The organism is Pseudomonas sp. TH41 (genome assembly GCF_016650695.1).
Taxonomy (GTDB): domain Bacteria; phylum Pseudomonadota; class Gammaproteobacteria; order Pseudomonadales; family Pseudomonadaceae; genus Aquipseudomonas.
Genome location: NZ_JAEKFH010000008.1, coordinates 57,352 through 113,814, shown reverse-complemented (window position 1 = coordinate 113,814; position 56,463 = coordinate 57,352). Strand labels below are relative to the sequence as shown.

Annotated in this window: 56 protein-coding genes, 1 other RNA gene and 1 riboswitch (2 of these 58 cut by a window edge); of the genes, 17 read left to right on the top strand and 40 right to left on the bottom strand. The window is 58.9% G+C overall.

Annotated features, from left to right (window positions below; genetic code table 11):
- The 11 genes from ftsW to rsmI all read right to left on the bottom strand — a co-directional run.
- Positions 1–459: the beginning of a putative lipid II flippase FtsW gene (ftsW, locus tag JFU37_RS29215; protein ID WP_446739618.1), read on the bottom strand. It extends 759 nt beyond the left edge of the window; only the first 459 of its 1,218 coding nucleotides appear in the window; it begins with the start codon at positions 457–459; its stop codon lies off the left edge, out of view.
- Entirely contained in the window at positions 456–1,802 is a 1,347-nt protein-coding gene (gene murD / locus JFU37_RS29210; protein WP_201120590.1) for a UDP-N-acetylmuramoyl-L-alanine--D-glutamate ligase, read from the bottom strand. The genes ftsW and murD overlap by 4 nt, the downstream gene beginning before the upstream one ends.
- Positions 1,803–1,807: 5 nt before the next feature.
- A complete protein-coding gene (gene mraY, locus JFU37_RS29205) occupies positions 1,808–2,890 on the bottom strand; it encodes a phospho-N-acetylmuramoyl-pentapeptide-transferase (protein ID WP_007939841.1) in 1,083 nt (360 codons plus the stop codon).
- Positions 2,890–4,257, bottom strand: a complete 1,368-nt coding sequence (locus JFU37_RS29200; RefSeq protein WP_201120589.1) for a UDP-N-acetylmuramoyl-tripeptide--D-alanyl-D-alanine ligase — start codon at positions 4,255–4,257, stop codon at positions 2,890–2,892. Before JFU37_RS29200 ends, mraY begins: the two co-directional genes overlap by 1 nt.
- Positions 4,250–5,713 carry a UDP-N-acetylmuramoyl-L-alanyl-D-glutamate--2,6-diaminopimelate ligase gene (locus tag JFU37_RS29195; RefSeq protein ID WP_201120588.1) on the bottom strand — a complete coding sequence of 488 codons (1,464 nt, stop codon included), beginning with the start codon at positions 5,711–5,713 and terminating at the stop codon, positions 4,250–4,252. Before JFU37_RS29195 ends, JFU37_RS29200 begins: the two co-directional genes overlap by 8 nt.
- The gene (locus JFU37_RS29190) at positions 5,713–7,452 is read right to left on the bottom strand and encodes a peptidoglycan D,D-transpeptidase FtsI family protein (protein WP_201120616.1); all 1,740 of its coding nucleotides are present in this window, start codon (positions 7,450–7,452) and stop codon (positions 5,713–5,715) included. Before JFU37_RS29190 ends, JFU37_RS29195 begins: the two co-directional genes overlap by 1 nt.
- A complete protein-coding gene (ftsL, locus tag JFU37_RS29185) occupies positions 7,452–7,745 on the bottom strand; it encodes a cell division protein FtsL (protein WP_123425024.1) in 294 nt (97 codons plus the stop codon). The genes JFU37_RS29190 and ftsL overlap by 1 nt, the downstream gene beginning before the upstream one ends.
- Entirely contained in the window at positions 7,742–8,689 is a 948-nt protein-coding gene (gene rsmH, locus JFU37_RS29180) for a 16S rRNA (cytosine(1402)-N(4))-methyltransferase RsmH (RefSeq protein ID WP_414910003.1), read from the bottom strand. Before rsmH ends, ftsL begins: the two co-directional genes overlap by 4 nt.
- Positions 8,686–9,141, bottom strand: coding sequence for a division/cell wall cluster transcriptional repressor MraZ (gene mraZ / locus JFU37_RS29175; RefSeq protein ID WP_201120587.1), 456 nt, complete (start codon positions 9,139–9,141; stop codon positions 8,686–8,688). The genes rsmH and mraZ overlap by 4 nt, the downstream gene beginning before the upstream one ends.
- Before the next feature lie 355 nt (positions 9,142–9,496).
- Positions 9,497–9,850, bottom strand: an RNA gene (rnpB, locus tag JFU37_RS29170) — RNase P RNA component class A.
- 75 nt (positions 9,851–9,925) lie between these two features.
- Positions 9,926–10,831, bottom strand: coding sequence for a 16S rRNA (cytidine(1402)-2'-O)-methyltransferase (gene rsmI, locus JFU37_RS29165; protein ID WP_201120586.1), 906 nt, complete (start codon positions 10,829–10,831; stop codon positions 9,926–9,928).
- Positions 10,832–11,008: 177 nt separating this feature from the next.
- On the opposite strand from rsmI, the gene JFU37_RS29160 reads away from it, so the two are divergent.
- From JFU37_RS29160 to JFU37_RS29145, 4 genes are all read left to right on the top strand, one after another.
- Positions 11,009–12,820 (top strand): penicillin-binding protein activator, encoded by a 1,812-nt coding sequence (locus JFU37_RS29160; RefSeq protein ID WP_201120585.1) that lies wholly within the window; start codon positions 11,009–11,011, stop codon positions 12,818–12,820.
- On the top strand, positions 12,820–13,182 hold the full coding sequence (locus JFU37_RS29155; RefSeq protein WP_201120584.1) for a YraN family protein: 363 nt from the start codon (positions 12,820–12,822) through the stop codon (positions 13,180–13,182). The genes JFU37_RS29160 and JFU37_RS29155 overlap by 1 nt, the downstream gene beginning before the upstream one ends.
- 104 nt (positions 13,183–13,286) lie before the next feature.
- Positions 13,287–13,880 (top strand): phosphoheptose isomerase, encoded by a 594-nt coding sequence (locus JFU37_RS29150; RefSeq protein WP_201120583.1) that lies wholly within the window; start codon positions 13,287–13,289, stop codon positions 13,878–13,880.
- Positions 13,877–14,455, top strand: a complete 579-nt coding sequence (locus tag JFU37_RS29145; protein WP_201120582.1) for a BON domain-containing protein — start codon at positions 13,877–13,879, stop codon at positions 14,453–14,455. The genes JFU37_RS29150 and JFU37_RS29145 overlap by 4 nt, the downstream gene beginning before the upstream one ends.
- A 175-nt stretch (positions 14,456–14,630) precedes the next feature.
- On the opposite strand, the gene JFU37_RS29140 is transcribed toward JFU37_RS29145, so the two are convergent.
- From JFU37_RS29140 to rplM, 7 genes are all read right to left on the bottom strand, one after another.
- Positions 14,631–15,044 carry a ClpXP protease specificity-enhancing factor gene (locus tag JFU37_RS29140; RefSeq protein WP_201120581.1) on the bottom strand — a complete coding sequence of 138 codons (414 nt, stop codon included), beginning with the start codon at positions 15,042–15,044 and terminating at the stop codon, positions 14,631–14,633.
- A 16-nt stretch (positions 15,045–15,060) separates the two neighbouring features.
- The gene (locus tag JFU37_RS29135; protein ID WP_007905304.1) at positions 15,061–15,678 is read right to left on the bottom strand and encodes a glutathione S-transferase N-terminal domain-containing protein; all 618 of its coding nucleotides are present in this window, start codon (positions 15,676–15,678) and stop codon (positions 15,061–15,063) included.
- 150 nt (positions 15,679–15,828) lie between these two features.
- Complete coding sequence (locus tag JFU37_RS29130) at positions 15,829–16,611, bottom strand: cytochrome c1 (protein WP_201120580.1); 783 nt, start codon at positions 16,609–16,611, stop codon at positions 15,829–15,831.
- A complete protein-coding gene (locus tag JFU37_RS29125; RefSeq protein WP_201120579.1) occupies positions 16,611–17,822 on the bottom strand; it encodes a cytochrome b in 1,212 nt (403 codons plus the stop codon). The genes JFU37_RS29130 and JFU37_RS29125 overlap by 1 nt, the downstream gene beginning before the upstream one ends.
- Positions 17,822–18,415, bottom strand: coding sequence for a ubiquinol-cytochrome c reductase iron-sulfur subunit (petA, locus tag JFU37_RS29120; RefSeq protein WP_201120578.1), 594 nt, complete (start codon positions 18,413–18,415; stop codon positions 17,822–17,824). The genes JFU37_RS29125 and petA overlap by 1 nt, the downstream gene beginning before the upstream one ends.
- A 267-nt stretch (positions 18,416–18,682) precedes the next feature.
- Positions 18,683–19,075 carry a 30S ribosomal protein S9 gene (gene rpsI, locus JFU37_RS29115; protein WP_003216038.1) on the bottom strand — a complete coding sequence of 131 codons (393 nt, stop codon included), beginning with the start codon at positions 19,073–19,075 and terminating at the stop codon, positions 18,683–18,685.
- A gap of 14 nt (positions 19,076–19,089) precedes the next feature.
- On the bottom strand, positions 19,090–19,518 hold the full coding sequence (rplM, locus tag JFU37_RS29110) for a 50S ribosomal protein L13 (RefSeq protein WP_007905295.1): 429 nt from the start codon (positions 19,516–19,518) through the stop codon (positions 19,090–19,092).
- Positions 19,519–19,763: 245 nt separating this feature from the next.
- On the opposite strand from rplM, the gene JFU37_RS29105 reads away from it, so the two are divergent.
- Positions 19,764–20,804 (top strand): NADP(H)-dependent aldo-keto reductase, encoded by a 1,041-nt coding sequence (locus JFU37_RS29105; protein ID WP_201120577.1) that lies wholly within the window; start codon positions 19,764–19,766, stop codon positions 20,802–20,804.
- 109 nt (positions 20,805–20,913) lie between these two features.
- On the opposite strand, the gene JFU37_RS29100 is transcribed toward JFU37_RS29105, so the two are convergent.
- Positions 20,914–22,050 carry an acyl-CoA dehydrogenase family protein gene (locus tag JFU37_RS29100; protein ID WP_201120576.1) on the bottom strand — a complete coding sequence of 379 codons (1,137 nt, stop codon included), beginning with the start codon at positions 22,048–22,050 and terminating at the stop codon, positions 20,914–20,916.
- 243 nt (positions 22,051–22,293) lie between these two features.
- Here JFU37_RS29100 and JFU37_RS29095 point away from each other — a divergent pair, with 243 nt between their 5' ends.
- The gene (locus JFU37_RS29095; RefSeq protein WP_201120614.1) at positions 22,294–23,190 is read left to right on the top strand and encodes a GlxA family transcriptional regulator; all 897 of its coding nucleotides are present in this window, start codon (positions 22,294–22,296) and stop codon (positions 23,188–23,190) included.
- Positions 23,191–23,348: 158 nt separating this feature from the next.
- Here JFU37_RS29095 and zapE read toward each other — a convergent pair whose 3' ends face one another.
- From zapE to JFU37_RS29080, 3 genes are all read right to left on the bottom strand, one after another.
- A complete protein-coding gene (gene zapE / locus JFU37_RS29090) occupies positions 23,349–24,443 on the bottom strand; it encodes a cell division protein ZapE (protein ID WP_201120575.1) in 1,095 nt (364 codons plus the stop codon).
- A gap of 91 nt (positions 24,444–24,534) precedes the next feature.
- A complete protein-coding gene (locus JFU37_RS29085) occupies positions 24,535–25,890 on the bottom strand; it encodes a tryptophan--tRNA ligase (RefSeq protein ID WP_201120574.1) in 1,356 nt (451 codons plus the stop codon).
- Positions 25,891–25,914: 24 nt separating this feature from the next.
- Positions 25,915–26,544, bottom strand: a complete 630-nt coding sequence (locus JFU37_RS29080) for an alpha/beta hydrolase (RefSeq protein ID WP_201120573.1) — start codon at positions 26,542–26,544, stop codon at positions 25,915–25,917.
- 144 nt (positions 26,545–26,688) lie between these two features.
- On the opposite strand from JFU37_RS29080, the gene JFU37_RS29075 reads away from it, so the two are divergent.
- Entirely contained in the window at positions 26,689–27,123 is a 435-nt protein-coding gene (locus JFU37_RS29075; protein ID WP_123365671.1) for a YhcB family protein, read from the top strand.
- A 270-nt stretch (positions 27,124–27,393) separates the two neighbouring features.
- On the opposite strand, the gene JFU37_RS29070 is transcribed toward JFU37_RS29075, so the two are convergent.
- From JFU37_RS29070 to JFU37_RS29035, 8 genes are all read right to left on the bottom strand, one after another.
- On the bottom strand, positions 27,394–28,095 hold the full coding sequence (locus tag JFU37_RS29070; protein WP_201120572.1) for an OmpA family protein: 702 nt from the start codon (positions 28,093–28,095) through the stop codon (positions 27,394–27,396).
- A gap of 105 nt (positions 28,096–28,200) precedes the next feature.
- The gene (locus JFU37_RS29065) at positions 28,201–28,845 is read right to left on the bottom strand and encodes an MBL fold metallo-hydrolase (protein WP_201120571.1); all 645 of its coding nucleotides are present in this window, start codon (positions 28,843–28,845) and stop codon (positions 28,201–28,203) included.
- A 122-nt stretch (positions 28,846–28,967) separates the two neighbouring features.
- Positions 28,968–29,546 (bottom strand): DUF4337 domain-containing protein, encoded by a 579-nt coding sequence (locus JFU37_RS29060; protein WP_201120570.1) that lies wholly within the window; start codon positions 29,544–29,546, stop codon positions 28,968–28,970.
- A 183-nt stretch (positions 29,547–29,729) separates the two neighbouring features.
- Entirely contained in the window at positions 29,730–32,468 is a 2,739-nt protein-coding gene (locus JFU37_RS29055) for a LuxR C-terminal-related transcriptional regulator (RefSeq protein WP_201120569.1), read from the bottom strand.
- Between the two features lie 275 nt (positions 32,469–32,743).
- On the bottom strand, positions 32,744–34,108 hold the full coding sequence (locus tag JFU37_RS29050; RefSeq protein ID WP_201120568.1) for a DUF1329 domain-containing protein: 1,365 nt from the start codon (positions 34,106–34,108) through the stop codon (positions 32,744–32,746).
- A 28-nt stretch (positions 34,109–34,136) separates the two neighbouring features.
- A complete protein-coding gene (locus JFU37_RS29045; protein WP_201120567.1) occupies positions 34,137–36,074 on the bottom strand; it encodes a DUF1302 domain-containing protein in 1,938 nt (645 codons plus the stop codon).
- Between the two features lie 335 nt (positions 36,075–36,409).
- Positions 36,410–38,092 (bottom strand): fatty acid--CoA ligase, encoded by a 1,683-nt coding sequence (locus tag JFU37_RS29040; RefSeq protein ID WP_201120566.1) that lies wholly within the window; start codon positions 38,090–38,092, stop codon positions 36,410–36,412.
- 249 nt (positions 38,093–38,341) lie between these two features.
- The gene (locus JFU37_RS29035; RefSeq protein WP_201120565.1) at positions 38,342–38,971 is read right to left on the bottom strand and encodes a LysE family translocator; all 630 of its coding nucleotides are present in this window, start codon (positions 38,969–38,971) and stop codon (positions 38,342–38,344) included.
- 313 nt (positions 38,972–39,284) lie between these two features.
- On the opposite strand from JFU37_RS29035, the gene JFU37_RS29030 reads away from it, so the two are divergent.
- The 3 genes from JFU37_RS29030 (at position 39,285) to JFU37_RS29020 (ending at position 42,131) form a co-directional block, all read left to right on the top strand.
- On the top strand, positions 39,285–40,250 hold the full coding sequence (locus JFU37_RS29030; RefSeq protein WP_201120564.1) for a 2-hydroxyacid dehydrogenase: 966 nt from the start codon (positions 39,285–39,287) through the stop codon (positions 40,248–40,250).
- Between the two features lie 33 nt (positions 40,251–40,283).
- The gene (locus JFU37_RS29025) at positions 40,284–41,282 is read left to right on the top strand and encodes a class I SAM-dependent methyltransferase (RefSeq protein ID WP_201120563.1); all 999 of its coding nucleotides are present in this window, start codon (positions 40,284–40,286) and stop codon (positions 41,280–41,282) included.
- 50 nt (positions 41,283–41,332) lie between these two features.
- Positions 41,333–41,457: riboswitch (yybP-ykoY riboswitch) on the top strand.
- An 89-nt stretch (positions 41,458–41,546) separates the two neighbouring features.
- Entirely contained in the window at positions 41,547–42,131 is a 585-nt protein-coding gene (locus tag JFU37_RS29020; protein WP_201120562.1) for a TMEM165/GDT1 family protein, read from the top strand.
- Between the two features lie 122 nt (positions 42,132–42,253).
- Here JFU37_RS29020 and JFU37_RS29015 read toward each other — a convergent pair whose 3' ends face one another.
- On the bottom strand, positions 42,254–43,072 hold the full coding sequence (locus JFU37_RS29015) for a M48 family metallopeptidase (RefSeq protein WP_201120561.1): 819 nt from the start codon (positions 43,070–43,072) through the stop codon (positions 42,254–42,256).
- A gap of 273 nt (positions 43,073–43,345) precedes the next feature.
- Between JFU37_RS29015 and JFU37_RS29010 the strand changes: the two genes are divergently transcribed.
- On the top strand, positions 43,346–45,487 hold the full coding sequence (locus tag JFU37_RS29010; protein ID WP_201120560.1) for a methyl-accepting chemotaxis protein: 2,142 nt from the start codon (positions 43,346–43,348) through the stop codon (positions 45,485–45,487).
- A gap of 100 nt (positions 45,488–45,587) precedes the next feature.
- Here the strand turns inward: JFU37_RS29010 and JFU37_RS29005 are convergent, their stop codons facing one another.
- Genes JFU37_RS29005 through JFU37_RS28995 form a run of 3 tightly spaced genes read right to left on the bottom strand, consistent with a single transcriptional unit; the run spans position 45,588 to position 46,703 of the window.
- On the bottom strand, positions 45,588–46,211 hold the full coding sequence (locus tag JFU37_RS29005; protein WP_201120559.1) for an SOS response-associated peptidase: 624 nt from the start codon (positions 46,209–46,211) through the stop codon (positions 45,588–45,590).
- A gap of 35 nt (positions 46,212–46,246) precedes the next feature.
- A complete protein-coding gene (locus JFU37_RS29000) occupies positions 46,247–46,507 on the bottom strand; it encodes a putative signal transducing protein (protein ID WP_201120558.1) in 261 nt (86 codons plus the stop codon).
- A gap of 13 nt (positions 46,508–46,520) precedes the next feature.
- Entirely contained in the window at positions 46,521–46,703 is a 183-nt protein-coding gene (locus JFU37_RS28995) for a CPXCG motif-containing cysteine-rich protein (protein ID WP_008153387.1), read from the bottom strand.
- 142 nt (positions 46,704–46,845) lie between these two features.
- Between JFU37_RS28995 and JFU37_RS28990 the strand changes: the two genes are divergently transcribed.
- Complete coding sequence (locus JFU37_RS28990; RefSeq protein ID WP_201120557.1) at positions 46,846–48,009, top strand: 1-acyl-sn-glycerol-3-phosphate acyltransferase; 1,164 nt, start codon at positions 46,846–46,848, stop codon at positions 48,007–48,009.
- Between the two features lie 114 nt (positions 48,010–48,123).
- Here JFU37_RS28990 and JFU37_RS28985 read toward each other — a convergent pair whose 3' ends face one another.
- Entirely contained in the window at positions 48,124–48,408 is a 285-nt protein-coding gene (locus JFU37_RS28985; protein WP_201120556.1) for a hypothetical protein, read from the bottom strand.
- A gap of 194 nt (positions 48,409–48,602) precedes the next feature.
- Between JFU37_RS28985 and JFU37_RS28980 the strand changes: the two genes are divergently transcribed.
- A complete protein-coding gene (locus JFU37_RS28980; protein ID WP_201120555.1) occupies positions 48,603–48,809 on the top strand; it encodes a hypothetical protein in 207 nt (68 codons plus the stop codon).
- A 184-nt stretch (positions 48,810–48,993) separates the two neighbouring features.
- Here JFU37_RS28980 and JFU37_RS28975 read toward each other — a convergent pair whose 3' ends face one another.
- Complete coding sequence (locus tag JFU37_RS28975; RefSeq protein WP_201120554.1) at positions 48,994–49,578, bottom strand: YajG family lipoprotein; 585 nt, start codon at positions 49,576–49,578, stop codon at positions 48,994–48,996.
- A gap of 225 nt (positions 49,579–49,803) precedes the next feature.
- Between JFU37_RS28975 and JFU37_RS28970 the strand changes: the two genes are divergently transcribed.
- Entirely contained in the window at positions 49,804–50,037 is a 234-nt protein-coding gene (locus JFU37_RS28970; RefSeq protein ID WP_201120553.1) for a hypothetical protein, read from the top strand.
- Positions 50,038–50,773: 736 nt separating this feature from the next.
- Complete coding sequence (gene mqo / locus JFU37_RS28965; protein ID WP_201120552.1) at positions 50,774–52,282, top strand: malate dehydrogenase (quinone); 1,509 nt, start codon at positions 50,774–50,776, stop codon at positions 52,280–52,282.
- Positions 52,283–52,469: 187 nt separating this feature from the next.
- Here the strand turns inward: mqo and JFU37_RS28960 are convergent, their stop codons facing one another.
- The 3 genes from JFU37_RS28960 to JFU37_RS28950 form a co-directional block, all read right to left on the bottom strand.
- Positions 52,470–52,757: a PA4642 family protein gene (locus JFU37_RS28960; RefSeq protein WP_092278109.1), complete on the bottom strand. Its 288-nt coding sequence runs from the start codon at positions 52,755–52,757 to the stop codon at positions 52,470–52,472.
- Between the two features lie 63 nt (positions 52,758–52,820).
- On the bottom strand, positions 52,821–53,306 hold the full coding sequence (locus JFU37_RS28955) for a hypothetical protein (protein WP_201120551.1): 486 nt from the start codon (positions 53,304–53,306) through the stop codon (positions 52,821–52,823).
- A 138-nt stretch (positions 53,307–53,444) separates the two neighbouring features.
- Positions 53,445–54,002: a hypoxanthine-guanine phosphoribosyltransferase gene (locus JFU37_RS28950; RefSeq protein WP_201120550.1), complete on the bottom strand. Its 558-nt coding sequence runs from the start codon at positions 54,000–54,002 to the stop codon at positions 53,445–53,447.
- A 162-nt stretch (positions 54,003–54,164) separates the two neighbouring features.
- On the opposite strand from JFU37_RS28950, the gene upp reads away from it, so the two are divergent.
- Both upp and JFU37_RS28940 read left to right on the top strand, forming a co-directional pair.
- Positions 54,165–54,803 (top strand): uracil phosphoribosyltransferase, encoded by a 639-nt coding sequence (upp, locus tag JFU37_RS28945; RefSeq protein WP_201120549.1) that lies wholly within the window; start codon positions 54,165–54,167, stop codon positions 54,801–54,803.
- Positions 54,804–54,805: 2 nt separating this feature from the next.
- Positions 54,806–56,080, top strand: coding sequence for a uracil-xanthine permease family protein (locus JFU37_RS28940; RefSeq protein ID WP_201120548.1), 1,275 nt, complete (start codon positions 54,806–54,808; stop codon positions 56,078–56,080).
- 113 nt (positions 56,081–56,193) lie between these two features.
- Here the strand turns inward: JFU37_RS28940 and hemH are convergent, their stop codons facing one another.
- On the bottom strand, positions 56,194–56,463 hold the end of the coding sequence (hemH, locus tag JFU37_RS28935) for a ferrochelatase (RefSeq protein ID WP_201120547.1). The gene runs 753 nt beyond the window's last position; only the last 270 of its 1,023 coding nucleotides appear in the window; its start codon lies beyond the right edge, outside the window; it ends in the stop codon at positions 56,194–56,196.

The following is a 56,463-nucleotide window of genomic DNA, read 5'->3' as shown; positions in this document are numbered from 1 at the left end:
TTCACGCACTTCTTTCTGGCGGCGCACCAGATAGCCGGCGAGGTAGATCACCACAAACACCTTGGCGATCTCTGAAGGCTGAACGTTGAAGAAACTGAAACCGATCCAGCGCATCGAACCGTTCACTTCACGGCCGATTCCCGGGACGATCACCATCACCAGCAAACCGAACGCCCCCAGCAGCATCAGCCAGCCCAGGCGTTGCCAGGTGGCAATCGGGATCATCATGGTGATGATGCAGGCACCGAGGCCGAGCACGATGTAAATAAGGTGGCGAATCATGTAATACAGCGCACTGCCCGACTGCACCGCCGCGACTTCGGTCGAGGCCGATGCAATCATGACCAGCCCCAGACCGAGCAAGGCCAGACAGCCAGCGAGCATCGGAAAGTCGAGGTCGATACCGCGCCCGGTAATGATCGGCGACGGATACGGCTTGATGATATTTTTCAGGCTCATGCCAGATCCTCCACAGCGCGGACGAACTGGTGACCACGGTCTTCGTAATTCTTGAACATGTCGAAACTGGCGCAGGCCGGCGACAGCAGCACCGCATCGCCCGGTTCGGCGAGGACGCGGCATTGCGCGACGGCTTCATCCAGCGAGCTGACGCGAACCAACGGTACGGCATCGCCGATGGCCTGGCCGATCAAGTCGGAGTCACGACCCATCAACACCACGGCGCGGCAGTTGGCCGCCACCGGATCACGCAGGTCCTTGAACTCGGCCCCCTTGCCGTCGCCACCGGCGATCAGCACGAGTTTGCCCTCGATGTCCGCGCCCAACCCTTCGATAGCCGCCAGTGCGGCGCCTACGTTGGTGGCTTTGGAATCGTTGTAGTAGCTCACGCCATTCAGATCGCGAACCCACTGGCAGCGATGCTCAAGCCCGGCAAACGTACGCAGGCTCGAGAGCATGGCGTCGAATGGCAGGCCAACCGCATGGCCCAAGGCCAATGCCGCCAGTGCGTTGGACTGGTTGTGGGCGCCGCGAACTTTCAACTCGCGCACCGGCATCAGGTTCTGGAACTCGAAGGCCAGGTATTTCTCGCCATCTTCTTCGCGGATACCGAACGCCTTGAAATCGGGTTTGCTCAAACCGAAGGTCCAGCATGGCTGACCTTCACCTATTAACGGACGGCTCAGGGCATCCTGGCGGTTGACCACAAACTGCCTGGCGCCACGGAAGATCCGGTGCTTGGCCAGATGATAGGCCGGCAGGCCGCTATAGCGGTCCATGTGGTCTTCGCTGACGTTGAGCACCGTCGCCACTTCAGCGCCGAGGTGGTCGGTGGTTTCCAGCTGGAAGCTCGACAGCTCCATCACGTACAGCTCGACGTCATCGCTGAGCAGGTCCAGCGCTGGCGTGCCGAGGTTGCCGCCGACGGCGACACGCTTGCCGGCCGCGGCCGCCATCTCGCCGACCAGGGTGGTGACGGTGCTTTTCGCGTTGGAACCGCTGATGGCGACAATCGGCGCTTTCGCGTTACGCGCGAACAGTTCGATGTCGCCGGACAATTTCACGCCACGGGCGGCGGCAGCCTGCAGGGCCGGGGTTGCCAGCGCCAGACCAGGGCTGACGTAGAGTTCATCGGCGCGGCACAAGAACTCAACGTCCAGCTCGCCACAACGCACCTCCACGTGCGGATAGTCACGCTTGAGCGTGGCCAGTTCCGGTGGATTTTCCCGCGTATCGGCGACAGCAAACGACGTGCCCCGATTCGCCAGGAAGCGAACCAGGGACATGCCGCTCTTGCCGAGGCCGACAACGATGCGGAAGTGGTCAGAAGCGATCAGAGACACTCGTTCTACCTCAGCTTCAGGGTGGCAAGACCGATCAGCACGAGAATCACGGTGATGATCCAGAAACGGACGATCACGCGCGGCTCGGGCCAGCCCTTGAGTTCAAAGTGGTGGTGAATCGGCGCCATGCGGAATACGCGGCGACCGGTCAGTTTAAAAGAAGCGACCTGAATGACGACGGAGAGGGTTTCCATCACGAACACACCGCCCATGATGAACAGGACGATTTCCTGACGGACGATCACTGCGATGGTGCCCAAGGCTGCGCCCAACGCCAATGCCCCGACGTCGCCCATGAAAACCTGTGCCGGATAGGTATTGAACCAGAGGAATCCGAGGCCGGCACCGATCAACGCGCCGCAGAACACGATCAGCTCGCCCGCGCCCGGCACATAAGGAATCAGCAGGTATTCAGCAAATTTCACGTTACCCGACAGGTAGCAGAAAATGCCCAGCCCGCCGCCCACCATCACGGTCGGCATGATCGCCAGGCCATCGAGGCCGTCGGTCAGGTTGACCGCGTTGCTGGAGCCGACAATCACGAAATAGGTCAGGACGATGAAGCCGGCGCCCAGCGGAATGCTGTAGTCCTTGAGCATCGGCAGGATCAGGGTGGTTTCCACCGGTGTCGCTGCGGTCATATAAAGGAAGATCGCCGCGCCCAGGCCAAACACCGACTGCCAGAAGTACTTCCAGCGGCTCGGCAAGCCACGGGAGTTCTTCTCGATTACTTTGCGGTAGTCGTCGACCCAGCCGATGGCGCCGAACAGCAGGGTCACCAACAACACGACCCACACGTAACGATTCGCCAGGTCAGCCCAGAGCAAGGTGCTGACACCGATGGACGACAGAATCAGCGCGCCGCCCATGGTCGGGGTGCCTGACTTGGAGAGGTGCGATTGTGGACCGTCGTTGCGAACGGATTGACCGATCTGACGGTTCTGCAAAGTACGGATCATCCACGGGCCATAGCACAGCGACAAAACCAGCGCGGTCAGCACACCGAGAATCCCGCGCAGGGTCAGGTACTGAAAGACCGCGAAGCCTTTGTAGAACTGTTGCAGATACTCCGCTAGCAGCAGCAGCATTAATGTTTCTCCAGGCTGGTCCCGCACAAAGCGGCGACGATGTTTTCCATCGCGGCGCTGCGCGAGCCCTTGATCAAAATGGTGGTGTTTGTGTCTTGCTCGGCGCCGAGGGCCTTGATCAGTTCAGCCTGAGTGGTGAAGTGATAAGCCTGCTCGCCGAAAGCGTTGACGGCGTGAGCCATCATTGGCCCGACCGCGTAAAGCGCGGAAACCTTGCCACGGGCGTATTCGCCCACGTCGCGGTGCCCCTGCTCCGCCCACTCGCCCAACTCGCCGATATCCCCGAGCACCAGAACGGTACGGCCGGAAAAGCCGGCGAGTATATCAACGGCGGCGCACATTGAGGTGGGGTTCGCGTTGTAGGTGTCATCAATCACGCGCATGCCATTGGTGGCCAGTTGCGCGACAGTACGGCCCTTCACAGGTTGTACCGCGCCGAGGCCGGTGGCGATGCCGAACAGCGACACGCCCAAGGCATGAGCGGCAGCGGCGGCGGCCATGGCGTTGGCAACGTTATGGGTGCCGAGCAGGTTCAGTTGAACGCGCTCCACACCGTCAGGACTGTGCAGGTTGAAGGCCGGGCAACCGCGAGCGTCGCGATCCAGATCGCTGGCATAGAAATCGGCGCGGACGTTGCTCAGGGCGAAGGTCAGGATTTTGCGACCGGCGGCGCGGGTCTTCCAGATCTCGAATGCCTTGTCGTCAAGGTTGAGAACGGCGACGCCATCGGCACCCAGCCCTTCAATAATCTCGCCTTTGGCTTCAACGATTTTTTCCGGCCCGCCAAACTCGCCGACATGGGCGGTCCCAGCGTTGTTGAGGATGGCCACGTGCGGCTTGGTCATGCCGACGGTGTAGGCAATTTCGCCGAGTCGCGATGCGCCGAGCTCGATGACTGCCGCGGTGTGTTCCGGCGCCAGTTCGAGCAGGGTCAGCGGAACGCCAAGGTCGTTGTTCAGGTTGCCACGGGTCGCCAACACCGGACCACGGGTGCGCAGGATGCTTGCGAGCATTTCCTTGACCGTGGTCTTGCCGCTGGAACCGGTAATGGCCGCCACCGGATGGGTGTAAGCCGCACGGTTCAGCGCGCCCAGCTGACCGAGCGCCTGACGGGTATCTTTCACCAGCAATTGCGGCAGCGTGCTATCGGCGACTTCGCGCTCGACCAATGCGGCTACGGCGCCTTTTGCGGCAACGTCATTGAGATAGTCATGACCATCGAAGCGCGGGCCGGTCAGGGCAATAAACAGCTGGCCTGGTTTGATCGCGCGACTGTCGATGCTGACACCGTCGAAGCTGGCATCGGCAGTCAGTAGACGGGCATTCAGCGCGCCAGTCAGCTCGCTCAGTTTCAAGACTTTAAGCATGGGCCACCTCCCACGCAGTCAAGGCGTGATCGGCTTCGACCAAATCGGAGAAAGCGTGACGTTCGCCGTTGATTTCCTGATAGTCCTCGTGACCTTTGCCAGCCAGGACAATCACGTCATCCGCCGAAGCGCTGGCGATCAATTGCGCTATCGCCTGGCCGCGGCCAGCGACGAAGGTCACTTTATCCATCGCCGTGAAACCGGCACGGATGTCATCAAAAATCACTGCCGGGTCTTCAGTGCGCGGGTTGTCGTCGGTGACCAGCACGCCATCGGCCAGACGCTCGACCACTTCAGCCATCAGCGGACGCTTGCCGCGATCGCGATCGCCGCCGCAACCGAACAGGCACAGCAAACGACCTTTGGCGTGAGGACGCAGGGCCGTCAACACTTTCTCCAGCGCATCCGGGGTGTGGGCGTAATCGACCACCACCAACGGCTGAGAACCGCCGCCGAGACGCTGCATCCGGCCGGCCGGGCCTTCGAGTTTCGGCAGGACCTTGAGGATTTCGTCCAACGCGTAGTCCAGACCGAGCAAAGCGCCGACAGCTGCCAGCACGTTGCTCAAGTTGAAGCGACCGAGCAAGGTGCTGCGCAAATGGTGCTCGCCTTGCGGCGTGACCAACGTGGCGCGCACACCCTCGTCGTCGAACTGCGCTTCGCGGCAATAAAGGTAGGCGTTGCTGTCGAGCAGGCTGTAGGTGATCAGCCGCGATTCGCGTTTTTCGGCGGCCAGCTGCCGGCCAAAATCGTCGTCGAGGTTAACCACCCGGCACTTCAATTCGCTCCAGTCAAACAGCTTGGCCTTGGCTTCACCGTAGGCCTGCATGGTGCCGTGGTAATCCAGATGATCGCGGGACAGGTTGGTCATCACCGCGACATTGAACGCCAGCGCGGTCACGCGGCCCTGATCCAGGCCATGGGAAGAGACTTCCATGGCCACGGCTTTGGCGCCGGCTTTTTTCAGGTCGGCAAGGGTCGCTTGCACGGCAATCGCATTCGGCGTGGTGTGCAAGCCACTTTCCAGCGCGCCGTAGAAACCGGTGCCCAGCGTACCGACGATGCCACAATGTTGGCCGAGCAGGTCAAGCGCCTGGGCAACCAATTGGGTCACGCTGGTTTTGCCGTTGGTGCCGGTCACGCCGACCAGGTTCAAGTGACGGCTCGGATCACCGTAAAAACGCCCGGCGATGTCCGACAACTGCGCCGCCAGGCCTTTGACCGGAATCAACGGCACATCGGTAATGGGCAGCACGGTGGCGCCCTCGACTTCATACGCCACGGCAGCAGCGCCGCGTTGCAAGGCGTCGGCGATGTGCGCGCGACCGTCGAACTTGCCGCCAGGGACGGCGAGAAACAGATCACCAGCCCGCACGTTGCGACTGTCGAGCGCCAGTTCGCGAATCAACAGATCACGGCCGGCATGGGCGAAAATTTTATTCAGACTCAGAGACATCAGCCGCGCCCTCCATTGGCTTTCAGCGGAACGACCGGTGTTGCGTTAGCTGTTTGAGTGGGCGGCAGGTTGTCCGGGGTGATGTTCATCAGGCGCAAGGTCCCGGACATCACTTTGCTGAACACCGGCGCTGATACCAGACCACCGAAGTAACCGGCCTTGGTCGGTTCGTCGATCACCACCACGATCGCGTAACGCGGATCGCTCATAGGCCCGAAGCCGGCGAACAGCGAGCGGTAAGAATTCTCGGCGTAGCCCTTGGTGCCCACCGACGTTTTACGTGCAGTACCCGACTTGCCGGCCACGTGATACGCCGGCACCTGCGCGCGGAACACACCACGCGGCGCTTCGATCACTTGGGTCAGCATCCCTTGCATGGTTTTCGCGACGGCTTCTGGCAGCACTTGCGTGGTCTGCGGCGCCTTGTCGGTTTTGATCAGGGTCAGCGGCGCGATGCGACCATTGTTGGCCAGCGCCGAGAAGGCGTGCACCAACTGGATCGCAGTCACGGAAATACCGTAGCCGTAGGACAGCGTGGCGGTTTCAGCCTTGCGCCATTCGCGGTAGTTCGGCAGGTTTCCGACGCGCTCGCCCGGGAAGCCGAGGCCGGTGTCCTGGCCGAGACCGACTTTCTGCGCCAGGCGGAAAATCGTCTCGCCGCCGATATCGAACGCGACCTTACTCATGCCGACGTTACTGGAGTTGATCAGAATGCCGGTCAGGTCGAGCACCGGACCTTCGGTCTTCGATACGTCCTTGATGGTGTACTTACCAATCTGCAAGCTGCCCGGGTACACCTCGACGGTGTCGCTTGGTTTCCAGCGCCCGGTTTCAATCGCGGCGCTCATGGAGATCGCCTTCATGGTCGAGCCCGGCTCGAACACGTCGATCATCGCGCGGTTGCGCATCATCGCCGGTTGCAGGTTGCGACGGTTGTTCGGGTTATAGGTCGGCTGGTTGACCATGGCGAGGATCTCGCCGGTCTTCACGTCCATGATCACCAGGCTGCCGGCCTTGGCGCCATTCTCGATGATCGCGTTGCGCAGCTCGCGGTTGGCCAGGTATTGCAGGCGCAGGTCAATGGACAACGCCAAGGGCTTTCCGGCCTTGGCGTTTTTGGTGACCTGGACATCTTTGATAAGTCGACCGCGCCGGTCCTTGATGACCTGTCGCTTGCCGGCGACCCCGGCCAGCCATTCATCATAGGCCAGTTCGACACCTTCACGACCATGGTCGTCGATGTCGGTAAAACCAACCATGTGCGCCGTCACTTCACCGGCCGGGTAGAAACGCCGGAATTCTTCGATGCCGTAAACGCCCGGGACTTTCAGGTCGAGCACGGACTGACCTTGCTCAGGCGTGAGCCCGCGCACCAGATAGATAAATTCTTTGTTGGCCTGAGCTTCGAGACGTTCGGCCAGGGCTTTAGGGTCTTGGCCCAGTGCCGCCGCCAGAGCAGGCCATTTCTCTTTGGCCAGCTGCATTTCCTTGGCGTTGGCCCATAGCGTGGTCACCGGGGTGCTGACGGCCAAAGGCTCGCCGTTACGGTCGGTGATAAGACCACGGTGAGCCGGAATCGGAATATGACGAACGCTGCGTGCGTCGCCCTGGCCTTTCAGGAAGGCTCGGTCGACCACTTGCAGATCGATGATGCGCCAGGAGATAGCCGCGACCATGATACCGAGCAAGCCCAACACCACGCGGAAACGCCATGGGAACATTGCGCCTTCGAGCTTCATCATGGCGCCACCATCCGCACTTCAGCTGCGCCAGGAATGCGCATCTTCAGTTGCTCGGTTGCCAATACTTCTATTCGGCTGTGGGCGGTCCAGGTGCTTTGCTCGAGAATCAAACGGCCCCACTCGGCCTGTGCCTTGTCGCGCACGCTCAGCTCGTTGTATAGCGAGTTCAACAGTTGACGGTTCCAGTGGGCGCTGTAGGACACCCCAATCGCTGAAACGAGCACGGCAAGAAACAACAGCAGCATGAAAAAGCTTCCGCCGGGAAGTGGCTTGGCGAAAAGCTTGCTCACCGCAGCTTCTCCGCGACACGCATGACAGCGCTACGGGAACGTGGGTTGGCTTTGAGTTCGGCCTCGGAGGCGGACTGCGCTTTGCCATGGATTTTGATGATCGGTTCGAAGGCGACGTGACGGACCGGCAGGTTGCGCGGCAGATTGTCGGCTTCGCCTTTAACCAGTTTGCGCATGAACAGTTTGACGATGCGGTCTTCGAGCGAGTGGAAGCTGATGACCACCAGACGGCCGCCCACTTCCAGGCATTCCAGCGCGGCTTCGAGGCCGGCTTCCAGATCGCCCAGTTCGTTGTTGACGTGAATACGCAAGCCCTGGAAGGCACGGGTCGCCGGGTTCTTGCCCTTTTCCCATGCAGGGTTGGCGACTTTCAAGACTTCAGCGAGGTCGGCAGTGCGCTCGAACGGCTTGATGTCGCGACGCTCGGCCACGGCACGGGCCATGCGACCAGAAAAACGCTCTTCGCCGTATTGCTTGAACACGCGGGCGATTTCTTCCACCGGCGCAGTGTTAACGAATTCGGCGGCGCTGATCCCGCGGGACGGGTCCATGCGCATGTCCAGCGGACCATCATTGAGGAAACTGAAACCGCGCTCAGGGTCGTCGAGCTGTGGCGACGACACGCCAAGGTCGAGCAAAATACCGCTGACCTTGCCGTCCAGGCCGCGCTCGGCCACTTCCGAACCGAGTTCGGCAAAGCTGCGCTGCACAACGACAAAGCGGCCGTCTTCGGCCGCTAGCGCTTGCCCGGTGGCAATCGCTTGAGGGTCTTTGTCGAACCCGAGCAACCGACCATCAGGGCCAAGCTGGCTGAGGATCAATCGGCTGTGTCCGCCGCGTCCGAACGTGCCATCCAGATAGCAGCCATCAGGGCGTACGGCGAGAGCCTCCACGGCTTCGTCAAGCAGTACGGTGATGTGGTTAAAGCCGCTATCAATAGTCACAGGATCAAATCACGCAGTTCATCAGGCATAGCGCCCGGTTGTTGAATAGCAGCCAGGTCAGCGGCAGAAACCGCATCCCAGGCATCCTCGTCCCACAATTGGAACTTGTTCAGTTGGCCTACCAACATCGCGCGCTTATCCAACTTGGCATATTCACGAAGACGCGGCGGAACCAGAAAACGACCACTGCCATCGAGCTCGAGGTCGACGGCATTACCAATCAGCAAACGTTGCAGGCGGCGGTTCTCTTCGCGAAGCGAAGGCAGTGCGCGCAGTTTGGTTTCAATAATTTCCCACTCATCGAGCGGGTAAACACACAAACATGGATCAACGGCATCAATTGTGATGATCAGCTGACCGGAACTACGCGAAACCAGCTCGTCACGGTACCGGCTCGGCATAGCGAGACGGCCCTTTGCATCGAGACTGATAGCGTTGGCTCCGCGAAACACGACAGCGTTTCTCCAAATATTAGCGTTTTGCGTTTAAAAAACCCACTTTATGCCACTTTCCGCCACTTGTGCACACTATAGGAATGCGGCCACCGCAGCGTCAAGGCGCGGATTAAAGGAAAACCCTTACAGAACTGAGATTTAGGAGCGTATCGGGAGGGGTAACGAGAATCTGGCGGATTAAACTGCCCAATAACTTGAATCAGCACAGAAGGCTGCGTTCAGAAGTTAAAGTAGTTTGTTAAGAGTAAGATTTTTTCGGTATTACGAAAGTGCTTCTGCTGATGATTTTGTAAGGAGGGAAATAGCCATTACCAACACCCTGCTCAATGCTTCAAACAGGGGGAGAAAAAAGGTGGAGAGTCGATCTGTAAGCCGGGTTCTGTCTTGAACAGTCATTCGTCTACGATGGCCATCACTGGACATCTTTAGCAACCTACCCGGTCCCAGCGCGGGCCACGCCTTGGGACCCTATTTGGTCTTGCTCCAAGTGGGGTTTACCTAGCCACGAACTGTTGCCAGACGTGCGGTGCGCTCTTACCGCACCTTTTCACCCTTACCGGCGCCGAAGCGCTTAGGCGGTTATTTTCTGTGGCACTTTCCGTAGGCTCACGCCTCCCAGGCATTACCTGGCACTTCGCCCTATGGAGCCCGGACTTTCCTCCCCCCCCTAATTTTCATAGAGGGCAGCGACTGTCCGATCGACTCTCCGCCGCGAAGGTTAACGGCAGATCGACCGAAGAACAAGCGCTAAACGCCTTTAGACCTGCCGGTGCGTCGGGTTTTACTCGCCTTTCTGTTTATCCAGCGCGACCTGGTAGAGAACATTCTTACGCTCGCCGGTAATTTGGGCCGCCAAGGCTGCGGCACGCTTGAGCGGCATCTCTTCGAGCAACAGATTAAGGATGCGCATGGCTTCACTACTGACGGCGTCTTCAGTCTCGGGAGCCGACCAGCCCGCTACCAACACCACGCACTCGCCCCGCTGTTGATTGCTGTCCGACTCGACGAACTCACGCAACTCGGCCAGTGGCAAACCTTTGAGGGTTTCGAAAGTCTTGGTCAGTTCGCGCGCCAGCAACGCCGGGCGTTCGCCACCGAATACCAATTCCATGTCTTGCAGGCATTCGAGGATCCGATGCGGAGCCTCGTAGAAAATCAGCGTGCGCGGCTCTTCCTTTACCAACTCGAGACGAGCACGTCGCCCGACCGCTTTGGCCGGCAAGAAGCCTTCAAAGATGAACCGGTCGGAGGGCAAACCCGCCGCCGACAACGCTGCGATCAATGCACAAGCACCCGGCACAGGCACAACATTGATTCCGGCAGCCCGGGCCTGTCGCACCAAGTGATAGCCCGGATCGGAAATCAACGGCGTGCCGGCGTCAGAGATCAACGCCACATCGTCACCGGCGAGCAGACGGGTGATAAAGCGACTACCTTCATCCCGTTCATTGTGTTCATGGCACGCTGCCAGCGGCGTGGGAATACCGAAATGCTGCATCAGTCGCTGGGAGTGACGGGTGTCTTCGGCAGCAATCAGGGCGACGTCACGCAGGATTTTCAGCGCACGCGCACTGATGTCGTCCAGGTTGCCGATGGGCGTCGCCACCACATAAAGCGAGCCAGCAGCGGAATTCAAAGCACCTGGAGCAGTCAAAGCGCACACCTCATGATCGGTAAAAGCGGCCATTGTAGCGCGTAGCGACGTTTGCGATATGTGCAAGCCATCCTCGGTTTTTCAGCCTTTTGTGCAGCACTGCAACATTTCCACGAGCTAAATTGATCGATTCACGCCAGTAACATCGCGCCCCGGCCAGTGCTTGGGTACAATTCCACGCTAATTTGATCGAGTATCAGGAACACTTACATGATCGCTTGCCTGCGGCTGTTCACTGCCCTCTGCCTCGCTGCCTTGCTAGCGGCTTGCGCCAGCTCGCCCTCCTCCAGCCTTGGCGAACTTCCACGGACCCCGGATGCCAGTATCGAGCAACTGCTCGAGCAGGCCACTCAAAGCAAAGATCCGGAAAAAGCCTCGCTGTTGCGCCTGAGCGCAGCAGATCTGGCCTATCGTCAGGGTAATGCCGGCCAGTCCGCGCAAATCCTGCAACAAGTGCCCATCGAACAACTCAAGCCTGGCCCGCAGGTTTTTGCCAGTACCCTGGCGGCCGAACTGGCCCTGACCCGCAATCAACCGAAAGCGGCGCTGACTGCGTTGAGCCACCCAAGCCTGCAACGCCTGAGCGAACTGCCTGCCGAGCAACAGGTTCGGACCGGCACCGTGCATGCACGCGCGCTCGAAGCCGATGGCCAGACCCTGGCAGCTGCGCGGGAACGCATTTTTATCGCTCCGATGCTCAGCGGCGAAGCGGCCAACAAGAACCACGAAGCAATCTGGACCCTGATTGCATCGCTGCCCACCGATCAATTGCATCCGACCACCACCGATGACCTCGGCGGCTGGATGGGCCTGGCGCTGGCAGTGAAATCCGCCGGCACTGTGGAACAGCAGCAAGCCGCGATCGATAACTGGCGTGCCCAGAACCCCAAGCACCCGGCCGCTATTCAGTTGCCGCTGCCACTGACCAAGCTCAAGGAACTGGCCAGCCAGCCCCTGGGCAAGATCGCCCTGCTCCTGCCGCAAGACGGCCCGCTGGCGTCGGTCGGCAAAGCGTTGCGTGAAGGTTTCATGGCCGCTCACTACCAGGCGCAACAAGCCGGGCAGAAGCCACCAGCCATCGAGTTCTATGACAGCTCGCACCTGACATCCATGGATGAGTTCTATCGCAAGGCGCAGGCTGACGGCGTGCAACTGGTCGTCGGCCCGCTGGAGAAGCCGCTGGTCAAACAGCTCAGCTCTCGTCCGCAACTGCCGATCACCACCCTGGCGCTTAATTACAGCGAAGGCGAACAAGGTCCGGCCCAGCTGTTCCAGTTCGGTCTTGCTGCCGAAGACGAAGCCCGCGAAGTATCCCGTCGCGCTCGCGCCGACGGCCTGCACCGCGCCGCCATCATGGTGCCGAAAGGCGAATGGGGCGACCGTGTACTCAGGGCGTTCAGCCAGGACTGGCAAGCCAACGGTGGCAGCATTGTCGCTACCGAACGTGTCGATCAGCCGGTTCAACTGGCCCAGCAGATTGCTGACATGTTCCAGCTGCGCCAGAGCGAAGGCCGCGCCAAGAGCCTGCAAAGCACCGTCGGCTCGCAGATAGCTGCCCAGCCTTCGCGCCGCCAGGACATCGAGTTCATCTTCCTGGCTGCGACCCCGCAACAGGCCCAGCAGATCAAACCAACCCTGAACTTCCAGTACGCAGGTGACGTGCCGGTTTACGCCACATCCCACGTATTCAGCGCCAGCGGCGACGTGAACCAGTACAACGACATGAACGGCATTCGCTTCTGCGAAACCCCATGGTTGCTGGACGCCAATGATCCGCTGCGCAAACAAGTCACCGCACAATGGCCGCAAGCCGCGGGTAGCCTGGGCCGCCTGTATGCAATGGGCGTCGACGCCTATCGCCTGGCACCGCGCCTGGGCCAACTCAAGGCTCTGCCGGACAGCCGCATCGAAGGTGAGTCGGGCAGCCTGGGGATGACTCAGAACCAGCGCGTCGTACGTCAGCTGCCTTGGGCACAGTTCGTCAATGGACAGGTCCAACGTCTGCCGGACACCCCGCGCTAATGCCCGACAGGTCACGCCAGCAAAGCGGCAAGGATGCCGAGCGCCATGCGCTCGAGCATCTTCAACAACAGGGACTGCGCCTGCTGGCGCAGAACTGGTTGTGTAAACGCGGCGAGCTTGATCTGGTCATGCTTGATGGCGATACAGTAGTATTCGTTGAAGTTCGCTACAGAAAAAATACTCAATGGGGTGGCGCGCTCGATAGCATCGATGGGCGCAAACAGCAGAAATTGATATTTGCCGCGCAGTATTTTCTTCAACGCGAGTCGCGCTGGGCCAATTCCCCTTGCCGTTTCGACGTGGTTGCCATCGACAGCAACCTCGATCAGTTGAACTGGTTGCAGAATGCCTTCGACAGTTGATCGCGCGCGTCACGAACCGGACACTCTCACCCAACACTTTTGCTCTTTGCTTTGCGGGCTGCACATTCTTGTGCCGAGTAGCCGCGCTAATTAAGGTCACACAGATGGACATGCAATCCCGAATTCGCCAGCTTTTTCAGGCCAGTATCGACACCAAGCAACAGGCGATGGAAGTACTTGCACCGCACATCGAGCAAGCCAGCCAGGTCATGGTCAACGCCCTGCTCAACGAAGGCAAAATGCTCTCTTGCGGCAACGGCGGCTCCGCCGGTGATGCCCAGCATTTTTCGTCCGAACTGCTCAACCGTTTCGAACGTGAACGCCCGAGCCTGCCAGCCATCGCGCTGACCACCGACAGCTCGACGATCACCTCGATCGCCAACGACTACAGCTACAACGAAATCTTCTCCAAACAGATCCGCGCCCTTGGCCAGCCGGGTGATGTATTGCTGGCGATTTCTACCAGCGGCAACTCGGCAAACATAATTCAAGCGATCCAGGCCGCACATGATCGCGAAATGGTTGTCGTAGCATTGACGGGACGCGATGGCGGCGGCATGGCATCGCTGCTATTGCCCGAGGATGTCGAAATTCGCGTACCGGCCAACGTCACCGCACGTATTCAAGAAGTCCACCTGCTGGCGATCCATTGCCTTTGCGACTTGATCGACAGCCAACTGTTCGGGAGTGAAGAATGACCCCTAATCGCCTAAGCCTTCTGGCCTTGACACTGTGCCTCGGCATCAGCGGCTGCACCTCGGTGGTTAACTACAGCCGTGAAGCACCGATTGAAGATGACCGTGGCACGCGCACCCTCGGTAGCAAGATCGATGACTCCCTGATCGATACCAAGGTCGGCGTGAACATCGCCAAGGCTGATCCGGCCCTGGACAAGGACTCCCACATCGTCGTCACCAGCTTCAACGGCGTCGTGCTGCTCGCCGGCCAAACCCCGAGCGCAGACCTCAAGGCCAAGGCCGAACAGGCCGCTGCCGCTGTTCAGCGCGTGAAGACGGTGCACAACGAACTGCAGGTGCTGCCACCCTCCGGCTTCCTTGCCCGCCAGAACGACAACTGGCTGACCTCCAAGATCAAGACCCAGATGCTCACCGACCCGAACATCCCTGGCTCGCGCATCAAGGTTGTTACCGAGAACGGCATCGTCTACCTGCTGGGCCTGCTGACCAAGCAGGAAGCCGCTCAAGCCACCAACCTGGTGCAAGGCGTTTCCGGCGTGCAGAAGATTGTGAAGTTGTTTGAATACATCGACTGATCCCTGATCGACTGACACCTGTAGGAGCGAGCTTGCTCGCGATGAACTTGAGAGCAACGCGTTTATTCATGAAGAACGCGTTATCGTTAACGTCCTTCGCGAGCAAGCTCGCTCCTACACAGTTTGAAGGTGGTGAAGTAATAAAAAAGGCGATCCTTTCGGATCGCCTTTTTTATTACTTCACCACCTTCAAACTCGGTCGACCGCTGGGACGCGGCGGCTCACTATCGGGTGGCGGAAGGTCATCTTCCGGCTCGATCTCTTCCTCGTCTTCCATAGGCGATTCCAGATCGAACACCATGCCCTGACCGTTCTCCCGGGCGTAGATGCCCAGGATCGATGCGATAGGCACGTACAGGGTGTGCGGCACGCCACCGAAGCGCCCTTCGAAGCTGACCGCTTCGTTGTCCATGTGCAAATGACGCACGGCTGCCGGTGATACGTTCAGGACAATCTGTCCGTCACTGGCAAAACCCTGAGGCACCTGCACCGACGGATACTCGGAATTGACCAGCATGTGCGGGGTGCAATCGTTGTCCACAATCCACTCATAGAGCGCGCGGACCAGATAAGGTCGACTGGAGTTCATAGCGGCTCCTTAAGCCTTAGCGCATATCGCGTTCGACACCAGACAGACTCGCCTGGAAAGCCTCACGCGCAAACGAGCGCTCCATGTAATCAAGCAGCGGCTTGGCAGGCCGCGGCAGTTCTATACCCAGAATCGGCAATCGCCAGAGTATTGGCAATAGGCAGCAGTCCACCAGACTTTGTTCCTCGCTGAGGAAAAACGGCTTGTCGGCAAACAACGGCGACACGCCTGTCAGGCTTTCGCGCAGCTCTTTACGAGCCACGACACGGGCTGCCTCCTTGGTCCGCGAATCCAGGATCAGATCCACCAGACCACACCAGTCACGCTGAATACGATGAATCAGCAGACGGCTGTTGGCACGCGCCACAGGATAAACCGGCAGTAAAGGCGGGTGCGGGTAACGCTCATCCAGATATTCCATCACCACGGTCGACTCCCACAACGCCAGGTCACGATCGACCAGGGTGGGCAAGCTGCCGTAAGGGTTCACTTCAATCAGTTTAGGCGGCTGGCGACCAGCTTCCACGTAAATGATCTCGGCGCTGACACCCTTCTCTGCAAGTACGATGCGCACTCGGTGGGAATAGTGGTCGGCGGGGTCGGAGTAACAGGCCAACCGATTGGTCACGCCCATGGCGGTCCTCCTCGCTTGTTGAAATTATCGGAAGCGGAAAAACGCGCGCGCCCAGAGAGCGCCTCCCGTAACACCTGGAACACCAGGCTCGTTACACCTTCAGAGACACCCTTGGGCGCGCGCGATCAACAGCAATTACTTACAGCTTTATCAATGGACGTCTTTCCAGTATTCACGCTTGAGCAAATAAGCGAATACGAAGAAGAACGCCAGGTACAGCAACACATAGGTACCGATGCGCTGATGCTGCAGCTTCACCGGGTTGGCCGAATAGGCCAGGAAGGTCACCAGATTCTTGACCTTCTCGTCGAACTGCTCTTGAGTCAGCGCGCCGGTTTTCGGCAGAACGGTCAACTGGTCGCACGCTTCATGAGTCAGAGGCGTACCCGTCAGCGGATCGAATTGCTTCTTGCCGTCTTCGACGATTTGAACTTGTTTACAGCCTACCACCTGACGACCCTGCAGGCCGACCAGAACGTTTGGCATCCCGACGTTCGGGAAGACCTTGTTGTTCACACCCCAAGGGCGCGCCGGGTCTTCATAGAACGAACGCAGGTAGCCATAGAGCCAGTCAGTGCCACGAACGCGAGCGACCAGGGTCAGGTCCGGCGGTGCCGCACCAAACCACGTCTTGGCGTCAGCCGGCTGCATGCCGATGCTCATGTGGTCGCCGATCTTGGCGCCGGTGAACACCAGCTTCGAGAGCATCAGGTCATGAGGAATGCCCAGATCATCGGCAACCCGCTCATAACGCTGGAACTTGGCGCTATGGCAGCCCATGCAATAGTTGGCGAATGTACGCGCGCCATCCTGCAGTGCAGCCTTGTCGGAAACGTCGATGTCGACCTTTTCCAGCTCAGGACCACCGTGTTCAGCCGCGAAGGACAGCACAGGCAAAGCAGCAAGAATCAATACAGCAAATAGCTTTTTCATCAGCCAGTCACCCTTTCCGGAACCGGTTTGGTCTTCTCGAGCCTGGTGTAGAACGGCATCAGGATGAAGTAGGCGAAGTACAGGAAGGTACACACCTGCGACAGCAACGTACGTTCCGGGGTAGGCGCCATGACACCCAACCAGCCAAGAATCACGAAGGAGATGCAGAACACCCAGAGCCAGATCTTGCTCAGCCAGCCCTTATAGCGCATGGACTTGACCGGACTTCGGTCGAGCCAGGGCAGGACGAACAGCATGGCGATCGAAGCACCCATGGCAACAACGCCCATGAGCTTGTCCGGAATCGCACGCAGAATCGCGTAGAACGGGGTGAAGTACCAGACCGGAGCAATGTGCTCTGGGGTCTTGAAGGCGTTCGCCACTTCAAAGTTCGGCTTCTCGAGGAAGTAGCCGCCCATTTCCGGGAAGAAGAACACGATCGAGCAGAAGATGAACAGGAACACCACCACGCCGACGATATCTTTCACGGTGTAGTACGGGTGGAAGGCAATGCCGTCCAGCGGTACGCCGTTCTCGTCTTTGTGTTTCTTGATGTCCACGCCGTCCGGGTTGTTCGAGCCGACTTCGTGCAGCGCCAGAACGTGCAGCACCACCAGACCGAGGATCACGATCGGCAAGGCCACGACGTGCAGGGCGAAGAAGCGGTTCAGGGTAATACCGGAAATCAGGTAGTCACCACGGATCCACTGGGTCAGGTCGTTACCGATAACCGGAATCGCACCGAACAGCGAGATGATCACCTGGGCACCCCAGTAGGACATCTGGCCCCACGGCAGCAGGTAACCCATGAAGGCTTCAGCCATCAGCGCCAGGTAAATCAGCATGCCGAAGACCCACACCAGCTCACGCGGTTTCTGGTACGAACCGTACAGCAGGCCACGGAACATATGCAGATAAACCACGATGAAAAACGCCGAAGCGCCGGTGGAGTGCAGCAGACGCAGGATCGAGCCGTACTCGACATCGCGCATGATGTATTCGACGGAAGCAAAGGCTTCTTCCGCCGACGGGGTGTAGCTCATGGTCAGCCAGACACCGGTAACGATCTGGTTGACCAGAACGAGCAGCGCCAGGGAACCAAAGAAATAGAAGAAGTTGAAGTTCTTCGGGGCGTAGTACTTGCTGAGATGGTCTTCCCACATTTTGGTCGCGGGAAAGCGCGCATCAACCCAATCCATGAACTTGCTCATCACGCTTTCTCCGTATCGACGCCAATGACAATGATGTCATTGGTCTCATAGGAATGCGGGGGAACTGGCAGGTTCAAAGGCGCAGGTTGCGACTTGTAGACGCGGCCAGCCAGATCGTAGTGGGAACCGTGGCAAGGGCAGAAATAACCACCCACCCAGTCTTTGCCCAGATCCGCAGGTGCCACTTCAGGGCGGAAAGTCGGCGAGCAACCCAGGTGCGTGCAGATGCCGATCAGCAGCAGAACTTCTGGCTTGATCGAACGTGTTTCCGGGTCGACATAAGTCGGTTGTGTCGAGTTCTTGGAGGTAGGGTCAGACAGCTGGCCCTCGATCTTCTTCAGATTCCCCAGGATTTCCGCGGTACGGCGGACAATGAACACCGGCTGACCGCGCCACTCAGCAATCATTTGCTGACCTGGCTCGATTTTGCTGACATTCACTTTCACCGGTGCACCTGCGGCTTTCGCCTTGGCACTGGGAAACCATGACCCCACGAACGGGACCGCAGCCCCCACCGCTCCTGCAGCACCCACCACGGATGTGGCTGCTACCAAGAAGCGACGCCGGCCTGCATTCACGCCGTCATTGCTCATTCAGTCCTCTCCCATCAGCTTTGTGGCCTGTTAAATCAGGCATCTACTAAGTAAAAATCTGAACTTATAAAAATTTTGCCGAATGGTAATGAAAAGCCCCAATTCTGACAAGGTAATTACCGAAGGGCTCCACTGCCAAGCCTTGCAGTATAGGGGCTCTACGGCTGTGGCAAGTTGTCACAGCGCAATTCTTTAATAAATCGCGCCCATAAAAAAACGCCCAGCTCCGAGAGGAAACTGGGCGTTCTTTTTGAACGCGAAAGCGAATTAACGCTTCGAGTACTGCGGACGCTTACGCGCTTTACGCAGACCAACTTTCTTACGTTCAACTTCACGAGCATCGCGAGTAACGAAGCCAGCTTTGCGCAGAGCGCCACGCAGGGTTTCGTCGTACTGCATCAGTGCGCGAGTGATACCGTGGCGGATTGCGCCAGCTTGACCACTTACACCACCACCGATCACGGTGACGTAGATGTCGAATTTCTCGACAGTCTCAGTCAATTCCAGCGGCTGACGAACTACCATGCGGGCAGTTTCGCGGCCGAAGAAATTTTCCAGGGTGCGGTTGTTGATGGAGATGTTACCAGTGCCCGGACGCAGGAAAACGCGTGCGGTTGCGGTCTTGCGACGGCCAGTGCCGTAATTTTGAGTCGCCGACATAATGAACTATTCCGTTAAAACTTCAGTTCTTGGGGCTGCTGAGCAGTATGAGGGTGTACAGCGCCCGCATAGACTTTCAGCTTACGATACATGTCGCGACCCAGCGGGTTCTTAGGCAGCATGCCTTTGACCGCGGTCTCGATCACGCGCTCAGGGGCTTTAGCGATCAGCTTTTCAAAGTTGATCGACTTGATGCCGCCCGGGAAACCGGAGTGGGAGTAGTAGATTTTATCGGTGGTTTTAGCACCGGTTACACGAATCTGCTCGGCATTGATAACGACGATGTAATCGCCGGTGTCAACGTGAGGAGTGTACTCAGCTTTATGCTTGCCACGCAGACGGCTCGCGATTTCGGTGGCCAGACGACCCAGGGTCTGACCTGCAGCGTCGACGACAAACCAGTCGCGCTGTACTGTTTCCGGTTTAGCAGTAAAAGTTTTCATTCTTTATAGCCTCAGGGGCCGCCCTGTAAATTAGACGGCGGATCTTACTGAATAGTGCGTACTTTGACAAGTCAAAGGCAGCCGGATACAGACGCTTTCGGGGGCTCGGGTCGGCGCGTCCGTTCAACGGCAAGATTCTTCGGCGGCGGCGCATCACTTCCACTGCAGAAAGAGGTGCGCAATTATGCAGATTGCGAAAAATAATTCAACCTGCTTTTATGATTGTTTTGCCCAAGGAGCATCCGATGGACTATCGACAGCTAGGCCGAACCAATCTGAATGTGAGTGCCATCTGCCTCGGAACCATGACCTGGGGCGAGCAAAACAGCGAGGCTGAAGCCTTCGCCCAGATTGAACGGGCCAAAAGCGCCGGGATCAATTTCATCGACACCGCCGAGATGTACCCGGTGCCGCCCAAGGCCGAAACCTACGCCTCCACCGAACGCTACATTGGCAATTACTTCAAAAGTCGTGGCGATCGCGCCGACTGGATCCTGGCCAGCAAAATCGCCGGCCCCGGCAACACCATCGACTACATCCGCGACAAAAACCTGCGACATAACCGCCAGCACATCACCGAAGCAGTGGATGCCAGCCTCAAGCGCCTGCAAACCGATTACATCGACTTGTACCAATTGCACTGGCCAGAGCGCAGCACCAACTTCTTCGGTCAGCTCGGCTACAAGCACAAGATCGAAGCCAACCTCACGCCGCTGGAGGACACCCTCGAAGCACTGGACGAACAGGTGAAAGCCGGCAAGATTCGCCACATCGGCCTGTCCAATGAAACGCCGTGGGGCACCATGCGCTTCCTCGCCCTGGCCGAAGCCCGTGGCTGGCCGCGCGCGGTATCGATCCAGAACCCGTACAACCTGCTCAACCGCAGTTTCGAAGTCGGCCTGGCGGAAATCGCGATCCGTGAACAATGCGGCCTGCTCGCCTATTCGCCGCTGGCGTTCGGTTTCCTGTCGGGTAAGTACGAAGGTGGCGCACGCCCACCGAAAGGCCGCCTGAGCCTCTACAGCCGCTTCAGCCGCTATTTCAATCCACAATCGGAAGCAGCCTGCAGCCGTTATGTGGCACTGGCACGTGAACACGGTCTGGATCCGGCGCAGATGGCGCTGGCATTCGTGACGCAGCAACCGTTCGTCACCAGCAACATCATCGGCGCGACGACGATGGAGCAACTGGAGAGCAACATTGCCAGTTTTGATCTGAAGCTTTCCGACGAAGTGCTGGAGGGGATTGAGGCGATTCACAAGGATCACCCGAACCCGGCACCGTAATTTGCGGTGATCCCGAAAAGATCGCAGCCTGCGGCAGCTCCTACATGGGCTTGACGTACACCCTGTAGGAGTTGCCGCAGGCTGCGATCTTTTCATCCATCAAAGAGATTTAAAGCGACCGCGCAATAATCTCCTTCATGATTTCATTGGTCCCGGCATAGATGCGCTGCACCCGCGCATCCGCCCATGCCCGGGCGATCGGGTATTCCCACATAAACCCGTAACCGCCATGCAACTGCACGCATTCGTCGAGCACCCTGCATTGCAGGTCCGTGCCCCAGTACTTGGCCATCGCCGCTGTCGGCACATCCAGCTTGCCCTGCAGATGCAATTCCAGGCAGCGATCGACGAAGACGCGACCGATCTGAATCTCGGTCGCCATCTCCGCCAATTTGAACCGAGTGTTCTGGAAATCGGCGATCGCCTTGCCGAACGCTTTACGCTCGCGGGTGTAATCCAGCGTCCATTGGAGCCCGGCCTCCGCCGAAGCCACCCCGCCGATGGCGACGGTGAGACGTTCCTGCGGCAGCTCCTGCATCAGGTAGGCAAACCCCATCCCGGCCTGGCCGAGCAGGTTTTCCTTGGGCACTCGCACGTCCTGAAAGAACAATTCCGACGTGTCCTGGGCCTTCATGCCGACTTTTTCCAGACGTTTGCCCTTGGCGAAGCCCGGGGTGTTGGCTTCCACCAGGAACAAGCTGGTGCCCTTGGCGCCGGCCTTCGGATCGGTCTTGGCGACGACAATCACCAGGTCAGCGAGATAGCCATTGGTGATGAAGGTTTTCGAACCGTTGATCACGTACTCGTCGCCATCCAGCACCGCGGTCGTTTTCACCCCTTGCAGGTCGGAACCGGCGCCCGGCTCGGTCATCGCAATCGCGGTAACCATCTCGCCAGAGACCAGTTTTGGCAGGTATTTGTGCTTCAGTACTTCACTGCCGTAATGCAGGATGTAAGGCGCAACGATGTCCGAATGCAGAGAAAAACCGATACCGGTCAGGCCAAGACGCCCCACCTCTTCGATCACCACCGCACTGTAAAGAAAGTCTGCTCCCAGCCCGCCGTATTCTTCAGGCAGATGCGAACACAACATCCCCGCCTCCCCCGCCTTGTTCCAGAGTTCACGGTCGATATACCCCTGCTTTTCCCATTGCCCATGAAACGGCACCGCCTCTTTTTCGAAGAACGTTCGCACGCTGTCACGAAAAAGTTCGTGCTCGGAACTGAACAAGGTTCTGGGGATCATGCGGCACCTGTCGTTATTGTCAGAGAGAATCGACCTCAGAGACTAAGCCTCGTATCCGATACAGGACACTGGACACATCAGACAAAAAATAAGACGATCCAGCCGTCTGGTGACCACTTTCCCCTATAAGAATAAAGTTGAATTATGTCTAACCAAGTCTCCACGCCCTTGCGGCGCGTCTGCATCCTGGCTATCGACCGGGTTTTTGCATCCACCCTCATGCAAGCCAAGGATTTCTTTCACCTGGCAAGCCTGCGTTACGGCAAACAACTGGGCCACGGCCTGACTCCAGCGTTCGAAACCCGACTGGTCAGTCCCGACGGAAAGCCAGTGAACAGCTTCAGCGATGTGATGATGCCGGTGGACGGCGGGCTGGAAAACGCCGATATCATTATCCTTCCCGCCTTCTGGGACGATTTCGAAACCCTTTGCCAACGTTATCCACAGGTCCTGCCATGGCTGCGCCAGCAACATGCGCGCGGCGCAGTGCTCTGCGGCGAAGCGACCGGCGTGTTCTGGCTGGCCGAGGCCGGTTTGCTCGATGGCAAGGAAGCAACCACCTACTGGCGCTTCTTCAATGCATTTGCCGAGCGCTTCCCGAAGGTGCAACTCAATCAGGACAAGCACCTGACCGACGCCGACAACCTGTATTGCGCGGGCGGTACCACGTCGGCATGTGACCTGTACATTTACCTGATCGAGCGTTTCTGCGGCGCCAACGTATCCCAAGCTGTCGCGCGAGACATTCTGTATGAAGTGCAACGCAGCTACACCCCGGGAAGAATCGGTTTCGGTGGGCAGAAACTGCACCAGGACGTGATCATCCTGCAGATCCAGCACTGGCTGGAAGAACACTTCGCCGACAAATTCCGCTTCGAAGACGTCGCGCGTGAACACGGCATGAGCATTCGCAACTTCATGCGTCGCTTCCAGACCGCCACCGGCGACAAGCCCTTGCATTACCTGCAACGCCTGCGCATCGAAACCGCCAAGGGCTTGCTCTCCGGCAGCCGCAAAAGCATCAAGACCATCAGCTATGAAGTCGGTTACGACGATGCGAGCTTCTTTGCGCGGCTGTTTCGCCAGCATACCGAGCTGTCACCGAACCAGTACCGCCAGCAGTTTCAGCAGGCGGCGTAAACCACAAATCCCCTTGTAGGAGCGAGCTTGCTCGCGATGGTGTGTCAGTCGACATCAATGCAGCTGACACACCATCGCGAGCAAGCTCGCTCCTACAGGGGAAATTCCGCGCACAAAAAAGGGCCTGATGCAGGCCCTTTTTTATTTTCCGGATCGTCCTACGGCTTGTGCGCCCGGGACAGAAATTCGTGTGACTGCATTTCCAGCAGACGGCTGAGGGTGCGCTGGAACTCAAAGTTCAGGCGACCACCGGTGTAGAGGTCTTTGAGCTCGACTTCAGCAGAAATGATCAGCTTTACGTTACGGTCGTAGAACTCATCGACCATGTTGATAAAGCGTCGGGCGATGTCGTCGGTGGTGACGCTCATCTGCTCGACACTGCTGAGCAACACGGCGTGGAAGATTTTGCCCAGTTCGATGTAATCGTTCTGGCTGCGCGGGCCGTCGCAGAGTTCGCGGAAGTCGAACCAGGCCACGTCATCACATGTGCGCAAGGCACGGATTTCACGGTTCTCGATCATCAGCACGTCGTTCTCGATGGCTGCCGTGCATTCCGGCGTCAACGCGCGAAAGCTTTTGCGCAGGCTTTCGTGAGACGCTTCGTCGAGCGGGAAGTGGAACAGTTCGGCTTGTTCGAGGTGACGCAGACGGTAGTCGACGCCGCTGTCGACGTTGACGATCTCGGTGTTCTGCTTGATCAGCGCAATGGCCGGCAGGAAGCGGGCACGTTGCAGGCCATCCTTGTACAGACCGTCTGGCACGATGTTCGAGGTCGCGACCAGCGTCACACCGTTCTTGAACAGCTCTTCCATCAGCGTACCGAGGATCATCGCGTCGGTAATGTCGGACACGAAGAATTCATCGAAGCAGATGACCCGGGCTTCATCGGAGAAGCGCTTGGCGATGATGGTCAGCGGGTTTTTCTCGCCGCCGAGGGTCTTCATCTCTTCGTGCACACGCTTCATGAAGCGGTGGAAGTGCGTCCGGACCTTGTCCTTGAACGGCAGCGCTTCGAAGAAGGTGTCGACCAGGTAGGTCTTGCCACGGCCAACGCCGCCCCAGAAGTACAGGCCCTTGACCGGCGCCTGCTCTTTCTTGCCAAACAGTTTGCCGAACAGGCCCGGTTTGCTCTCCGAGGCCGCGACCAGATCGTCATACAGGCGCTGCAAATGGCGCACGGCAGTTTCCTGCGCGGCATCATGGAAGAATTCCGGGCGTTTCAGATCAGCTTGATATCTTTCTAGGGGCGTCATAATTCGTTAGCAAGGCAACAAAAACGGGCCGTCACTGTAGCGACGGCCCGGAGGAATGGCAATCAGCCCTTGGTCGGACCGAGCCGCTGATTTATTCCTGAGCCGGCGTCAGAGCAACCCGCAACGCGTCAATGGCGACGTCGCGAGCGGCACTGTCAGCAAAGGTTGCGCTGTCGGCAACACACTCACCTTCCAGCCAGATGCTGAAGCTCAAGTCTTCGCTGCGCACGTCCAGCGGTTGGCCCGCTTGCAGTTGCTTGGTGACCTGACCGGCGGTTTTGCCATCGGCAAAGTTGCGCGACAGCAGCAGTTGCTCGCCATCGGCCGCCAGCAGACGGAAGCGGAAACTGCCGTCGTCCTCACGGAAACTGACGAAACGCGCCGCTTTTGCGGCTTTCTTCTTGGTGGTCGCTGCGACTTGTGTCTGGGCGACGAAAGAACGCAGGCCGACCGCTTCACGCAGTTCGTGAAGGAATGGCGTCGCCACAGAGCGGGCCTTTTTGGCGCCGATTTGCAGGATGTCTTCCAGATCCGCCGGACGCTCGATCAGCTTGTAATAGCGCTCACGAGCCTCGCCCAGCTCGCTGTCGAGCAGCTGGAACAGACGATTCTTCGCCTCGCCCCAACCCAGGCCCTGCAACAGTTCGCTGCGGAATTCGTCGGACTGCGCCGACGTGGCGAAGGCCTGAAACAGTGTGAACAAATGCGAATTGTCCGGATCTTTGGCTTCGCCCGGCGCACGGGAGTCGGTGACGATCCGCGAAATCGCGTCTTTCATCTCTTTGGCGCTACTGAACAACGGAATGGTGTTGTCGTAGCTCTTCGACATCTTGCGACCGTCGAGGCCTGGCAAGGTGGCGACGCTTTCTTCGATCAGCGCCTCGGGCATGGTGAAGAATTCTTTGCCCTGGCCGAACAGATGATTGAAACGCTGACCAATGTCGCGGGCCATTTCCACGTGCTGGATCTGGTCACGACCGACCGGCACCTTGTGGGCGTTGAACATCAGAATGTCGGCGGCCATCAGCACCGGGTAGCTGTACAAGCCCATGGTGATGCCGGCATCCGGGTCCTCGCCGGTTTCGACGTTCTTGTCCACCGACGCCTTGTAGGCGTGGGCGCGATTGAGCAGGCCCTTGGCGGCAACGCAGGTCAGCAGCCAGGTCAGCTCGGGGATTTCCGGGATGTCGGACTGGCGGTAAAAGGTTACGCGGTCCACATCCAGGCCACCGGCCAGCCAGGTCGCGGCGATTTCCAGACGCGAGCGCTGGATGCGCAGCGGGTCATCGCATTTGATCAGGGCGTGGTAATCGGCCAGGAAGTAGAACGAATCGGCATTGCTGTCACGGCTGGCCAGGATCGCCGGGCGGATGGCGCCGGCGTAGTTGCCCAGGTGCGGCGTGCCGGTGGTGGTGATGCCAGTGAGGATACGGGTACGAGTCGTCATGGGTAATCGCTTGTCAGACTGCAATCAATTCGAAAGACGCGGCAGGATCAGATCCTTGAGATCGGTCAGCTTGCCATGAAAAAAGTGTCCGCATTCTGCCACTTTCAGCAGCTCATGGGGGCGCTCAAGCGTGTCGGACCATTCATAAACGAGCTGCGGATCGATGACTTCGTCGGTTTCCGGTTGAATCAGGGTCAACTCACCCTGCTGCGGCAATTGATCCTGGTCACCCAGGCGCATGACCGCAGGCGCAACCATGAACACATGCTTGAGCTGCTCGCCCTTGGCTTCCAGGCGCCCGCCGAGACTTGCAGCAACAAAACCGCCGAAGGAGAAACCGAACAGGGTCAGCGGCAACTCAGGGTGCTTGGCTCGCAGCCATTGCGCTGCTGCCTGGGCGTCGTCGACTTCGCCAGTGCCCATGTCGTGCGTGCCTTCGCTGGCACCGACGCCACGGTAGTTGAAACGCAAAGTAATCAAACCGGCGTCGCGTGCGGTGCGTTGCAGGGTCGAGACCACTTTGTTGAGCATGGTGCCGCCCTGCACCGGGTTCGGGTGGCAGATCAGCGCAATGCCACGGGGCTCTTCGCTGTTCAGGTAAAGGGCTTCCAGTTGACCGACCGGGCCATCAATCACTACAGGGGTTTCGCGCATAAGCAAGGAAGGAACTCCGTGACCTCGAATCGGGTCGACTCGTCTAGCAAATTGTCTGTGCCAATCTATTGCGAGTGAATCGCGGTATACAGCGCAGGTTCGAGCCGTTAACGTAAAGCAAAGCCGTTTATAGAGGAAGGACTCGTGGAACACTCGCTCTTAGTTTGGTTGTTGCCGACTCTTGCCCTGGTTGTGGGTGTCGCCATTGGATTCCTGATCGCTCGCCTGGTGCCGAACGCTGCGCCTAGCAGCACGCAACGTCAGCTGGATGACGTTCAGGAACGTTTTGACAGTTATCAGAACGAGGTGGTCACCCACTTCAACAGCACTGCAACCCTGGTCAAGAAACTGACTCAGAGCTATCAGGAAGTGCAGGATCATCTCGCCGAGGGCGCCAACCGTCTGGCCCTGGACGAGCAAACCCGCCAACGCCTGCTGGCCTCCCTGCACGCCGACGCGGCAGCAGCCCCACGGGAGCGCCTGACGCCGCCGCGCAATCAGGAGCCGCCTCGCGACTACGCCCCAAAAGCCCCGAACGCACCGGGCATGCTCGATGAGCATTACGGCCTGAAAAAGTAATCAGGTTTCGCGCCGCACAAAAAAGCCCTCGGACAAGAAATTGTTCGAGGGCTTTTTTGTTGCTGATGTTTGGTTGCCTACTCTGGCCTCATCGCGAGCAAGCTCGCTCCCACAGTTGACCGAGTTGCTGGATAAGTACGCGGTCCCTGTGGGAGCGAGCTTGCTCGCGATGAGGCCAGATCTGTCGACACAAAAAAACGCCCGATCTGTTGAGGATCGGGCGGTTTTTTTTACGCCTGGGGTTCAGTCAGGTGGGTAAAGGGACTGCGTTTACTGCTGCGGATACTGCTGACCCGGGATCGCCTTGAGGTTGACCTCGACGCGGCGGTTCTGCGCCCGGCCATTGACGTCAGCATTGCTGGCAATCGGGCCATCCGGACCGGCGCCACGCGCCGACAGGTTGGCACCGCTCACGCCCTGCGACGTCAGATAAGTCGCCACGCTCTGGGCCCGACGCTGGGACAGGTCCATGTTGTGCTGACGGGCGCCGGTGCTGTCGGTGTAGCCAACGATCTCGATCTGGTTCTGGCTGAACTCCTTGAGCGAACCTGCCAGGCTATTCAGTGGCTGATAGAAGCTCGACGCGATATTCGCCGAATCGGTAGCGAATGTGATGTTGCCTGGCATGATCAGCTTGATCTGATCGCCCTGGCGTTGCACTTCAACACCGGTGTTGGCCATGCTGGCGCGCAGCTTTTTCTCTTGCTGGTCGGCGTAGTAGCCATAACCGGCGGCGGAAGCACCGCCCAGAGCCGCACCGATCAGCGCGCCCTTGCCACGGTTATCGTGGTTGATGGCGGCACCCGCCAACGCACCCGCCAAAGCACCGAGACCGCCGTATTTGGCGGTTTTGCTCATGCCTTGGGAGCCGCTATCAGCCTGACCCTGGTTATCGTAAGGGCTAGGCGAGGCGCAGCCAGATAGCAAGGCCACTGCGGTAGCGACAATAATCAAACGACGCGTGGTGAACATGAAGAGCTCCTACTTTTTTTGCATTCTGTGGTGCAACGGACTTAAGCATTGGACCTTTGCGGGCGTTGGATCATCTCGCCGGTCAAAAATTCCCCGTGTTACAAATCAGGCCCGCACAAAAGGGTTCTCGCGCATTTCATCGCCCAAACGCGTGTCCGGACCATGCCCGGTCACCACGGTTGCCTCTTCATCGAGGGTGTACAGCCGCTGCTTGATTGACCGCACGATGGTCGCTTGATCGCCACCCCACAAATCCGTACGCCCTACCCCGCGACGAAACAACGTGTCGCCGGCAATCAGCAGCTTAGCCTCTGAAAACCAAAAGCTCATGGAGCCCGGCGTATGACCCGGCGTGTGCAACGCCACGCCGCAGCCGCAGGCCAGCTCTTCATCATCGGCCAGCCAACGATCCGGCGACGGCACCGGGGTGTAAGGCACTCCGAACATCTGGCACTGCATTTCCAGGTTGTCCCAGAGAAATTGATCTTCTTTATGCAGGTGCAGGGTCGCGCCGGTTTTCTCTTTGAGCTGACCGGAGGCCAGAAAGTGATCGAGGTGCGCGTGGGTGTGAATGATACTGACCACCTTCAGTCCCAGCGCGTCGAGCCGAGCCAGAATCAGCTCATGATTGCCCCCCGGATCGACCACGATGGCTTTTTTCGTGACCGGATCGCCGATGATCGTGCAGTTGCACTGCAAAGGACCGACGGGGAAGGTTTCTCGTATTAGCGCGGGCTTTGCGGCTTCCATGGGTGTTCCTGTAAAGTTAATCGCACGTTTGGGCTCCGTGCAAAAAAGCGATGGTGACGTTTAAGAAGAAAGGCCGGCACCTGGGACGACCAAGCTGTCTGATCGCATGTTCGGCCATTACCTCAGATATGCAGCCATGCCATGGAGCCTATCAAGACCCCTGCGCCAGCGGCACAATACGAGACCCTTTTCAGCCACTCCTTGCGCGTCAACAAGGTGATCGCCGCCAGTGAAATGGCGATCTGAATAGCCGTCATGGCCTGGGCCCAGCGGTGATGCTGGTGCAATACCAGTTCGGATTTCGCATCCCACTCGCGAGCCTCCTTCTCGAGCGCTTCTGCCTTCTTGCGCGCTTCTTCTTTCTGGTCTTTGTAGCGCTGGGCTTCTGCGACGTAGTGCGCGGCGTCCAGGCCGGGTAGATGGCTTGCCAGTTCTGAAAGGTTTTGCCGGCTGGACTTGGCCTGGTAGTAATTCCATTCGTTGGAGGCTTCGGTTTTCTCGATGGCCGCGTTGTTCTTGTCCATGGCCGCCTCACTCTCCGTGGAGCCGGCCTGATAGCTGAGTAAAGCGCCTATGGTCGCCATGACCGCCGTCATCACTGCGATCTTGCTGGCGAAACCGTCGCCATGGGCATGAGCGTTGTGGGTCGCATGTTTAACATGATGTTCGTGAGGGCTGGGGACTTCGAACTCTTCAGGCATGGATGTCGATCTTGAGGGATTGATTCAGGATGTTTGCAGGCAGCAAATGCCCGCGGCTTTATATCAATGGATCACCAGCAAGTCGACGCTTCGGACTGCTGTGCCCCCGTTTTCAGCACCGCCGCAAAAACACTGGGTGAAACGGCGACACTACACTGGGTGTCGCGGACTTGTGAAAAATCACTAGCCCAACACCCCCAACTCCTTCGCCCGAGCCACCGCCTGCGTGCGCCGCTCTACTCCAAGTTTGCTGTTGATATGGCTGGCATGGGTTTTAACCGTGTGCAGGGAGATAAACAGCTGATCACTGATTTCCTGGTTGGAGCAGCCCTGCGCAATCAGTCGCAAGACGGCCATTTCCCGCGCACTAAGTTGTTCCGCCGCAGGAGCGGCCTCGGGTGCTGGACGGCCTGCCGATACCGGAAGTTTTTCGAAGAGGCTCTGTGCAACAGGCGTTGGCGCACTGAGTTGAAGTTGTCCGCGCAGCCAGTCCGGATGATCAATCAGTAACCCGTCGAAGGGTTGCAGCACACCCCCGGCCGCCGCTTCCAGCGCCTGACTCAAGGTCTTGCGGGCCTCGGGCTCACGGCCGCTGCCCAGCAACAACATCACTTTCTGTGTCAGCACCATGACGCTGAGCATCTGCCTGCCTGTTTGCTGACCATGCTCAAGCAATGCGTTCAATCGTCCCTCGGCCAGCATTGGCTGTCCCTGAATGACCTCAAGCAAGGCTTGCTGCAATTCGATGTGCAGCGGCAGTTGTGGATGGAACTCCGGCGGTGCCGCTGCGTGCTCGCCGGTGTAGGTCTGGCCTAATCGCGCCAGCCAGGCCTCGGCCAGGTCCGTGCGTCCCTGGGCCAGCCAGAGTTCGCATTTGACCAGGGTGATCATCGCCAGGTAGTAGATCGGCGGAACGTCCCAGATGTGCATCAGACGCTCAGCTTCGGCGAGTTCGGCGAAGGCTTTGGCAAACTCGCCACTGTTGCCTTCAAGCCTGGCGATCACACAATGACCGATCAATATGCTGATATCGCGACAGGCGCGCGCTTCATTCAAACCGATCTGCAAACGTACCCGGGCGGCTTGTGGCTGCTGGCGCAGGGCTAGCAAAAAACCCTCGTACAAGGTCAGTCGGGCACGTATGGCATAGAGGCGTTGCGGGGATAACCCTTGCAGGCGTTGCAGCCCCTGACGGACCTCATCGAGAGAACGAAGGACTTCCCCTCGCGCTTGCAGCACCCGCGCGCGGTCGTAATGGGCCAGCGCTTCGAACAGTGGGTTACCGACCCGTTGCGCCAATTCCAGCGAGTCTCGGTTCAATGCGCGTGCACGCCACAAATCACCGTCGGCAATGGCCAGGTTGGACAGGGTTGAGAGGCATACCAGGCGCTGACCGTAACGCTTGGCCGGAAGGCTCTCCAGCGCTTCGGTGCAATAGAGCAGTGTCAGTTCACGATTGCCGCGACCGCGAGCGACGATTCCGCTCAAGGCCAGCCATTGCGCCAGCATGGATTTTTGCGCGGTAGCTGATGGGGCCGGCAGGAAGCGGCTCAAATGGCTGGCCAGTTCCTCGGCGGCGTCCAGCTGACAGGCCAGCCCCAACGCCCAGCTGTAAAGCACGATCAGCCGCGGCGTGCTGATCAGCAGGCTGTCGGGCAAATCCATCTTCCAGCGCAGCAACATGCCGACGTTCTGTTCGGCCAGCAGTTGTTCTTCAGAAAGGTTCTGAACCAGATTCGCCGCAACGTCGAGGTGTCCGGCGCGTAACGCCTGTTCCACCGCCTCATCGATCAATCCTTGAGCATTGAACCAGCGACAGGCGCGCAGGTGCAGGCTGGCAGCCGGCACCATCGTCTGAGCTGTCGGCCGGGTGCGCAGCAGGTCGGAGAACAGATGGTGATAGCGATACCAGTGACCGTTTTCGTCCAGCGGCACCAGGAACACTTGATGAGCCAGCAGAAAGCGCAAGATCTCTTCGCTGTCATGAGCTTCGCGAACGGCGTCGCACAGCTCGCTGCAAAAGCGCTCCTGTGAGGCCGTGTCGTACAGGAATGACTGCACCTCGGAAGGCAGGCAGTCGATGACCTCTTCAAGCAGGTAATCGCGGATCAACCCTTCCCCACCATGCAACGTCTGGGGTAATGCACCCTGGGTACCCGCTTCGGAGGCTGCCAGCAGCCAGAAACGCAACCCGGCGACCCAGCCTTCGCTGCGCTGAATCAAGCTTTCCAGCGCTTCGCCGCGCAAGGAACTGCTGTGCCGATCGAGCAGGGTCAAGGCTTCGTCGTGGGTCAGGCGCAAGTCCTGCTCGTTCAACTCAAGCAGTTGCCGTGACAGCCGCAAGCGCGCGAGATGCCAGTCCGGGCGCTGACGACTGGTGACCATGACCAGCAAACCATCGGGCAAATGATTAAGGAAAAACTGCAGGCAACGATCAAGCACCGGGCCCTGGGCCAGATGGTAGTCATCGAGCACCAGCAGCAAGGGTGCCGTCGGCAGCAAGTGCACGGCCAACTCATCGAGCAAACCGTCCAGCCATTCTTCGAAAGCGAACGGTTGATGCCGCTGGCGCATTTTCAGCAACCCCAGAGACTGTCTCCCGAGGCGCGGAAAATAATCCTGAAGGCCTTCGAGCAATCGCTCAAGAAAACGGCCCGGATCGCTGTCCCGTGGACTCAACCCGAGCCAGAGGCTTTGCCAATGAGCCGGCAGGCTCTGACAGAATTCCACCGCCAATGAACTCTTGCCAAACCCCGCCGGAGCGCTGACCAGCAATAACCTGCCACCGAGACCGGCACTCAGGCGCTCGCACAGGCGAGGCCGCAGCACATGGCCGTCGGGCAACGGAGGCCGAAAAAAGCGCCCGTCCAGTGCCGCGACGGCGATGCTTGCAGGGCCCGGAAGTGGGGACAGATCAGTCATGGCCGGCTCTTGTTTGAATGGCTGTTGGCGGCGTTGCAGATGTCCGCAGACTAGCGGTAAACGAAGAGGGAATGAAGGTTATTGCTACAAATGGCTACAAAAAGTCTACAAAGAAAAGATCGCAGCCTCGTTTCACTCGACAGCTCCTACAGGAGAGTGCGTTCCAACGTAGGAGCTGTCGAGTGAAACGAGGCTGCGATCTTTTTCAGCGCCCAAAAAAACGCCCCGAACCAGTCGGGGCGTTTTTCGAGGATGCGGCCTCAGTTCAGTGCTGGTTAGCGAACACCATCCTGACGCAATGCCGCCGGAGTAAAGTCGCTGGTGGTGGCGGTGAAGCCGAAGTCATACGCTGACTTTTCTTCGTTCTTCATGCCCAGTGCCAGGTAACGGCCCGATTGCAGGTCGTACAAGGTTTCCAGGGTGTACCACGGCACCTGGACGTTGTAGTAGTTCTGGGAGTGAGCTTCGGCCACACGCCAGAGCTGATTACGACCGTCGTAGTGATCGATCACTGCAGCCTGCCAAGTGTCTTCGTCGATGTAGAAGTCACGCTTGGCATAGATGTGACGCTGACCTTCCTTCAGGGTTGCAACCACATGCCAGACCCGGCGCAGCTCGTAACGAGTCAGGTCCTGATTGATGTGGCCGGCCTTGATGATGTCGGCGTACTTGAGGTTCGGCGAGTCGAGCTTGTAGCTGTCGGAGCCGATGTACATCTCTTTCTTGCCTTCGAGCTTCCAGTCGTAACGATCCGGTGCGCCGTTGTACATGTCCAGGTTATCGGAGGTACGCAGGCCATCCGCCGCGGTACCCGGCCCGTCATAGGACACTTGTGGCGCACGACGCACGCGACGCTGACCGGCATTGTAAACCCACGCCGAACGCGGTTCTTTGACCTGGTCGAGGGTTTCGTGCACCAACAGCACACCACCGGCCAGACGTGCCGGCGCGGTCACTTTCTGCTTGAAGTAGAACAGGATATTGCCCGGGTTTTTCGGGTCGTAATCCTTCATCTTGTCGCGGAACACGAATTGGTCCTGGAAATACACCAGGCTGAACGAGCCGTTTGGCTGTGGCGTGGCCTGGGTGACCAGACGGGTCACACTGCCACCGCGATAGCGGGTGATGTGGTTCCAGATGACTTCGACGCCGCTTTTTGGAATCGGGAACGGCACTGCGGATTCGAAGTTTTCCAGACCGTTGCCGCCGGACACCAGGTTAGTGGCGGTGGCGTTTTTCTTGATGGCAGCGAACACGTCATCCGGCACGGTCGCACCGCGATGGGACGGGTAGACCGGCATCTTGAAGGTTTCCGGGTAGCGCTTGAACATCGCGTACTGGCCCGGAGCGAGTTTGTCTTTGTACTGGTCGACGTTCTGCGCAGTGATGGTAAACAGTGGTTTTTCACTGGCGTACGGGTCGGACAGGAAACCTTTGCTGTCTGCCGTACCGACGGTTTTCGCCATCGGTTTCCAGGCCGGGATCGAACCGTCGGCGTTGCCCGCCATTTCGGCGCCCATTGGGGTCAGGCTCTTGCCCAGCTTGTCCGCTTCGGCAGCAGGGACCGCCGCCATGACACTGGTCGCCAGCAGCGAAAGACCCAGAACACCGGCGTGAAACAGACTCTTTGTTATTTTCATATGTGTGCTCGTCCTGAAAATACAGTGCTTAGAAGTTCACGCCAACGCTGAGCGCGACGAAGTCACGGTCATCCACGGTGGTGTACTTGCCGTCGAAGAAGTTGGTGTAGGCCAGGCTGGCGGTGTAGGTGTTCTGGTACTCGGCGTCGACACCCAGGCTCACCGCTTTGCGGCCTTCCTCGAAGTTGCCGCCAGGGCCAGGCGAGTAACCGCTGACGTCATGGGACCAGGCCACGTTCGGCTTCAGGTTCACACCGGCGAACACGTCGTTGTATTCCCAGATGGCGCGACCACGGTAGCCCCAGGAGTTTGCAGTGGTGAAGCCATCGTTTTCACAGTAGCGACTGACGTTGTTTTGCGGTCCGCCTGCCAGGGTGGTGGTGTTCACTGCCTCGCACTGACCATTCGGCAATGGCCCAGGACCATAGCTCGGGTCGCGGCCATAACGTGCTTTCGAAGTGCTTTCCAGACCGCCAACGTGCGTTAAACCGATCTCGCCCACCAGCGTCAGTCGTTCGGCGCCCATCACTTGGTCGAAGAAGTGAGTAAAGGTGGTCTGGAACTGGGTCACTTCCTTGCGGCGATAGCCTGTTTGATCCTGCCCTGGCGTTCCTTGGAGCACGGAAAGGTTAGGGTTCAGTGGTGTCAGACCGGAGTAGAGAATATCGGTGGTATTGAGCTGAACCGGTGCATTCGGACGGTAGCTGACTTCACCGCTCCACGCGGTACCCGTAGGCAGCGTGGTGGAGAAGCTCAGGCCATACAGGCGAATATCTTCCGGATACTCGACGTAGTAACTGGAGTTCCCCGCGACCACCAGCGGCAGCAAGGTCGGAGCCAGCCCGCGGGCGACACCGACCGGAACGCCCGAGCCGACCAATGAGCCTACCAGGCCTGCCGCACTATAAGCGCTCGCCGGAGCCCCCTTGCCGCTGAAAATCGGCGCACGGCTGTGGTAGTTCATGAAATAGGCGCCGAATTCGGTGTCCAGCGGGTCGAACATGTATTTGAAGGACAGGCCAAACTGGCCGCTGTCACGGGCATCGCGATCCGGGCCGCGACGAACGATGACACCTTCATCCGGGTTGCCCCAGGTCACGCCCTTGGCAGCGAGTGTGTTGATACTGGCATTACGCAATGAAGCCGGCAGCCCCGCCGCCGCCAGTCCGTTGTTCAGTCCATTTTGGGTACGCAACACCGCCAGGTTATTGTCGCAGCCATCCGCGATCACGTCCGGTTGCGAGAAGAAGGTGCCGCAGTTGTCGACAACGGTCTGGTCCCATTCCAGTTGGTAGAAGGCTTCGGTCGAGAGATTCTCGGTGAGGCTCTGGGACACGTAGAACATGTTGACCGGGATCAGGCCTTCCTTGATCTCGGCACCTGGCCGACGAAACGCGGAAACGTCGATCGGGTTAATCGAGTTGATGCCGCCGCCGATGAAGGTACTTTCACCCCAGCTCACGACCTGCTTGCCCAAGCGCACGGAGCCCGGCTCATCGGCAATGGAGTAGTTGTGGTAGATGAAGGCGTCGAGGATTTCGCCACCGGAGGACTTGGCGCCCTCCTTGCGTCCGTCGTTGCTGACGTTCTTGAATTCCAGGTCTTCGTTTTGCAGCGCGAAGTCGTACCAGTATTTACCTCGCACGAAGATGCCGGTGTCGCCGTACTTCAGTTCAAGGTCATGGATGCCCTTGAAGATCTTCGAAAAGGCTTGTCCGCTCTTGAAGTTCAAGTGGCCGTCATCGGACGTCTGGGACAGACCACGCCCCCCGTTGTTGACACCAATCAGGTTCTTGTTCGGCTGCTGGGTCGACACACTCATACCCAGAGAAAGAGACGAGTCGAACTGACCTTCGATTTCACCAACGTTGAAACTGACGCCGAATGCTGGCCCCGCGAGCGTAGAAGCAAGACTGATCGCCAGAGGCAGTTTCGCCCGGCGCCAGAACTGGTTTACTGATGTCATCGACGCTACTCCATGTGCATTATTGTTATGGCAGTTAGCACTTCTAAAAACGCTGTGGTTGACTGGGCACCAAGGTGTCCCAAAGTCATTCCAAAGTTGCATCGCCCCGTTTTGTGCGTTTGCTCCGTTCTTAAAAATCCGTGAGCGGACTATAGCTAGCAGGTGGTACTGCTTGATCCCTCTAAAGTGTGATTTGCAGCTGCCGGCCACTCTGGAACAGTCCTTTGCCACGCCGACACCCGTCGGCACGGCAAGGATGACTGAAAACTCGGATTACACAAGCCAAGCGCTTGCTTGGTGGGGCTGGCGTGCCATTTCTGGCACGCCAGGGGCGCCTAAAGCGTCGAGAGGAAGGTGCTGTTATTGGCCTGCCATTCGGTGATGTCGACGCGAATCCGCTTCTTGTCGAGTTTGCCGACACTGGTCTTGGGAATTTCAGTAACAAGGGCGATCTGGTTCGGGATAGCCCACTTGCTCAGGTGCCCCAGCTCCACAAACGGCTTGAGGTGTTCCTTGAGTTCCTTGGCCCCTATCACATGCCCTTCGCGGACCACCAGCAATGCAAACGGACGCTCACCCCACTGCGGATCGGCAATGCCCACCACTGCTACTTCGCGTACCGCCACATGGCGGCTGATCAGGTCCTCCAGGTCCAGAGAAGAGATCCACTCGCCCCCCGTCTTGATCACGTCCTTGATGCGGTCGCGAATGTCGATCACGCCCATGCTGTCCAGCGTCGCCACGTCACCGGTATGCAGCCAGCCCCCGGCCCAGAGCTCGGCGCCCTTCTGCGGCTCATTGAAATAGCCTTCGGTGAGCCACGGCGCACGCAGTACCAGCTCCCCCTGAGTCTCGCCATCGGCGGGCAGGAAGTTGCCTTCGGTGTCGACGATCGCCGCCTCCACCAATGGCCCCGGCACTCCGGCCTTGATCCGATACGTGGTGCGCTCGTCTTCAGTGCCCGCCATCAACTCGTCGTTGAGGTGAGCACACGACACCAGCGGGCCGGTTTCCGACATGCCGTAGGCGGCCGTCAGCTGAATGCCCTTGGCCTTGGCGGCGTCATACAGCGTCCGGTTCAACGCACTGCCGCCGATGACGATTTTCCAGCCATCGAAGTCGATGTTTTGCGCAGCCTTGGAGTTGAGGACCATTTGCAGGATGGTCGGCACGCAGTGGGAGAAGCTGACGTTTTCCTTGCGCCACAGCTCCACCAGATATTCCGGGTCGTAGCGACCGGGATAAACCTGCTTGAGCCCGAGCATGGTTGCCACATACGGCAACCCCCAGGCGTGCACATGGAACATCGGGGTGATGGGCATGTACACGTCGTTGGTGCCCAACAGTCGCACGCTGTCGATGGCGCCCATGATGGTCGACACCCCCATGGTGTGCAGCACCAGTTGCCGATGGGTGAAATACACGCCTTTGGGATTGCCAGTCGTGCCGGTGGTGTAGAAGGTGGTCGCGACCGAGTTTTCGTCGAAGTCCTGGAAGTCGTACTGCGTGCTCGCAGTGGCCAGCAGTTGCTCATACTCGCCAATGAGGTTCGGCAGGTCGGCGGTTTTTTCCGGCAGGTCGGTTAACAGCAGGGTTTTCTCGACCGTGGTCAGGTGCCCGGCGATCGCCTGGTAGAGCCCCACGAACTCGCTGTTGACCAGCACGAAGCGGTCCTCGGCGTGGTTCATCGTGTAGAGGATCTGTTCCGGCGACAAGCGCACATTGATGGTATGGATCACGGCGCCAATCATCGGGATGGCGAACATGCACTCCAGGTAACGATGACTGTCCCAATCCATCACCGCCACGGTATCCCCGGCTTTTACACCGGCCGCCGTCAGCACATTGGCCAGCCGTGCGACCCGTTCGATCAGGGTCGGATAGCTGTAGCGCAACTGATCGCGGTAAACGATCTCGCGGGTTTTCTCGTAACGAGCACCGGACATCAGCAGCCGCTTGATCAGCAGCGGATACTGGTAAGCGCCTTCGGCTGGGGGAATAACGCGAGTCTGTAACATAAGAATCCCTTTTCTGACTGCTCGGTCGTGGCTGAAAGTAAGCACTTTAGTGCCCTAATGCGCCAGCCAAATCAGCCAAAGGAATGATTTGCAGAGCCAATCAAATGCTAGCGTTGCGCCAGCATTCACAGCCACCTGGACATGTAGGAGCTGCCGCAGGCTGCGATCTTTTGATCTTTGGCAATTTCCAAACCGCTGAAGATCAAAAGATCGCAGGCTTCGCCAGCTCCTACATAGGTCGGTGTTCGATCAGTGCATCTCAGTGAACGCGAGTTTTACGCCAATGGCGATCAGGACTGCGCCCATCGTCCGGTCAAACCAGTGCCCCATGCGGGCGAACCCGGCGCGTACACGCTGCTGACTGAACAACATCGCCACCAGGCAGAACCACACGGCCGTGGCCACCGCGAGGTAAACCCCGTAGCCGGCCTGTACCGCCAGCGGCGTATGCGGGTTGATCACCACGGTGAACAGCGACAGGAAGAACAGCGTGGCTTTCGGATTCAGACCGTTGGTCACAAAACCGGAAGTGAAGGCACCGCGCGCCGTGCGCTCACCCGCTTCCTTGTGCAGATCATCCGCCACCGGTTTCGCCGGTTGTGCACGCAAGGCCTTGAAGCCGATGTACAGCAGGTAAGCGGCGGCAGCCCATTTCAGGGCGTTGAACAGCACGATCGACTGCGACACGATCAGGCCAATGCCCAGCAGTGAATAGCCAACGTGCAGGAAAATCGCCGTACCGACGCCCAGCGCCGTCCAGGTACCCGCGCGACGACCGTGGGTCACGCTCTCACGCACCACCACCGCAAAGTCAGGGCCGGGACTGGCAACGGCCAGCAAATGAATCAGGGCAACGGTCAAAAACTCTGTCCAGTACATGGGGGCTCCTTTGGGGCAGCTTGGTCAAATAAAATTCCAGGCATCGACATCACCTGTAGCAGCTGGCGAAGCCTGCGTTCGGCTGCGAAGCAGTCGTGAAACCTGCCGACTCGGTCAGTCTGATAGAGCACGGAGTCTGAATTTACGACGGCTTCGCCGCCGAACGCAGGCTTCGCCAGCTGCTACAGGGGGCGTCGCCGCCTCATCGCATAGCGCGTCAACTTAGCCATTTTGGTGCAATGGGTAACCATTTGTTTCATCTGGTAGGCTCGGCAGATTACGCCTTCAGTTCAATGCACAAAAGGTACAGTTGATGACGAACTCTCACCGCGCCGTTTTCCTCGACCATCCATCGCTGGACCTTGGCGATCTCGATCTCAGTCCACTGCGCGATTGCTTCGATGATTTGCAGCTGTTTGCGCAAACCGCACCGGATCAAGTCATCGAACGCCTCAAGGGTGCCACCGTCGCCATCAGCAACAAGATCCTGATCGACGCCGCAGCCATCGCTGCCAGCCCCGAGCTGAAGCTGATCCTGATCACCGCCACCGGCACCAATAACGTCGATCTCGCCGCCGCCCGTGCTCACGGCATCACCGTCTGCAATTGCCAGGGTTACGGCACGCCGTCGGTGGCGCAGCACACGATCATGTTGTTGCTCAATCTGGCGACGCGTCTCGCCGACTATCAGAAAGCCGTTGGCGAAGGCCGCTGGCAGCAAGCGAAACAATTCTGCTTGCTGGATTACCCGATCGTCGAACTGCAAGGCAAAACCCTTGGCCTGCTCGGGCACGGCGAATTGGGCGGTGCGGTGGCGCGACTGGCCGAAGCCTTCGGCATGCGTGTACTGCTGGGGCAAATTCCGGGGCGCCCTGCCCGTCCGGACCGATTGCCGCTGGATCAACTGCTGCCGCAAATCGATGCGCTGACCCTGCACTGCCCACTCAATGAACACACCCGCCACTTCATTGGTGCCCATGAGCTGGCCTCAATGAAACCCGGCGCGTTCGTGGTCAACACCGCACGCGGTGGCTTGATCGACGAACAGGCGCTGGCCGACGCCTTGCGCAACGGTCACCTCGGCGGTGCAGCGACGGACGTGCTGAGCGTCGAACCTCCCACCACTGGTAACCCGTTGCTGGCCGCCGACATTCCACGACTGATCGTCACGCCGCACAACGCCTGGGGCAGTCGCGAGGCGCGGCAGCGCATCGTCGGCCAGTTGACCGAAAATGCTCAGGGATTCTTCAGCGGTAAAGCGCTGCGGGTCGTCAGTTGATAGACTGCTGCACTTTTTTTCAGGGAGCAGAGTATGGATCCGCGCAGTGAAGTACTGCTTCGTCAGGCCGAGTTATTCCAGGGTTCGGTGTTGCTGGCCGGTTTGCCCGCCGATGATTTGTTGGGCCGCCTGCCCGATGCTCATGGCTGGTGCTGGCATGCCGGTGACCAGGCCGCGCTGGACGCTCGCTTCGCCGAGCGCAGCCATTTTGGCGTGGACGCCCCGGAACGCGAATTCGATAACGCAGTGGTGTTTCTGCCCAAGTCCAAGGACCTGACCGACTACATCCTCAACGCCCTCGCCTCGCGCCTGGCCGGACGTGAGTTGTACCTGGTGGGCGAAAAACGCAGTGGCATCGAAGGCGCAGCCAAGCAGCTGAACCCGTTCGGTAAACCGCGCAAGCTCGACAGCGCGCGGCATTGCCAGCTCTGGCAAGTCACCGTGGCCAATGCGCCAGAAGCCAAATCGCTGGAAAGCCTGGCCGAGACCTATGAGCTGCCGCTGGCCGAAGGTCCGCTTAAAGTCATCAGTCTGCCGGGCGTGTTCAGCCACGGTCGACTGGATCGCGGCAGCGCGTTGTTGCTGGAGCATCTGGACAAATTGCCGAGCGGGCATTTACTGGATTTCGGTTGCGGCGCCGGTGTGTTGGGGGCGGCGGTGAAACGTCGTTATCCGCACAACCAGGTCACCTTGCTCGACGTGGATGCCTTCGCCGCCGCCAGCAGTCGCCTGACGTTGGCTGCCAACGGGCTGGAAGCAGACGTGATTACCGGTGATGGCATCGATGCTGCGCCGATGGGTTTGAGTGCGATTCTGAGCAACCCGCCGTTCCATGTCGGCGTTCACACTGACTACTTTGCGACCGAGAACTTGCTACGAAAAGCAGCCAAACATCTGAAAAACGGTGGCGAACTTCGCTTGGTTGCCAACAGCTTCCTCAAATATCAACCACTGATCGAAGAGCACCTCGGTGTGTGCGCGATCAAAGCTGAAGGACAAGGCTTCAGGATTTACCGGGCCAAACGCGGCTAGCCCTTCTTTTTAAAAAGAGGCTTGCCCTATCGGATTTGCCTAGGCAGAATCCGCTCCGTCCTAGGGGAGTAGTCTCCCACGAGCGCCATGCTCGTCCGGCATACGTCAACATACTTGGTCCTCAGACCATGGCGTATGCGACCCAAGCGTCCGCATCAGTCGGATCGCAGGGTTTGACAAGACCTATGACACGAACACCTTACCCGGGGCGGGAAGGCTGTACGTGTCATAGCCGTGTCGACCCGCCCCTTAGGAAAAACCCTGATGCTGGATTCTTTACTCGTTCCCACCGCAATCGTTGCCTTGGCCGAAATCGGCGACAAGACGCAACTGCTCGCGCTCATTCTCGCTGCACGCTTTCGCAAACCCTGGCCGATCATCGCCGGCATCGTCGCCGCGACCCTGGCCAACCATGCGGCAGCCGGCGCAGTCGGCGCCTGGGTCGGCAGTTTCTTCTCGAATGCGATGCTGCACTGGATCCTCGCGGCAAGTTTCACCGCGACCGCGCTGTGGACCCTGGTGCCGGACAAGATGGATGACGACGAAGCCAGCACCGCCCGCAAGTTCGGGCCATTCCTGACCACGCTGATCGCATTCTTCCTCGCGGAAATCGGCGACAAGACCCAGATCGCGACCATTATGCTCGCCGCGCAATACCCGGAACTGTGGCTGGTGATCATCGGCACCACCGCAGGCATGTTGATTGCCAACGTGCCGGTGGTACTGGCCGGTAACTTTGCGGCGGATAAATTGCCATTGACGTTGATCCGTCGTTTGGCGGCGTCGGCGTTCTTCATCCTGGCGGTGGTTGCGGTGTACAAGGCGATGCAGAGCAGTGGGTGGGTTTGATGCGGTAGGTCGTTAGACCGTGTCATCGTTCTTCGCGAGCAAGCCCGCTCCCACATTGGAATGCGATCAAATGTGGGAGCGGGCTTGCTCGCGAAGGCGCCCTCAAAGGCGCCACATGACCGTCAGTTCTTTTTGGCCTTCTCGTACAACGGCATCACCTTCGGAATCGCCGCCTGCAACGCAGCAACTCGACTGGCCGACGCCGGGTGAGTACTCATGAACTCAGGCGGTGAGCCTTCCGAGGCCTTGCTCATCTTGTCCCAGAGGGTGATCGCGGCATTCGGGTTATAGCCGGCACGCGCGGCCAGTTCCAGGCCGATCAGGTCCGCCTCGTTTTCATTGGCGCGGCTGTTAGGCAGCGTCATGCCGTAGTTCGCCACGGTGTCCGCCAGCGCCAGGCTGTCCTGGCCCAGACCGAACAAGGCACCGGCGCCCTGCTTGGCCATTTCAATGCCGTAAGCCTTGGACATCGCTTCACGACCGTGCTCGCGCAGTGCGTGGGCGATTTCATGGCCCATGACGGCGGCGATTTCATCGTCAGTCAATTGCAGCTTGTCGATCAGCCCGGTGTAGAAAATGATCTTGCCGCCAGGCCCGCAGTTGGCGTTGAGCTCGTCGCTCTTGATCAGGTTGACTTCCCACTTCCACTGAGCCGAATCCGGACGAAAAACCGGTGCCTGGGCAATCAGCCGATCAGCAATGGCCTGGACGCGTTTGGCTTCATTACTGGTCTTGTCCAGCACGCCTTGGGTGCTCGCCTCGCCAACTGTCTTTTGATAAGACTGGGCGTACATCTGGTTGACCTCATCAGTCGACAGCATGCTGAACATGTACTGTTTGCGCTCAACGCCCACGGCGCCACCGCTGGTGGTATTAACCGACTGGCAACCGGCCAGCAACAAACCTGCGCTCAGCGCACACAAAACCAATGTCTTGTTCATCAAAAAACTCCCTGAAAACATGCCGCGTATCCTAGGCGGGGAATTGTATCGACGCCAGATACAAAAACCTTCCAGAGGTACTTTTCGGACAAAGCTCTCGTCACCGTACGAAAAAATTCACACAACGACGTCCACCGCGGCCGGTAAAGGCCCGCGATGATTCTATTGCGACATCCACCACTCCAAAAAAGTCAATTCGCATCACCCTGCTCATGGCCTTCGAGCCCCCTGCCGATACACCACCGCAGTCGTCCTCTTGCGTGCGGAGCACCCATGAAATTCAAGTCGATCCAGTTTTCCGTGGCAGCCCTCGCCGGCGCCATCGTTCTTAGCGTCGTGGCCGCGTTGGTGCTTTACGCACTGTTTTCCGGCGCACGGACTCAAGACATGGTCCAGGAACGGACCCAGGCGCAATTTGAGCAAGTCATCGAACAGCGCCTGACGTCGCTGGCGCAAACCCAGGTCAGCCAGATCCAGCGCGAGCTCGAAGCGCCCCTGCTGATTGCTGGCGGACTGGTGCGGGTCAATACGCTGATCGGCACACCGGGCGCCGATGGCCAGCCGCAGCTGAGCCTCAGCCGGGAGCAGTTGATCAACCTGATCAAGGAAAACGTCGCCAAAAACCCGAAAATTCTCGGCACGTACGTCGGCTGGGAGAAAAACGCCCTCGACCACAACGATGCAGCGTACGTCGACACCAAAGTGGTCGGTATCGACGCCAGCAACGGACGTTTCCTGCCGTGGTGGTTCCGAAACGAAGATGGCAGCCTGGGCCTGGACAAACTGGTGGACGTCGACGACCAGAAAACCCTGTCCACCGGCGTGCGCGCCAGCGAGTACTACCTGTGCTCGAAAGAAACCAGGAAATCCTGCGTGATCGATCCGGCGCCCTACAAGGTCGGCGACAAGATCGTCATGCTCGCGTCGTTTATTGAACCGATCATGCTCAACGGCACCTTCCAGGGCATCGTCGGCGCCGACCTCTCGGTGAATTTCATCCAGGAAATGCTCCTGGGCGCGAATCAGAAACTCTACGGCGGCTCCGGTGTTATGGCGCTGATTGGCGGTAATGGCCGGATCGTGGCCTACACCAAGGACCCGAGCAAATTTGGCGAGAAAGTCAGCGACATCCTCGACAGTCAGCAGATTGCCAACATGGCCAATCTCAAACGCGGCGAAGTGACCTACACCGTCGACAAAGCCCAGGACCGGATCGAGTTGTACCTGCCGTTCGGCATCGGCCAGACCGACGCTCGTTGGACCCTGATGCTGCAACTGCCGCTGAATGCGGTGATGGCCGACCTGCAAAAACTTCAGGGCGACCTGAACACCCAGCGCAAGTCCGATACCTTCGGCATGGCCATGGTCGGTCTATTGATCGCGGGTATCGGCTTGCTGGTGATCTGGCTGGTCGGCCACGGCATTGCCCGGCCACTCAAGCAAATGGTCGCGATGCTCGATGACATTGCCAAAGGTGAAGGCGACCTGACGCGCCGTCTGACCAGCGATCGCGCCGACGAATTGGGCTCGATCGCCAAAGGCTTCAATACCTTCCTGGCCAAGTTGCAGGCGATGATCACTCAAGTGGTGGCCTCGGTGCAGAGCGTCAGCGACTCATCGGAACACACGGCCGACATCGCCATCCGCACCAACATCGGCGTGCAGAAGCAAATGGCCGAGATCGATCAAGTCGCCACCGCGGTGCACGAAATGACCGCCACGGCCCAGGATGTGGCGCGCAACGCGACCCAGGCTGCGCAAGCCGCCAGCCATGCCGACCAGGCAGCGGCGCAGGGCATGCAGATCGTGCGGGACACGTCGAACTCGATTGGCGTGCTGGCGATTGAAATCGGCAAGGCTGTCGGTGTGGTGCAGACCCTGGCCAAGGACAGCGAGAACATCAACGCGATCCTCACCGCCATTCGCGGGATCGCCGAGCAGACCAACCTGCTGGCCTTGAACGCGGCCATCGAAGCGGCGCGGGCCGGCGAACAGGGCCGTGGCTTTGCGGTGGTGGCGGACGAGGTGCGCAACCTGGCGCAGAAGACCCAGAAGGCCACTGAAGAAATTCAGGCCATGATCCAGCAACTGCAACAAGGCACACGTGACGTAGTGCGGGTGATGGAAGACAGTCAGAACCGCACCGACGAAAGCGTGCAGCATGCGGCGAAAGCGGCCGAAGCACTGGAGACCATTACTCAGGCGGTGTCGGTGATCAACGACATGAACACGCAGATCGCCAGCGCGGCCGAAGAGCAGAGCGCCGTGGCGGATGACATCAACCGCAACGTGATCAATATTGGGCAAGTGGCCAATGAAGTGGCCGGCGGGGCGGATGAATCCAGTGCGGCGAGTGCGGGCCTGACCAAATTGGCTGAGCAGCAGCGGCGGTTGATCAATCAGTTCAAGGTTTAAGAGAAAGATCAAAAGATCGCAGCCTGCGGCAGCTCCTACATTGGGTTGGCGTACACCCTGTAGGAGCTGCCGCAGGCTGCGATCTTTTTGAGTCCACCACTCAACCCGGGGTCAAACACTCCGGCGCATTCAACTTCGGATCATTCACCAAATTCGCCAACACCCGCTCGCGCAACGCTGCGGGTTCACTGGCAAGCAACCCCTGCAACACATGCAACGGCGTCTGCGGATCGAGCCACGCCGCCTGCCCTGCCGCATCAAGAATCAACGGTCGACGCTGACTGGCCGCCGGCTGGGTGATCACCGCCGTACTCAACCACACCTGTTCCTGTACCGGATACGCCTCCCAAATCGCCGCAAAAAACAGCGCCGAGCCCTCCCCCGGTGTCAGCCAATACGGGCGCTTGCGTGTGGTGCCGCGCCATTCGTAAAAACCATTGGCCGGCAGCAGGCAACGGCGCTCGCGCAAGGCCTGACGAAACATCGGTTGCTCGGCAACGGTTTCGGCCCGGGCATGGGCCGGCGTACGGGACAGATCGGTCAGCCACGGCGGCGTCAAACCCCAGCGTGCCCGGGCCAACTCACGCTGACCATCGGCGCCTGCACGCAGCATCAACACCGAATCGTTTGGGGAAATATTCCACTGGGCCTGCTGATCGGCGGGAAAGCCAGGCAGGGCCGCGAAGGCGGGATTCCAGCGAAACAGGGCATAACGTCCACACATGGGGCAGCACGACTCTTGATAAAACGAACGCCAGCCTAACAGACCAGCGTGCCTTGGTAGCTCTCCGGTTCATCGCCGGGCAGCGGCAGCGCGGCATTGTACGCGGTGATCAACTCCCGGGCGTACTGCGCCTGGTCGTTATCCACCGACAATCCCAGAAGGCCGAAGATTGGCAATTCGCCGGTGCCACCGAGTAAATCGCGCCCCACCAGATGCGCCTCGATGCCCTCGCTGGCCAACATGCTTTGCAGCAACTCGCCTTCCATCAGGTTTTCCGGCTCGTAGATTCGCTGCATGGGGGTGCCCCTTTCATTCGTTTTCGCTGTGAACTTCGAGCAACCATTCCTGACCGTCGGTCTGCAGGACAAACGTAATCGGACGACAACAGACCGGACAGTCTTCGATATAGGTCTGATCGCCGCCGGACAAATCAAGAACGGCCTCTGCCTCTTCACCACAATACGGACATTCGTAGCGCTCGGTTTCCAGCATCGCGGTCTCCCTGGTGACTTGTGCGTATAATCGCCGGTCTATTTGCAGGGCTATTTTTGTCTGGCTACTTTTTCAGACCGTGCCCCGCGGGTTTTCGATCAAAACCTTTACTTACCCTAGCCGTTTCTAACAAGAGAGCATGATGGGCGAATTCGATGCCATCCGACCTTACGACGACAGCGAAGTCCCAGCAGTGCTGGACAGGCTGCTTGGCGACAAGGCGTTTCTAGATATCCTCACCCACTTTCGCTTCCCGCGCTTTGCCGGTGCATTCGGCTGGATGCTCAAACCTCTTATAGCTCATCGGCTGCGCCGTGAGTTCGCCGATGTCACATCAGTGGCCACGTTGCAGGACAAAGTCGAGATGTATGTCGACCACACCATCGAGCGGGCCACGGACGGTGTGACGTACACCGGCGTCGAGCAGTTCAAGTCTGGCAGCGCCTATCTGTTCATCGCCAACCACCGCGACATCGTGATGGACCCGGCCTTCGTCAACTACGCCGTGTACCACGCCGGCCTGCCGACACCGCGCATCGCGATCGGCGACAACCTGTTGCAAAAACCCTTCGTCAGCGACCTGATGCGCTTGAACAAGAGTTTCATCGTGCACCGTTCGATCAGCGGTCGCCGCGAGAAGATGGCGGCGTATCAGCTGCTGTCGGCTTACATCAACCACTCGATCCGCAACGATTGCGCGTCGATCTGGATCGCCCAGGCCGAAGGTCGGGCCAAGGACGGCGACGACCGCACCGAGTCGGCCATCCTCAAAATGTTCCACATGAGCCGTAAGGACGAGCCGTTCGGCGAAGTCATCCGCTCGCTGAACGTCACCCCGGTGTCGATCAGCTACGAATACGACCCGTGCGACCAGGCCAAGGCCCGCGAACTGTTCATCCGCTCCACCACCGGCAGCTACACCAAAGTGCCGGGCGAGGATGACGTGAGCATTGCCAAGGGCATCACCGGTTACAAGGGCCGCGTTCACGTGAACTTCGCCTCGCCGATCACCGAATTGTTCGAAGACACCAAGCTGTTGGCGATCGAGATGGACCGGCAGATCCTCGGCGGCTACCGCCTGTTCCCGGTGCACTACCTGGCCTACGCGCAATGGAAAGACGCCGACCCGCAATTACAGGTTCCAAAAGCCGCCGAGGTGTTCCCGGCCGACGAACTGGCCAAGGCCCAGGAGCAATGGCAGCAACGCCTGGAAGCTTGCCCCGAGGCACATCGTCCCTTCCTGGTTCTGCAATATGCGATGCCGGTGCGCAATCAGTACCGCGTGAAAGCGGGATTGCCGCTGTAAGGTTTTTTACAACAAGGTCAAAAGATCGCAGCCTGCGGCAGCTCCTACAGGATCCACGTCATTACGCAAATCTGTAGGAGCTGCCGCAGGCTGCGATCTTTTACTTTAAGAGATTCATACCCGCGTGCTGATCCACGACACCAGCAACGCCACCCCCAGGCAAGCAAAGCCGAATCGATAGAAAAACCGATTCATGCGCAAGGTCGCGCCGTCCAGCATCAACGTAGGCTCATTGATGCGACGGCTCTGGGTTTGCGCGTCCAGACTGGCCAGCGCGCGTTGTTCGCGGCGACGCGTGGCATGCAGCAACCAACTCCCCGGGAACGCAACCAGCAACGCCAGCAGGTTGATCAATTTGGCGGGATGGGCGGTAAACAGCGTCATCAAGTGCAGCGACATCACGGACCTCAAGCAAATCAGGTGTGGCAGACGCCGGACGGACGACCGCGGCGCGGAGTCTACCGAAAGCCTTCCCGCTTGCCCTGCGCTTTACGACAAATAACGAACCATTTGGCAGATTGCTGCCCCGCGTCACGGCTTCGTCATCTAAATACGCCAGTCTGGCGCCCCTCGAAACCGACACGGAGTCCGTCGTGCTGCACGCCGAAAATCAGGATCGTCTCTACCTTATCGCCCAAAGCGAAGAACAACAAAACCTCGTCGGAAGCCTTGCCTTCAACGTTCAGGATCGGCACTGGCTGGTGTATTGCGCGCTGGGGGGGCATCAGCATGCGGATTTGCCGGAGACGGATTTGCTGACAGGCGTGAGCGTGCTGGATTTCTATTCGCAAGCCGCCTGAGCAACGCAGATCCCGGTGTAGGAGCGAGCTTGCTCGCGATGGAGTGTCAGTCGACATCAATGCATCTGACACACCATCGCGAGCAAGCTCGCTCCTACAGGGACAGGGGTGAATTCGGCAAAAAACGCAGGTATGAAAAAGCCCGGGGCCATTGCTGGCACCGGGCTTTTTTGAATCCAGCGATTTATTCGCCGAGAATCTGACCCACTGTCGGATCCTTGAACAGACGCGTCAACGCATCGCTCAACACATCGCTGACCAGTTTGGTGTTGGTTTCCTGATTCGGCGCCATACCAAAACGCTGATCCAGGGACGAACCATAACGACCGCTGTAACGACGACTGGCATTCTGCACATCGGAGCGGAACGTCGCGCCAATGGTCGCCTCAGTCACATACATGCCTTCTTTAGGCGACTGATACTTCAGCTCGACCAGGGTCACGGTCAACTGCGGTGCATTCATGCCATTGGGGACCGGGGTAAAACCCAGCAAACGAACGGCCGCTTCGGCTTGAGCCTGCAACTTCGGCAGAATCTGCGCGCCCTGCACTGTAATCGCACTGGTCTCCGGATACAGGCCACCGCGCGTTCCGAGGGTTGGCGACGGACGACCATCCACGACACGCACCACGACCTGCTGACCATGGCCCACTGGCGCGAGCTGAGTGGTCAGCTTCGGTTCCGGACTCAGTTGTTGCGGGCTGTTGGCGCAGCCGACCAGGGTCAAACTGGTCACAGTGATCAAACCGAACAACAGGCGTTGCAACATGCTCTTCTCTCCAGAATCAGGCAAAAACAGGCCGGCAGTATAGCGGTGGGCCATCGTTGCGAACCAGTGTTCGGTCTCGCAAATACATTTCTCGCAGTGACTGCTGAAATATCTGACAAACCCTGCAGACCACGGTTCCTGTCACACCTCTGTCACCGTACTCACACAAACACGTCACAGCTCACGGGCAACCTGTAGAACAGCTCCCCTACACGGTACTTTGCCATGCGCCACCTCATCTCGCTGTTCGCGCCACGCCCGCTGCATCGCAGCTTTGCCCTGCTCGACCGCAATGGTCTGTGCCAGGCATTCAAGCAGTGCAGTCTCCAGCCGATGGGCGATGGCTGGGTCGAAATCGAAGAAATCCACCTCGACTGGCTGCACCAGCCCCTGCCCCCGCGCGCCCGTGTCAGCCAGCGCCAGCCGCGCGCACGGGTGCAACATCTGTTGACCACCTGACCAGACGTCTAATAAAAGTCATTAAACACGTCCATTTCCCTGCGTTTCTTAGATACAATCTCCCCCCGATTATAAGGACGTCTCCTGATCGGGCCTCGCAGCATCGTCAATGCCTTGGTATTGACACCCCGCACCGCCCACAGAGAGCCGCCCACACAGATCGAGTGAAGCTGGCGCGCTTGCTGTTCTTTAAGCAAAACCCCCACTTTTCGCGAATCTGCAGAGCTGTCATTACGCTCGGTCACTGAGCTGTTTGCCCGTTTTGCCTGTCATGTATCCCATGACGGCAATCCATCCGGGCCCGGTGCCAGGCTGGACAGCCCTTTTTTGAGGTTCACGTCTTCAAAAGAGCGTGAAAAAAACGGGTTTTCACAACTTCACAAGAGTGTGGCGAGCAAATGAATAGTTTTGCGTCTGAACATGCACCATTAGCGTCTGAAACAGCCCAACGACACAGGACCGAGTATTCCTCGAACACCGGAGCCTGAAGCCTGTCCGCTACGGATTTGGTTGCACAAACGGATGTCTCGACCATAAGTCGAATTGCCAGACGCGTGTTGAAATGAGTTCATAGGGCTCATTAACCCGGCCGGTAGCGTCCGTCGAAGTTGCGAAAAATTGCGAAGATTCGGACATGGCGATACTGCCATGGGTACCTGGGGCAACACTGACACGCCCCGTCACTCCTGGCAGCCATGCCGACAATTTGGTGCTGCAGATTTTGGAGACGCGTTAAATGGCGCATAACGAAGCAGTCGACGTAGTACTGGTTGGGGCCGGCATCATGAGTGCCACCCTCGCTGTACTGCTCAAAGAACTCGACCCCGCGATCAAGCTGGAAGTCGTCGAGTTGATGGATTCCGGTGCCGCGGAAAGTTCGAACCCGTGGAACAACGCCGGTACCGGCCACGCCGGGCTGTGTGAGCTCAACTACACACCGCAGGCCGCCGACGGCACCGTCGACATCAAGAAAGCCGTGCACATCAACACCCAGTTTGAGGTGTCGAAGCAGTTCTGGTCGTACCTGACCAAAAAAGGCACCTTCGGCTCGTGCAAGACGTTCATCAGTCCGGTGCCGCACCTGAGCTTCGTGCAGAGCGACAGTGGCGTTTCCTTTCTCAAGGAACGCTTCAAGACGCTGAGCAAGCACCACGCCTTCTCGGACATGGAATACACCGAAGACAAGGCCACCATGGCCGAGTGGATGCCGCTGATGATGCCGGGCCGTCCAGCCGACGAAGTCGTCGCTGCGACCCGCGTGATCAACGGCACCGACGTCAACTTTGGGGCCCTGACCAATCAGCTGCTCAAGCACCTGACCAGCGCACCCGATGCCCAGGTCAAGTACTGCAAGCGTGTGACCGGCCTGAAGCGTAACAACGGCGGCTGGACCGTCAGCATCAAGGACGTCAACAGCGGCAACACCCGTGAAGTCGACGCCAAGTTCGTCTTTCTCGGTGCTGGCGGCGCAGCATTGCCGCTGTTGCAGGCGTCGGGCATTGAAGAAAGCAAAGGCTTCGGCGGCTTCCCGATCAGCGGCCAGTGGCTGCGTTGCGATAACCCGGAAGTGGTCAAGCACCACCAGGCCAAGGTCTACAGCCAGGCTGCCGTGGGCTCGCCACCGATGTCGGTGCCGCACCTGGACACCCGCGTGGTCGATGGCAAGAAGTCCCTGCTGTTCGGGCCTTACGCCGGTTTCACCACCAAGTTCCTCAAGCACGGCTCCTTCATGGACCTGCCGATGTCGGTTCGCGCCGGCAACATCGGCCCGATGCTGGCCGTGGCGAAAAACAACATGGACCTGACCAAGTACCTGGTCAGCGAAGTGATGCAGTCGATGGAACAACGCCTGGATTCGCTGCGCCGCTTCTACCCTGAAGCGAAAGCCGAAGACTGGCGCCTGGAAGTGGCTGGCCAACGGGTGCAGATCATCAAGAAAGACCCGAAAAAAGGCGGTGTTCTGCAGTTCGGTACCGAACTGGTCGCGGCTAAAGACGGTTCCCTGGCCGCCCTGCTCGGCGCTTCGCCTGGCGCTTCGGTGACCGTTTCGATCATGCTGGAACTGATCGAAAAATGCTTCCCGGGCAAGGCATCCGGCGAGTGGGCCGCCAAACTGGCGGAAATCTTCCCGGCTCGGGAAAAGGTTCTGGAAACCGACGCTGCGCTGTATCGCAAGATCAATGCGCACAACAACATCGCACTGGAGCTGGTTGAAGCCAGTAACGAGACCGAAAGCTACGCTTGATTCGGCCACATAAAAAACGCCCCGTTCTCATTGAGTACGGGGCGTTTTTTTGTGCCGCTTAAAAGATCGCAGCCTCGCTGCGCTCGACAGCTCCTACAGGGGTCGCGTCACACCGGAAATTATCGGGTGGACCCAATCCCTGTAGGAGCTGCCGCAGGCTGCGATCTTTTGATCTTGTCTTTTGATCTTAACCGCGAGCCTTGGCGATCAGCTCGATGTACTCGGCCGCGTTACGCTGATCCTTGATCACCGCGACGAAATCATTGCCGTGCTCATCCTTGCCGTCCAGGTCAAAACCGGCTTCGACGAAGAACGTCAGAAAACGCTCGAAATCATCGATACGCAGACCGCGATAGGCCTTGATCAACTTGTGCAGCGACGGTGAAGTGGCGTCGACCGGTTCAAAATCGAGGAACAGTTTGATCTGCTCATCGCCGATCTCGTCACCAATCACTTGCTTCTTATCTTTACGCATTGCCGACTCCAGCTCGCAGACATTTCACGGGGCGGGCAGTTTACCCCTCCCTTGCCGCCGGGCTCAACGCGAACGAACGCTGCCTGTGTGCAGATCAGCCCAGACATGACCGTTGGCGTAGCTGAGGAACTGGCAATACACCGTGTCGTTACGCAACAAATCGATCACCACCCGGTATTGGGCCAGCGGGTAATAAAGCGTCAGGGTTTTGCTTTTCTCGTCGTAGACCGGCTTTTTCAGGCTTTTGCTTTCGCCGTCGAAGTTGACCAGCACCTGGCTGATGGTTGCGCCCTTGTTCAAGGATTTGCCCTTGAGACGGATCAGCAATGGCGACGTGACCGGGATCGGCTGTTGGGTGGACTGGCGCTGACTGCCCACCACCACCGAATAGTCAGTGACCTGCAACAGTTGTTGTTGCTCGGGTTCGGCGTCACGCAGGGTCAGGTCGTCTGGCGGCAGGAACTGTGCGTGCATGGGCGCTGGAGCAGCGGCCAGGGGCAGGCTGAGGGTCAGCAACAGGGTGGCGCAGCTGCGGATCAAAAAGCTCATGACAGGTTCCGGAGGGCGGTTGTAGGAGCGAGCTTGCTCGCGATGAACTCTAAGGCGGCGCTTGTTTCCAGACAACAGGCGTCATCGTTCACGTCCATCGCGAGCAAGCTCGCTCCTACAGGAGGCCGTGCAGGATTCTTACATGCCTTTAACGGCAAAAATCCCGTTGGCGTTACGCCAGTAGCCTTTGTAGTCCATGCCGTAACCGAAGATATAACGGTCGATGCACGGCAGGCCGACGAAATCGGCTTTCAGGTCCGGGCGAGCCTTGCGGTCGTGGTCCTTGTCGATCAGCACGGCGGTGTGCACTTTGCGCGCGCCGGCGTGTTTGCAGAAGTCGATGATCGCGCCCAGGGTGTGACCTTCGTCGAGGATGTCGTCGATGATCAGTACATCACGGTCGATGAACGACACTTCAGGCTTGGCTTTCCAGAACAGGTCGCCGCCGCTGGTTTCGTTGCGATAACGGGTGGCGTGCAGGTAGGACGCTTCCAGCGGGAAGTGCAGATGGGTGAGCAGCTTGCCGGCAAAAATCAGGCCGCCGTTCATCACACAGAACACCACCGGATTGCTCTCGGCGAGTTGTTCGTTGATGTGTGCACCGACGCGGGCGATGGCCGCCTCGACTTCAGCTTCGGTGTACAGGCAGTCAGCCTCTCGCATGATTTGACGGATATGCTCGAGATCAGCGGACATGGCGCTCTCCAGGGGGACGGATTCAGGAAAAGCGGGCAAAGGTACGCATCCCGCACGGCCAGATCAAGCGTTTGTGGACTAACGTACTTGATGTCTATAGGACAACACCCTCGGATAGATTAATCTAGGCCGGTTTTTTTGCCCGCCGCCGGAGCCTTTCCCATGCCCATCCTCGAGATCCGCCATCCGCTGATCCGTCATAAACTTGGCCTAATGCGCCGTGCAGACATCAGCACCAAGAATTTCCGTGAGCTCGCTCAGGAAGTCGGCGCCCTGCTGACCTATGAAGCCACCAAAGACCTGCCGCTGGAAACCTACGATATCGAAGGCTGGTGCGGCACCGTGTCGGTCGAGAAAATCGCCGGCAAGAAAATCACCGTGGTGCCGATCCTGCGCGCCGGTATCGGCATGCTTGAAGGCGTGCTGAGCCTTATTCCGGGCGCCAAGGTCAGCGCCGTCGGCGTGGCCCGCAACGAACAAACACTGCAGGCCCATACGTATCTGGAAAAACTGGTCCCGGAAATCAACGAACGCCTGGCGATGATCATCGACCCGATGCTCGCCACCGGCAGTTCCATGGTCGCCACCATCGACCTGCTGAAAAAAGCCGGTTGCCGCGACATCCGCGCGATGGTCCTGGTGGCCGCGCCAGAAGGCATCGCCGCTGTAGGAAAGGCTCACCCGGACGTGACCATCTACACCGCTTCCATTGACGAGAAACTGAACGAACACGGTTACATCATCCCAGGCTTGGGCGATGCCGGTGACAAGATCTTCGGCACCAAGCAGAAGGACGCGTGACCATGCAGCAAGAGTTCAACGATCCGCTCTGGCGCACGGTGCTGTCTGGCGCGCAGATGCTGTTCGTGGCCTTCGGCGCCCTGGTGTTGATGCCGCTGATTACCGGCCTCGACCCGAACGTAGCGCTGTTCACCGCAGGCCTGGGGACGATTCTGTTCCAGATCGTCACCGGGCGTCAGGTGCCCGTGTTCCTGGCGTCGAGCTTCGCCTTCATCACCCCGATCATTCTCGCCAAGGGCCAGTTCGGCCTCGCGGCGACCATGGGCGGTGTGATGGCGGCCGGTTTCGTCTACACCTTCCTCGGCCTCGCGGTGAAAATCAAAGGCACCGGTTTCATCGACCGTTTGCTGCCACCGGTGGTGATTGGCCCGGTGATCATCTCCATCGGCCTGGCCATGGCGCCCATCGCCGCCAACATGGCAATGGGCAAGGCCGGCGACGGCACTGAGCTGATCCATTACCAAACGGCGATGCTGATCTCGATGCCCGCGCTGCTGACGACGCTGATCGTCGCCGTGTTCGGCAAAGGCATTTTCCGCCTGGTGCCGATCATCTCCGGCGTGTTGGTCGGTTTTGCCATGGCGTTCTACTTCGGCGTGGTCGATACCGCGAAGATTGCTGCCGCACCGTGGTTCGCGATACCCCATTTCACCGCACCAGAGTTCAACTGGCAGGCGATTCTGTTCATCGTTCCAGTGGCGCTGGCGCCGGCCATCGAGCACATCGGCGGCGTGATTGCCGTGGGTAGCGTAACCGGTCGCGATTACCTGAAAAAGCCGGGACTGCACCGCACCCTGCTCGGCGATGGCATTGCCACCACGGCAGCCGGTTTGTTCGGCGGTCCGCCTAACACCACCTACGCCGAAGTTACGGGCGCGGTGATGCTGACCAAAAACTACAACCCGAAAATCATGACCTGGGCGGCGATTTTTGCCATCAGCCTGGCGTTTGTCGGCAAGTTCGGCGCACTGCTGCAAAGCATTCCGGTGCCGGTGATGGGCGGGATTCTGTGCCTGTTGTTCGGTTCGATCGCGGCAGTCGGCATGAACACGCTGATTCGCCACAAGATCGACCTGGCTGAGGCACGCAATCTGGTGATTGTGTCGGTGACGCTGGTGTTCGGGATTGGCGGCATGCTGGTCGGCACCGGCACGGGTGCGGACGACTTCGGTCTCAAAGGCATCGCGCTGTGCGCGGTGGTGGCGATTGCGCTGAACCTGCTGCTGCCAGGCAATGACAGCTGGAAGCACAAGCAGGCGGACAAGCCGTTGTTGTAATGGTTTGATTTATTAGTTGTCAGTGAAATAGCTTTCGCGAGCAGGCTCGCTCCCACATTGGATTTGTATTGTTTACAAAGCCCCCTGTGGGAGCGAGCCTGCTCGCGATGCTTTTATAGGGCTAACGGTGCCCTTTCGCACAAGGCATTCAACGCCCGCGCCCACTGCGGGTTATCGTTGAGGCAAGGCACCAGCACCAACTCCTCCCCTCCCGCTTCGCGGAATTGCTCCAGCCCGCGATCACCGATCTCTTCCAGCGTCTCGATGCAATCGGCGACGAACGCCGGGCACATCACCAGAATCTTTTTCACGCCGCTCTTGGCCAGTTCTTCAAGGCGCGCTTCGGTGTAGGGTTCGATCCATTTCGCCCGGCCCAGCCGCGA

Coding starts and splice junctions, on each gene's coding strand:
- mraY (WP_007939841.1), bottom strand. CDS start 2,890: ATGCTGCTGCTGCTAGCGGAGTATCTGCAACAGTTCTACAAAGGCTTC.
- JFU37_RS29200 (WP_201120589.1), bottom strand. CDS start 4,257: ATGCTTAAAGTCTTGAAACTGAGCGAGCTGACTGGCGCGCTGAATGCC.
- JFU37_RS29195 (WP_201120588.1), bottom strand. CDS start 5,713: ATGTCTCTGAGTCTGAATAAAATTTTCGCCCATGCCGGCCGTGATCTG.
- JFU37_RS29190 (WP_201120616.1), bottom strand. CDS start 7,452: ATGAAGCTCGAAGGCGCAATGTTCCCATGGCGTTTCCGCGTGGTGTTG.
- rsmI (WP_201120586.1), bottom strand. CDS start 10,831: ATGGCCGCTTTTACCGATCATGAGGTGTGCGCTTTGACTGCTCCAGGT.
- JFU37_RS29160 (WP_201120585.1), top strand. CDS start 11,009: ATGATCGCTTGCCTGCGGCTGTTCACTGCCCTCTGCCTCGCTGCCTTG.
- JFU37_RS29155 (WP_201120584.1), top strand. CDS start 12,820: ATGCCCGACAGGTCACGCCAGCAAAGCGGCAAGGATGCCGAGCGCCAT.
- JFU37_RS29150 (WP_201120583.1), top strand. CDS start 13,287: ATGGACATGCAATCCCGAATTCGCCAGCTTTTTCAGGCCAGTATCGAC.
- JFU37_RS29145 (WP_201120582.1), top strand. CDS start 13,877: ATGACCCCTAATCGCCTAAGCCTTCTGGCCTTGACACTGTGCCTCGGC.
- JFU37_RS29140 (WP_201120581.1), bottom strand. CDS start 15,044: ATGAACTCCAGTCGACCTTATCTGGTCCGCGCGCTCTATGAGTGGATT.
- JFU37_RS29135 (WP_007905304.1), bottom strand. CDS start 15,678: ATGGGCGTGACCAATCGGTTGGCCTGTTACTCCGACCCCGCCGACCAC.
- JFU37_RS29130 (WP_201120580.1), bottom strand. CDS start 16,611: ATGAAAAAGCTATTTGCTGTATTGATTCTTGCTGCTTTGCCTGTGCTG.
- JFU37_RS29125 (WP_201120579.1), bottom strand. CDS start 17,822: ATGAGCAAGTTCATGGATTGGGTTGATGCGCGCTTTCCCGCGACCAAA.
- petA (WP_201120578.1), bottom strand. CDS start 18,415: ATGAGCAATGACGGCGTGAATGCAGGCCGGCGTCGCTTCTTGGTAGCA.
- rpsI (WP_003216038.1), bottom strand. CDS start 19,075: ATGTCGGCGACTCAAAATTACGGCACTGGCCGTCGCAAGACCGCAACC.
- rplM (WP_007905295.1), bottom strand. CDS start 19,518: ATGAAAACTTTTACTGCTAAACCGGAAACAGTACAGCGCGACTGGTTT.
- JFU37_RS29105 (WP_201120577.1), top strand. CDS start 19,764: ATGGACTATCGACAGCTAGGCCGAACCAATCTGAATGTGAGTGCCATC.
- JFU37_RS29100 (WP_201120576.1), bottom strand. CDS start 22,050: ATGATCCCCAGAACCTTGTTCAGTTCCGAGCACGAACTTTTTCGTGAC.
- zapE (WP_201120575.1), bottom strand. CDS start 24,443: ATGACGCCCCTAGAAAGATATCAAGCTGATCTGAAACGCCCGGAATTC.
- JFU37_RS29085 (WP_201120574.1), bottom strand. CDS start 25,890: ATGACGACTCGTACCCGTATCCTCACTGGCATCACCACCACCGGCACG.
- JFU37_RS29080 (WP_201120573.1), bottom strand. CDS start 26,544: ATGCGCGAAACCCCTGTAGTGATTGATGGCCCGGTCGGTCAACTGGAA.
- JFU37_RS29070 (WP_201120572.1), bottom strand. CDS start 28,095: ATGTTCACCACGCGTCGTTTGATTATTGTCGCTACCGCAGTGGCCTTG.
- JFU37_RS29065 (WP_201120571.1), bottom strand. CDS start 28,845: ATGGAAGCCGCAAAGCCCGCGCTAATACGAGAAACCTTCCCCGTCGGT.
- JFU37_RS29060 (WP_201120570.1), bottom strand. CDS start 29,546: ATGCCTGAAGAGTTCGAAGTCCCCAGCCCTCACGAACATCATGTTAAA.
- JFU37_RS29055 (WP_201120569.1), bottom strand. CDS start 32,468: ATGACTGATCTGTCCCCACTTCCGGGCCCTGCAAGCATCGCCGTCGCG.
- JFU37_RS29050 (WP_201120568.1), bottom strand. CDS start 34,108: ATGAAAATAACAAAGAGTCTGTTTCACGCCGGTGTTCTGGGTCTTTCG.
- JFU37_RS29045 (WP_201120567.1), bottom strand. CDS start 36,074: ATGACATCAGTAAACCAGTTCTGGCGCCGGGCGAAACTGCCTCTGGCG.
- JFU37_RS29040 (WP_201120566.1), bottom strand. CDS start 38,092: ATGTTACAGACTCGCGTTATTCCCCCAGCCGAAGGCGCTTACCAGTAT.
- JFU37_RS29035 (WP_201120565.1), bottom strand. CDS start 38,971: ATGTACTGGACAGAGTTTTTGACCGTTGCCCTGATTCATTTGCTGGCC.
- JFU37_RS29030 (WP_201120564.1), top strand. CDS start 39,285: ATGACGAACTCTCACCGCGCCGTTTTCCTCGACCATCCATCGCTGGAC.
- JFU37_RS29025 (WP_201120563.1), top strand. CDS start 40,284: ATGGATCCGCGCAGTGAAGTACTGCTTCGTCAGGCCGAGTTATTCCAG.
- JFU37_RS29020 (WP_201120562.1), top strand. CDS start 41,547: ATGCTGGATTCTTTACTCGTTCCCACCGCAATCGTTGCCTTGGCCGAA.
- JFU37_RS29015 (WP_201120561.1), bottom strand. CDS start 43,072: ATGAACAAGACATTGGTTTTGTGTGCGCTGAGCGCAGGTTTGTTGCTG.
- JFU37_RS29010 (WP_201120560.1), top strand. CDS start 43,346: ATGAAATTCAAGTCGATCCAGTTTTCCGTGGCAGCCCTCGCCGGCGCC.
- JFU37_RS29005 (WP_201120559.1), bottom strand. CDS start 46,211: ATGTGTGGACGTTATGCCCTGTTTCGCTGGAATCCCGCCTTCGCGGCC.
- JFU37_RS29000 (WP_201120558.1), bottom strand. CDS start 46,507: ATGCAGCGAATCTACGAGCCGGAAAACCTGATGGAAGGCGAGTTGCTG.
- JFU37_RS28995 (WP_008153387.1), bottom strand. CDS start 46,703: ATGCTGGAAACCGAGCGCTACGAATGTCCGTATTGTGGTGAAGAGGCA.
- JFU37_RS28990 (WP_201120557.1), top strand. CDS start 46,846: ATGGGCGAATTCGATGCCATCCGACCTTACGACGACAGCGAAGTCCCA.
- JFU37_RS28985 (WP_201120556.1), bottom strand. CDS start 48,408: ATGTCGCTGCACTTGATGACGCTGTTTACCGCCCATCCCGCCAAATTG.
- JFU37_RS28975 (WP_201120554.1), bottom strand. CDS start 49,578: ATGTTGCAACGCCTGTTGTTCGGTTTGATCACTGTGACCAGTTTGACC.
- JFU37_RS28970 (WP_201120553.1), top strand. CDS start 49,804: ATGCGCCACCTCATCTCGCTGTTCGCGCCACGCCCGCTGCATCGCAGC.
- mqo (WP_201120552.1), top strand. CDS start 50,774: ATGGCGCATAACGAAGCAGTCGACGTAGTACTGGTTGGGGCCGGCATC.
- JFU37_RS28960 (WP_092278109.1), bottom strand. CDS start 52,757: ATGCGTAAAGATAAGAAGCAAGTGATTGGTGACGAGATCGGCGATGAG.
- JFU37_RS28955 (WP_201120551.1), bottom strand. CDS start 53,306: ATGAGCTTTTTGATCCGCAGCTGCGCCACCCTGTTGCTGACCCTCAGC.
- JFU37_RS28950 (WP_201120550.1), bottom strand. CDS start 54,002: ATGTCCGCTGATCTCGAGCATATCCGTCAAATCATGCGAGAGGCTGAC.
- upp (WP_201120549.1), top strand. CDS start 54,165: ATGCCCATCCTCGAGATCCGCCATCCGCTGATCCGTCATAAACTTGGC.
- JFU37_RS28940 (WP_201120548.1), top strand. CDS start 54,806: ATGCAGCAAGAGTTCAACGATCCGCTCTGGCGCACGGTGCTGTCTGGC.